Source organism: Gilliamella sp. (assembly GCF_024104075.1).
Taxonomy (GTDB): domain Bacteria; phylum Pseudomonadota; class Gammaproteobacteria; order Enterobacterales; family Orbaceae; genus Gilliamella; species Gilliamella bombi.
Map to the genome: position 1 here is coordinate 1 of NZ_JAGGHR010000019.1, position 45,699 is coordinate 45,699.

Here is a 45,699-nt window from a genome sequence, read left to right on the forward strand (position 1 = left end):
GTTGTTACCTTCTCTTATTTTTAGTTTATCATAACAATGACCTTATAAAACTGGTACTAATTAGTGTAGCCGATCCATCCTAATTCTTTTAAAAAGTTAAATTTTTCCTAAATTACTTGATATTAAAAAGATCTATATTTGTTGATATCTAGGACTTCATCCTGAAATAGCAAAAAAATTATTTGGCACTGGCATTACATTTATGCCAGTAGTTGTCTCAAAATTACTTTCTTAAAAGATCAAAAATAAAAAAAGAATGTTTAATCAATATTCAACATTTATCAGCTTGTCTTGCTCGGTTTAAATCGACTACAAAAACAAGATCTTCAAGCTAGTAGTTTTTAACGACTCGTTGAGATATGAAACGGTATAAACTCCTGAATCTTTTTTACAAGATAATAAGGCATACTAAAGCAATAAATGGGCACATAGTGTAGCCGATCCATGACTATATACTAGGTTCAGAAAATATCTGCCTAAGCCCTATTTTAAAAAAATTAAAGTGAGTATTTCCGTTAAAGGGCTTTTCCATAAATATGGCATGGGTAATTTGACTTTTATAAATGACGATAAAATATAGCGAAAAAATATTTATGCTAAGTTTTTTGTAATGTTTCAATCGTATTCAAGACATTACAATAAATTAACAAAATACTAGCTCTTTAGTGTTTAACCAGCTATAATTTCGACGCATTATTTAGTATAATACAGCTTATTAAATAAGCAAATAATCATAAAAACACAAATAAAACAACAAATTACTTGACAGGTAGAATGTTATGCGCTATCATAATAGGCACCAGGCACCAGGCACCAGCACTGGCAACCCTACGCCTTAAATCTTTTTCAATTTCACAGTGGTCAAAAACAGATTCGATTCTTATTTTTATCACCAAATCTATCGAAATCGATAAAGTTGTTGGCAAGGATATCTTTGATTTCTAGATTGCTATCCAAGTCACCGCTGATTTTTGCTCCATTGCTTTTATTGCCTTATTCGCTGAGCTCGCAGGCGTTATCGGCAAAGACATCACAGGTCATTCACGGCTCTGCACCATATTTAAGTATTGATGGTGTAACTAAAGTTGCTAGTATGGAAGATTTATTGGGTATAAGACTACCAAATATTAGTTATATTCCTCAGGGAGCAAATAGTGCACTTTATCCCAATGCAGTAATAGATCAATCTAACGTAGATGCACCAATTGAAATGCCAAATATAACAGATACATTTGCTGATATACAAGCAATAGTACCATTGGTAAATTACCCAAGAATTCAATTAAGCGAATTAATGGATTCACCTTATAATTATGGTCGAGACGATGATGGCGATGATAATATAAATGCAACAGGAAATTTAACCATAAAATGGCAAGATAAAAATGGTACAGATATTACAGGAGAAGTTAAAGCAAATCCGAATAGACGGCTAAATCTTTGTGATGGGCCTTATAAACTTACCTTAACAGCAACTGCAAGCACCTTATCGACGCAGTATGGTGTTCCCAATAGTAGCAATTTTACTGGTAATGAGCATAGTTACTATATTAATGCCAATATGAATAGGCCAGTTGCTTGCTATGCGCAACCAAATTTAGCTTACGATGACCATGCTTTTGGTACTACCATTTGGGATATGGATGGTCCAAATTGGGTTTCGTTAAAAGGGTTTAAAGTCACAAATAATAGCAATATAGCAGAAAACTTTCCGACGACAGGATCCGATAGGTTATATTTCTATTTATTATTGGGAGGAATCTCTCCTGAACAAGTTATAGCTGCAAATGGTACAACGGTGAGTGCGGTTAGCGGTAGTGGTGTATCATTATCGTTAAGCAAAGAAAATACACAACATTGGGCTATTGACATTGATAGAATATGTAGAACTTGTATTAGAGATGGTAACCTTTATCCTGGTGGCGAACAAGCACTAAAGATTATATTAAAAGGCCCTTCGATAAATTCAAGTAATAAGGCTTTTTCCCCTTCGTTATTTAAGCTTTACTCTGATGTAAATCATACAAAATTACTGTATAGCTTTAAGATAGAACGTTGGTATATCTCTCAACCAGGAATCACAGTAAGATATGGATATGCGGATGCTCAAAACTTTTGTCGTAATTTAGGTAATGGTTATCGAATTCCCGATATAAATGACTATACCAATGGGAATGGAGCTGGTTGGACAGAAGGTTTACCTGGAAGAAGTATTAATAACTGTCAACGAAAAGTCAGTTATAAAGATATTAGCGGTAAATGGGTTGGCGGACTATTTAACGAGTGGGGTTTTACTGCCAATACTATGAATAATTTCTATGAAGGTAGTGATTGGAATCTCAGTATTGGTAACAACTGGGCTAATGATACAGGATATTGGGCTAATTCATATAATGGCAGTCTATATGGTGTTTATTCAGCCGATGGGGGAATTTTTCTGCAGAGTACAGCTAATAGTCACTTTATGGCTTGTGTTACCCCTTAATTCTATATGTGCTTTTCTTGTTAAAGGCGATATTGCCTTACTGCAATGATTAGAACGCACCTATCTGTAGACCTTTAATATGAAGTCTAGATCAAATTTGCGCTTTTGTTTTTAAACAGCAAAAGCGCTTTTTTCTCAAAATTAGTTGAAAAAACATTGTTTTTATTATGCTTTTTAAGAAACCTTTTCTTTCAAAACATCTTACCTTTACAACAACCGCTTAATAATCCTATCCACTTTAATGCGGCTTAGTCGCTTTATCAACTTATGAACTTGACTTGGATAAAATTGACTCGCTTGGATTTGTTGAAAATGTGTGATCAATGTGGTTTTTTGACGAATAGTGTCAAGTTCTTGGTTAAATTTATGGCTTAATTCTTGCTTTGGATCATGTATTAATATGCCATTTTCCAGATCAAGTCGCCAAGCGCGTGGATTTAGGTTGTTGCCTGTTATAAGTACCCAAGTATTGTCCACCCAGATACCTTTAAGATGATAGGTTTGCTCTCCATCCTTCCACAGACGTATGATAAGTTGCTCTTTGTCAATAAAAGATTGTAGGCGCTCAATAAAGCTTCTTAAATTGATTTCGTATAAGTAGGGTAATCCACCCGATATGTTAAAAGGTTGGTCTGGTGGAATATAAAAATCATTTGCTTCTTTATCACCAATAATCAGTTCAACTTGGCGACCTTTACGAAGCAAGCGAATGATATCGCGAACTAGGATGTTAGGCAAATTAAAGTACGGCGTGCAAAATATGATTTTTTGTTCGGTTACGTTGATTAAATGATGGATGATTTTGTTGAGCGAGTTATTGCGACCAAGCCCCATTATTGGTGCAACCGATAAGGTGTTGTTGTCGGTATTGCTGTTATATTGGTAGTTGGTATTCATTAAGTGTTGGCGTAGCTCTTTAATTTCAGACTTAATTTGTTTGCGGGTTTTATGGGTGCCAGTATTAAGTAGTTGCAACGCTTGATATGGTAAAAAGTGGTCGTGAATAAACTGCACCATGCTGTCTGCTAATAGTGGGTTAGTAATAAAGTGATAACGGTCGTAACGGTATTTTTCACGCTTGTGTAGGTATACGTTATTAATGCTAGCTCCACTGTAAATGACAGTATTATCAATAATAAAACCTTTTAAATGCAGTACGCCTAGTACTTCACGACGATTGACAGGTACACCATAAATAGGAATGTCAATATCTGGATATTGCTGTTTTAGTTGGTAATAATAATTTGCGTTGGTATGGGCTTTGTCTTCGCCAATTCTTCCGCGTTGTGCACGGTGCCAGTCAACAAATATTTTGATATCTAAATTAGGGCGTTGCCGTTTGATTTGGTACAGTTCATTAAGAATTTCTTGACCTGCCTCATCTTGCTCTAGATAGAGCGCAACTATATAAATTCGGTGCTGAGCTCTTTTTATACTTTCAATTAAAGCCAGTCGATATGCTTTTGGGGTATAGCAGATATGATATTGCTTGGCGTCTTGCTGAATTTTACCTAATTCGTCAAGATGCTTTTGGTGATTGTATTTTATAAATGGTATTCGCATGATTTTTTGTCATTATAACTGTCAAGTTACTTTAGAAACTTGTTTTCTAATATAAGCTAAGCCAGTAAAAATAACACTCCTTTTAATTTGTATGCATTTTAGCTCAGTTGCTTTAAGTTATGTAGCGTATTTAGCAACTTGTTTATGCGCTTATGCTTCTTACTGGATGATAATAAATTGTTTAAGATTGTTCATCAACCCAAGTTTGAATTATTTTGTAAGTTAAAGCTAGTACGACAGGACCAATAAATAATCCCATTATGCCAAAGCCAAGTAAGCCACCAATCACACCAAATAATATAAGTAAAAACGGTAAATTGGCACCTTTTTTTATTAAGTAAGCTCGCATTACGCTATCTAAGGTGGTTAAGATAATTGCCACAACAATTAATACGATACCAGCTATGGTGTTGCCCGCCCAAAATTGCCAAAAAATGCATCCAAGCATTACAATCACAGGACCAATTTGTGCGACACAACAAATAAATAAAATTAGAGTGAGTATACCTGGTAACGGCATGTCGGTTAATATAAAGCTTAATCCACCAATTAAGGCTAAGGTAATGGCAGTAACCACAACACCAAGAGCTACAGCTCGAATGGATTGTCCTGCTAATGTGACAGTGATTTCGCCATATTGTTTTGATAATCGGTTGGCTAGTAGGTAAACGTATTTGGTGATATTTTCGCCTTTTAAAAATAGTAATAGACTAAAAATAATCATTACACCAGCATGAAAGATAAATAGTCCAATATTGGTGGCTTGCTCAAGTAGCCAACCTATCATGGTGCCAATATAAGGTTGTATGCTTGAAACTAAATCAGAGCCATCAGTTTGTATTAAGTTTAACCATTTTTGGTGTAGTTCAGAGCCGAAGGCAGGTACGCTTTCAAGCCAGTCAAGTGTTGGTAGTTTTTGGTGAGATAGCGTTTTTGCCCATTCAATAAGATGGTGACCGTTTTGTGCTACCGAGCTAATAATTAATATGAAAGGTATAATACAAACAAAGGCTAATATTAGTGCCATTACTAGTAGTGATAGCCAGCGTTTGTTAAATAATTTTCGTTGTATTTTTATCATTAAGGGCCAAGTGGCAATTACGACCATCACCGCCCAGAAGAAACCGAATAAAAAAACTTCAACAACACGATAGGTAATAATGATTAGTAAACCAATTATTAACAGGTTTAAAATCAATTTAAGTAAATCGGTAGTATTTTTTTCTGCTGGCATTTTTACACCAATTTTATTAATCTAGATGGTGTTATTATACGCATTATCACTGAAAATTAATACGATGGTGTTTATGATTAATTAGTTAAAGGAGATAAAAATGAAAAAATTATTGTTATTAACATTATTAGGTGTAGCATTAACAGCATGCGCAAATTCACAAAAAACGCAACCTGTTGCACAAAGTGTCAATGATATAGCGCCATTCCCTGCAGCTCAAGTTGGCTATACTCGTTATGCTATTCATTTACCAACTATTGCTAATGAAAACAATGCGAAAGTTGAGGTGATCATTGGTAAAGAAATGAATGTTGATTGTAATTTGCAAAATTTAGGTGGTGTAGTTAAGCAAGAAGAGCTTAAAGGTTGGGGATACTCTTATTACGTAGTTGAAAAGACTGTTGGTAACATTTCAACATTAATGGCTTGCCCTGAAGGTACTAATAAAAATCAATTTGTGACAATCAACCATAATTTAGGTTTGTTTAGCTATAACAGCCAATTACCGTTAGTCTTTTATGTTCCGAACGATTTGCAAGTTAAATATCGTGTGTGGCAACCAAATGCTAAAATTATGCAAGCAAGTGCTGAATAATTTTGTTATCTAATTGTTAATTGGTTGTTCCTTACTCCTTGGGTGGTTAAAATACAACCACTCAATCCTTAAACTTTCAATATTTGATTTTTTAAGTGGACATCTTTAAAAAAAAAGGTATTTTATCCCTCGTAATGCAAGGTTAGCTCTACTAGTTCATTTATGTTATTAATGACTTGTGATTGCCTGATTACCTCGGTTTCGCTAGATGGTTGTTACTTTGATAATTTTTATTATTGTTAACAATGTCGATAGTAAAATTTGGGGGTCCGTTGTGTCTTTGCAATGGGCTTGTGTCTAACATGTAATATCCCTACAACTAGAGGAGAAGTGGTGAGCATGTTTACTCAACGTAAAACAATTCTTTCAATCGTGGCTGGTGTTTCACTAGCGTTATCTCAATCTGCTATAGCTAAAGATCGTGTCGTACATTTTTACAATTGGGCAGGGCAAATTGGTTCTAATACGATTTCTGATTTTGAAAAATCGACTGGTATTAAGCTGGTTTATGATGTTTATGATTCTAACGAAGCTCTTGAAGGTAAATTAATGGCGGGTCATTCTGGCTTTGATGTGGTTTCGCCTTCAGATAGCTTTTTAGCTAGACAAATTAAATCTGATATCTATCTTCCATTAGATAAGAATAAATTGCCTAATTGGAAAAACTTAGATCCTAATCTAATGAAATTAATGGCAACACATGATCCTGATAATAAATATGCTATCCCTTATGTATGGATGACAACAGGTATCGGTTATAACATTGATAAAGTTAAAGAGCGTCTAGGTGATAATGCACCAGTTGATAGCTGGGATTTAGTGTTTAAACCAGAAAATATGGAAAAACTAAAAGATTGTGGTGTGGCATTTTTGGATGCGCCTACCGAAATTTTTGCTAGTGCTCTTCAATATTTAGGTAAAGATCCAAATAGTACAGATGCCAAGGATTATACTGGTGCTGCCTATGAGCTGTTAGAAAAAGTTCGTCCAAATATTCGTTACTTCCACTCTTCACAATATATTACCGATCTAGCTAATGGCGATATTTGTGTGATTTTGGGTTGGTCTGGCGATATTTTACAATCACGAGATAGAGCTAACGAAGCAAATAACGGTGTGCATGTTGGTTATCAAATACCAAAAGAAGGTGCTTTAGTCTTTTTTGATACCTTTGCTATTCCAAAAGATTCAGCAAACCCAGATGAAGCTCATGAGTTTTTAAATTTTGTTATGAAACCAGAAATTGCAGCGCAAGTTACTAACGATGTTAACTTTGCTAGCGCTAATCAGGTTGCTAATGAAAATTTTGTAAAACCAGAAGTGAAAAATGATCCAGCAGTTTATCCAAAACCAGAAGTGATGGAAAAACTATTCACTTTAAAAGTTAAAGATCCAAAACTTGAGCGTATAATTACCCGCACGTGGACTAAGCTCAAAACTGGTAAATAATCGATATTTTGTATATCGAATCTTAACTAATAATCCAAGACGGAGAGGCTGTGAGTCTTTCCGTCTCGTTTTTTTTGGCTTGTTGTTATGAGGAAAAAAGAGTGAACGATAAAACAACAAATCAGGTACAGCCTAAAAAAAAGATGATAACTCCTTTATTGGAGATCAAAAATTTAACAAAAGTTTTTAATGATGATTATTATGCCGTTGATGATGTAAATTTGACTATATATAAAGGTGAAATTTTTGCATTATTAGGTGCATCTGGAAGCGGTAAATCAACACTATTGCGTATGCTAGCTGGTTTTGAGCAACCGACTTCGGGGCAAATCATTTTAGATGGAAAAGATTTATCACAGGTTCCGCCTTATAATCGTCCTATTAATATGATGTTCCAATCGTATGCTTTATTTCCTCACATGACGGTTGAACAAAATATTGCCTTTGGCTTAAAGCAAGATAAATTAAGCAATAGCGAAATTAAACATCGAGTTGAAGAGATGTTAGCGCTTGTACATATGGAGCAATTTGGCAAACGTAAACCACACCAATTATCAGGTGGTCAGCGCCAACGCGTGGCTTTAGCAAGAAGCTTAGCCAAACGACCAAAATTATTGTTACTTGATGAGCCAATGGGTGCACTTGATAAACAACTTCGTGATCGAATGCAACTTGAAGTGGTGAGCATTTTAGAACAAGTGGGGGCAACTTGCGTTATGGTTACCCATGATCAAGAAGAAGCTATGACTATGGCTGGTCGTATTGCCATTATGAATAAAGGTCAATTTGTGCAAATTGGTGAGCCAGAAGAAATTTATGAACATCCAAATAGCCGTTATAGTGCTGAGTTTATCGGTTCGGTTAATATCTTTGACGGTATCTTGCAAGATACGTTAGAAGATGGTTTGATTTTGAGTTGTCCTACTATTAAACATCCATTTAAAGTAGATTATGATTCTCCAGCTGTGGAAGGTGTGCCGATTAAAGTTGCTTTGCGCCCAGAAAAAATCCAATTATGTGAGCAATTACCTGAAGATGGTTATAACTGCGCTACAGGTGAAGTTGTTGAAATCGCTTATCTTGGGGATTTATCGATTTATCATGTCAAATTGCCAAGTGGGCAAGTTATTATTGCACAATTGCAAAATGAGCATCGTTATCGTAAAGGAATGCCAACTTGGGGTGATATAGTTAACTTAAGTTGGGAAGTTGACAGCTGTGTTGTGCTTACTGAATAAACAAAAGAGGATATCATAATGCGATCCATTGTATTGGGATTGTTGTTAAATGCATTTGTGTTGCTCAATGTTTATTGGCGTTTTGTAACAACAGGTGCATTTGACAATTTATTTTTAGATGCGCTATTTACCGCAATGACATTGAGCTTTTTATTGTCATGCTTTGGTTGTTTTTTAGCGCATTATAGGTCGTCTAAATTTGCTTATCGGCTTATTATTGCTGGCAGTATTTTATTTATTCCAGCAGGGTTAGTTGTAATTTTTTATACATATAAAAAATTGCGTCAACAGCGAGATGATTCGGATTTAATGACTCTTTATGGACGGTTAACCGTAATTGCGATCCCTTATTTATGGATGCTATTACTGTTTTTGCTACCATTTTTAATCGTATTTAGGATCAGTTTTTCTGAAATTGCTTTAGCTGTACCACCTTATACTGATTTGTTAAGTTATGACGATGGTTTGCTTAATATTACGTTAAATTTTGGCAATTATTTAAATCTAATTAGCGATACGATTTATATTGATTCGTATTTGCAATCACTTAAGATTGCTGCGATTTCAACCGTGCTTTGTGTTTTAATTGGTTACCCGTTGGCTTGGGCTATTTCTCAATGCAAACAGTCAACCCGTAATATTTTATTGTTGTTAATCATTTTACCTTCATGGACATCGTTTTTAATTCGTGTTTATGCGTGGATAGGTATTTTGAATCCTAATGGTTTATTAAATCATTTTTTAATGTGGTTAGGGGTTATTGATCAGCCTTTGATTATTATGAAAACCTACTTTGCTGTATATATTGGTATTGTCTATTCTTATTTACCATTTGTGGTATTGCCAATTTATACGTCGTTAAGTAAGGTCGATTCAACGTTAATCGAAGCAGCATTAGACTTAGGTTGTAAACCGATAAAAACATTTTTTAAGATCATTGTACCTTTAACCAAAAATGGGGTGATTGCTGGGGGGATGTTAGTGTTTATTCCTGCTGTAGGTGAGTACGTGATCCCCGAATTATTAGGCCCTTCCGAAGGAATTATGATTGGTACACAGCTTTGGACTGAGTTCTTTAATAATCATGACTGGCCAGCTGCCTCGGCTGTAGCTAGTGTGATGTTGATGATATTGATTGTACCTATTTATTATTTCAATAAATTTCAAAATCGACAAATGGGAGGTAGATAGATGAACGATTTGCCCGTTATTATGCGATCGGCTTTGATTGTTTTTATCTCGTCATTGCTCGGTGCGATTTTATTGAGTGTTTTGATTTCATCATCGGGATTATCGCTTTTGGGTGAATGGAGCTTTTATTATAGCTGTTTTGTTTTTAGTTTCATTATTACCGTTTTAGTTACCATTGCATTGCTATTCCGGTGTTTGAAAGGACTTATCTTTTTGGTGGTATTTTCGTTTTTATATATCCCAATGATTATTTTGATTGTTTATTCGTTTAATAGTTCGCGTTTGGTGACAGTTTGGGCGGATTTTTCGGTCAAATGGTATTTTGAGTTAATTAATAACGAAACATTACTTAAAGCTGTTGGGCTAAGTTTGTCTATTGCTGCAGGTGCTGCAACTTTTGCTGTTGTGCTTGGTACATTAGCGGCTTATGCTATCATTCGTTTTAGAGGATTCCGAGGCTCTAATTTATTTTCGTTTATGACTACAGCACCGCTGGTTATGCCAGATGTTATTACTGGTTTGGCTTTGCTGTTGTTATTTGTGGGAATGGGACAGGTACTTGGTTGGCCAAAAGACCGTGGCGCTATAACTATTTGGATGGCTCATGCTACATTTTGTACAGCTTATGTGACTGTGGTAATTAGTGCTAGGTTGCGTGAATTAGATAAGTCAATTGAAGAAGCTGCATTAGATCTTGGTGCAAATCCTTTAAAGGTATTTTTTATTATTACACTACCAATGATCGCACCAGCGTTAGTGTCAGGTTGGCTTTTAGCATTTACATTGTCACTTGATGATGTGGTTATTGCTAACTTTGTGACTGGACCAGGTGCTATGACGTTACCTAAATTGATATTTTCAAAAGTACGTTTAGGGGTTGATCCTCAGGTTAATGCTTTAGCAACAATTATATTGCTAATTGTTGGTATTATTGGCTTTATTTCGTGGCTATGGATGCGTAAAGCCGAACGGCGTCGCATAAGTGAAACTCGTAGGCATTAATTAAACTCTGCTCTTTCTATTATTGCCGCTGTTTGCGGCAATATTTCATTTTAAAACTCCGTGTCTTTTTTATCATTTTGTATTATAGTGTGATTCGTCAATTTTTTGGCAAAATTCTCAGGGCGGGGTGTAAGTCCCCACCGGTGGTATAGCCCACGAGCGCTTAATTTATTTTGTTAACTGTGGTAGTTGTTTTATTGCTCAGTTAGATTTTGATAGATTAAGGACAAGCAGATTTGGTGAAATTCCAAAGCCGACAGTAAAAGTCTGGATAAAAGAGAGTTGCTTATCTTTCCAATATTTGCTGAAAGGCAAAGTCATGCTGGTCAAGCACTGCCCTGATTCTGGTATTTTATTTATACTTAATTAATTAGATAGCAAATAGCCATTTGATTTTAATTAGATAAATAATGAAATAAATGAGTTAATAAAAATATAGGTATTTACCATGAATCAGTTTAATTTAAATGAATTTGGAACGCCCATTGAACGTGTTAAAAAAGCAATTGCTTCTATTAAAGCTGGTCAAGGTGTACTAGTTTTAGATGATGAAGATCGCGAAAATGAAGGTGATATTATTTGGGCTGCCGAGTCTATTACCAGTGAACAAATGGCTCTAACTATTCGTTACGGCAGTGGTATTGTTTGTTTATGTTTGCCTAAAAAACGCTGTGATGAGTTAAATTTGCCTATGATGGTAGAAAATAATACTAGTAAAAATAATACAGCATTTACCATCTCAATTGAAGCGGCTAATGGAGTTACAACAGGTGTATCAGCCGCTGATCGCGTTACGACTATTAAGGCTGCTGTGAATGATAACGCCAAACCAAGTGATCTTAATCATCCAGGGCATGTGTTTCCTTTAGTTGCTAAAGAAGGTGGCGTATTAATTCGCCGAGGTCATACTGAAGCATCTATTGATTTAGTGACATTAGCGGGTTTAAAGCCTGCCGCAGTATTGTGTGAGTTAACCAACGACGATGGGACTATGGCAAGAGCGCCAGAGGTTGTTAAATTTGCTAATGAGTATCATATGCCAGTTGTGACGATCGAAGATATTGTTGAATATCGTAACTATTTGGCATTGAAGTGAAAATCCTAACTTAAAAATGTTAAGTGCTTATCAACAGTATTATACAAGTTAGGGAAAGATCTTTTGTTTGTGATTTAAATCATCTTCCGCCGAAGTAAGGTATCGGCGGAATAGGGTGGAAATTAGCCAAGTACTTTTAATGCACAAGCTTTGGTTATTTTGACTCCATTTTCTAATGCTAAAGTGTCAAACTTCATTTCAGGATGATGTAATCCTGGTGTTAGATCAGCTCCTAATCCCCAAAAACCAGCTTTGACATTACGTTCACAAGGATAATTGAAAAAGTCTTCTCCACCTGGGGTGAAAATAGGTTCTTTTAACCCCTCTTTGCCAAGTACATCGACAATGGCTTCGGCAATAATTTTTGTGACATCATTATCAATTTCCGCGGCTGGAATTTCTTTAGTGACATTGATATCCACTTTCGCACCGATAGATTCAACACTGAGTTTTATCGCATTTAACGTTTTGGCTTTTAGTTCATCCATGGCTGGGTTAGTTGGCGCTCTTAGATCCCAGCATACATATGCTTCGGATGGAATAGCATTGGTGACTCCAGCATCGCAAATGCAACGTGTGGCTTTAACACTATAGTTTAAGTTAGGTGCAAGGTGAATGGTGTTAACTGCTTGAATGGCCAGTGTTGCTGCATCAAGGGCATTAACGCCTAAATGAGGTCGAGCACCATGTGCTGGGATACCATGAATATTTACTTCAACTGTGGTGGATGCTGAATAGTACATTGCCGTTGCAGCAAAGCCTTTTGGACATTCATCTTTTGGACGTAAATGTAAACCGATAATCATATCAACATCATCAATAGCTCCTCCTTCAATCATAGCTAAAGCACCTGTTCCAAGTTCTTCGGCAGGTTGGAAGATGAGTTTCAATCGACCTTTTTTGATGTTACCTTCTTTTATTAACTCTTGTGCCGAGCTTAATAATATTGATGAATGGCCATCATGACCGCAGGTATGTCTTGCGCAAGGTTCGCCGTTAATAATATGTCCTAGAGCATCCATATCTGCCCGTAAAGCGAGTACAGGGCCAGTTTTGCCGCTATCGTATTGCGCAACAATTCCTGTTGTGTTATTGATGTTGCGAGTTACTTTATAGCCTGCTTGTTCAAGTTGCTGTGCGATATATGCCGATGTTTTGTGTTCTTCAAATCCCAACTCTGGAATTTGGTGTAAATACTGATAATGTTCTAAAACATTAGACATGTTTATCTCCTTTATTAAACAAAAAATCGCATAATAATCATTGAAACTAATGCATTAAAAATACTGGTTAACATGAGTAATGGCCAGTATTTTTTTGGTACATCGGCAACGCCTAATAATCGTCCCATATACTGTAATTGTGAGCCCATTAAGAAAATAGCTGGGGCTAATATGGTTATTGCTGTTGGATTGATTGTTCCTGCGGTAAATAAGTTAACTGCAACGCCTGTACCTGCTGATGCTGATAACCATGCAGTTAGTAATACGGTAATTGCTTCGCCAGGTAGGCCAAAAATCTCCATTACTGGAGCACAATAAGTTCCTATTAATTGCATTATACCTAAACGTTTTAGTATTTCGGTGATTACAAATGCCATTAAAATATTGGGCATTAAATTATTAATAGCAATGTTGAATCCTTTGCGAGCACCGATTACAAAAATATCTAAAGGGTTATTAGTTTGTTTTTGTGAATTACTCATTGATAAAATCCTTTTTATAAATTGTATTTAATATTAAGCGAACCATTACTGAGCCTACAAATTTAAGCACTAACATGATGACAAGAGGAATAAAAATAGCTACAGTCATTGAGGCAAATAATGCCGAACCAATCGAGAAGTAGTTATTAATTAAACCCGCACCAGAATATTGCCAAGCACTAATAATGATTAGGTCTTTTTTAGTAATTTGCTTTTCGTCATATAACTCTTTAGTTAATACTGCACCAGCATCAGTGCTTTGTAGGTCGGTAATTAATGCAAGTCCAGTTTTACCTGGTACACCTAAAATTGGTTTTAATAATGGTGTTAATAATTTATGTGCAGCACGAATGGTGCCGTAATGGGTAAATATTTCTAACACGCCTAGCGCTAACATAACCGTAGGTATAAGTGATAAGGCAAAAATAAAACCAGCTCTTGCACTATTACCTCCTTCACCCACAAAAGTATTTTTTTCAGGATGTAGCATAGTGCCAAATTTGCCGCTTAAGCTGGTAAAATCAAACGCTCCTAGCCATTCTTTACCTTCTACATTAAAAAATAAGCCTGAAAAAAATAAAATGGCTACTATTAGTGATATATAGGCTTTTATACCAACTTTAAATTCATTATCTGTCTTTTTTGACATGCTGCCTTCCTTTTTCCGAATGTTTAAAAAATATTAAGTATTATTACAATTAACAATATTTAATAAGTATAAAATGTTTATTATACAATTTAGTTAAAAAATGCATCAAAAGTGGTTTTTAGCATTCTATAACGATTTTAGGTTAAATTGAAAAAGATATAACATTTTTTATTTTTTTCTAATAAATTACAAATCTTTATTATATCTTGCATAATTAAGTATTATATAGAGGTGAATTGGTTAGCTTGTATAAGCTTTCTAACATTGAATTGTGTAATTTTGTCCTTGCCATTTATATATCTTCATTATAGAATTACTTACTTATTTGAAAAATAATAATAAAAATTGTGATGATGTTTCGTGAACGTTAGGCGTTTTGGTTTAATGGATAGGACCATATAACAATTGATATCTTTTGGCGGCAAATTCTATTTGCGAACCATCTTTTGTCTTGTCGTTGCTTTTAGGCAATAAGGCATAATCAAGCATTATACTTAAACACATTGCAGCAGAAAATTGATTACGACATAAAATAAAGTAGCATAAACGAGGTAGCTATATGTTTAGCATGAATAAAGAGTGGGCATTTGTGGTGCTAACCTGCTTTTTTGAAATATGTTGGATTTTAGGATTTAGCATCGCAACCGAGCTTTGGCAATGGGTTATTATTGTATCGCTCATTATTATTGATTTTACTTTTTTAACCAATGCTTGCAAGACAATACCTACAGGTACGGTTTATGCCATATTTTCAGGTGTTGGTGCTGTCGGTGCAACGCTAATTGATATCTTACTTTTTAATAAAGAGATTAAGCTAATTCAACTTTTTTTTGTGGCGATAATTATTATTGGTGTTGTACAACTAAAACGTGCCGACAGTTAATATTTTAATAAGGATAATTTAATCATGGGATGGCTGTTAATATTAATTGCATCAGTTTTTGAAGTAATTGGTGCTATAGGCCTTAAATTATATGCTGAGCAAAAAGGTCTATTTAGATTGGTTTTATATTGGGGAGGTTTTTTTGTCTCTTTTGTGCTTTTCTATTTTTCGCTCCATTATCTTGAATTGAGTGTTGTGTATCCTGTTTGGGTTGGTCTTGGGACTTCGGGTGCGGTGTTAGCCAATATGCTGTTATTTAATGAGCCTAAGAATTTTCCTCGTATATTTGGTCTCACCATTATTATCGTTGGTGTTGTAGGATTACATGCCACTCTATAATTAATTGCGTTTATATATATAAAAAAACCGGAGATTAACTCCGGTAACGCAAAGCGTAAAATAAGATATGGATGAATAAAAAATTGTACTGAATTAAATTTCGTCAGCATGCTGTTTTAAGAAACTTGCAACGCCATTTGGATTTGCTTGCATGCCTTTTTTACCTTTTGTCCACTGAGCAGGGCAAACTTCGCCATGTTCTTCATGGAATTGGAAAGCATCAACAATACGAATCATTTCGTCAATGTTACGTCCAATCGGTAAATCGTTAATTGTTTCATGGCGTACAATTCCTGATTTGTCAATAAAGAACGAAGCTCGCAGTGCAACTCCAGCTTCAGGATGTTCAATACCATAAGATTGCATAATTGAGTGTTTGATATCTGCAACAATTGGGAATTTAACTTCACCAATACCACCTTTATCTTGTGGAGTATTGCGCCATGCATTATGTACATATTCAGAGTCCATTGAAACACCAATTACTTCAACACCACGTTTTTTGAATTCTTCTAGACGGTGATCAAATGCAATGATTTCAGATGGGCAAACAAATGTGAAGTCCATTGGCCAAAAGAACACAACGGCATATTTACCTTTGATATGTTGTAATAAATTGAAATTATTAACAATTTCACCAGTACCTAAAACTGCTGCTGATGTAAAATCTGGTGCTTTGCGAGTGACTAGTGTCATAGTATTTCTCCTTTATAATTAACTGCAACTCATGTAGCGTAGCATTATAGCAATTAAAATCTATTGTCAAAGTTGTTATAAACGATTGGTATCATAAGTTTAAACTATTAAGTTGTGATTATTATTCGGTATTAGTTATTGATTTTCGGTTTGCCTTTATTTTTTGTGTCTCGATAGCGTTGTTTTATCTTTTTCTTTTTTACTTGTTCTTGCTTTTTGTTCGCACTTTTTTGTTTTGCTATTTGTGAATGTTTTTTCTTAGTTACTGGTTTTGGTGCTTTAGTTTTAGGGCGTAATCCATCAATCGTTCTTAATTTGATTGGTTCCTTAATATAGCGCTCAATTTTTTGCAGTAGTTCGTTATCATGCGCTTCGACTAGCATAATAGCTGTGCCTTTTTTCCCTGCTCGAGCGGTGCGTCCAATTCTGTGTAAATATACATCGGCAGTTTTGGGTGCATCAAAATTAATAACATGAGTAATATTGTCAATATCAATACCTCGTGCAGCAACATCGGTTGCTACAAGTACATTGACAGTATTATTGCTGATCCTTTTTATTGCTTCATTGCGTTTTGCTTGTACCATTTCACCTTCTAAATAGCAGCTATGGATACCAGCTTGGTGTAGTAAGCTAACTAATTCATGCACACGTTCGCGTTTACGAACAAATACAATCGTTTTTTTTAATTGTTCTTGTTTTAATAAGTGAATAAGAAGTGCCACTTTATGAGTTAAATCATCGGCACGATAATAAAATTGCAGGATTTTTTTACGTTCTTTGCGTGAAGGCTCGGCATTGATTTCGATTGGATCAGTCAAAATGCGGCTAGCAAAGTTATGCAGTCCTTCACCTTCCAGTGTGGCAGAAAATAATAAAGTTTGTTTACGCCAACGGGTTTCGGAAGATATCATTTCGACATCTTGTGAAAAACCCATATCTAACATCCGATCAGCTTCGTCTAAAACAAGCATTTCAACTGCTCGGCAGTCGAAGTTTTCTTCTTTTATATACTGTAATAATCGGCCTGTTGTAGCAATAACAATATCTTGGTTTTTACTAAACACTTCAGCGTGATTCATATAAGCAACACCGCCAGTAATAGTTGCAATGCTTAAATTTGTTGATTCGGTTAATAATCTGGCTTGTTCAGCAATTTGCATGGCTAGTTCACGCGTTGGCGTTAAAATCAAAATTCGTGGTGGACCTGGTTTACGGCGTGGAAAATCGAGTAGATGTTGTACGGCCGGAATTAAAAAAGCTAGCGTTTTACCTGTGCCTGTTGGTGCAGAACCTAAAATATCTTTGCCATCTAAAGCAACAGGGATTGTTTGTGTTTGGATTACGGTTGGAGTATTTATATTTTGTGTTTGGAGATTGTGAATTAAAATATCATCTAATTCTAAACCAGAAAAAGTGTGTGTAGTCATAGTGTTCTTTTCATCTAAAATTATAAGGCACATTATAACGTTAATCGTTGTAACTACAATCAATAAAAATGTGATGGAATATTATTTTATTTTTATGGAGCGATTAATTGTAAGGTAGTTATTGCAGTGTAAAATATAGTTTTATGTCTAAAATTAGATGTTTTATTTAAGCAAAACTTATCATTGTTAGCTGTTTGTGATAAGATACGCATCCGTTTGCGATAACATGCATAATGATTATTTATGCTACCGAGGCTAAATTGGTTTAAATAATTAATGTTTAATTATTTTGTGGCTTAACACGGATTGGCTCAAATTTCCATATTAAATAATACTTCTTTAATAACTATCAGATAATGAATATGACTGAATGTTTCTCGAATGATAATTATAATCAACAGTTGAAAAAAAAAGTAGATAATTTAAAAGCATTATTATCAGATTTTTCACTGCCCGAATTATCGGTATATTGTTCACCTATTAGTCATTATCGTATGCGTGCTGAGTTTAGGATCTGGCATGATGGTGAAGATCTTTATCATATTATGTATGATAAAAAAACAAAAAAACGAATACGGGTTGATGAATTTCCTATTGCAACAAAACTAATTAATCAAGCAATGCAAACCATTTTACCTTTGTTACAACATAATTTGTTACTTCGCCATATGCTGTTTCAAATTGATTATTTTTCGACTTTAAGTGGTCAGCTATTAATTACGCTTTTATATCATAAAAAGTTAAGTGATGGATGGATTATAGAAGCAAAAAAATTAAAAACTCAATTAGCTGAACATGGAGTAGTTGCTAATATTGTAGGGCGAGCAAGTAATCAAAAAATAGCCATTGATGTGGATTATGTTGATGAAGTGTTGCCAGTAATGGATAAAACGTTTATTTATCGACAAATTGAAAATAGTTTTACTCAACCAAATGCAGCGGTAAATATTAAAATGCTACAGTGGGCCATATCGGTTACCAAAAATTCAACTGGTGATTTACTCGAATTTTATTGTGGTAATGGTAACTTTTCAATTGCTCTAGCACAAAACTTTCGCAAAGTATTGGCTACTGAAATAGCTAAAGCGTCTGTTTATTCAGCTCAGCATAATATTTTAGTTAATCAAATTGATAATCTTGATATTGTACGGTTGTCAGCCGAAGAATTTACTAGTGCAATTAAAAAAGAACGAGAGTTTAATCGTTTAAAAGGAATCAATTTGGATGAATATCAATGTGATACGGTACTTGTTGATCCACCACGTGGGGGAGTGGATTTAAATACCATTAATATATTAAAAACCTATAAAAAAATTATTTATATTTCGTGTAATCCTAATACATTGCGTGACAATTTACAGTTATTGACTAAAACACATTCAATTCAACATTTTGCTATGTTTGATCAATTTCCTTATACAGATCATGTCGAGACGGGTATTGTGTTGTATAAAAAGTAAAAGGAAGTAATATTCAATGTAGAGTATTTTTGTTAAAATATACTCAATTCATACCTAACTAATTGTTGTTTCGGGTGTATGTAAACTTGCATCGATCTATAACAAAAAAAAACCCTAGATAAACTAGGGCTGCATTAAATTGCAAGGAATGGATGAAAGGAAATAAAACAATGAAACAATAATGTCTAGCCTCATGAATCATTGTGTAGCTACTATAACAAAGATAAACCAACTAATTAATGACATTATGATTACAAAATAGTCATTAAACCATCATGATTGGTTTGGTGTTTATCATTTATTCTATAGCTGTGTTATGCAATTACGACAACCAGACAAATAACAAAGGAAATATTCAAGTATGAAATTGTTAGTAGTTGAAGATGAGCAAAAAACAGGTGAGTATCTTCGTCAAGGTTTAGTTGAATCTGGGTTTGTTGTTGATTTAACAAATAATGGTCTTGATGGTTATCATAGAGCCATGACAGAAGATTATGATCTAATTATTTTAGATGTGATGTTGCCCGATATAGTTGGTTGGAAAATTGTTCAGTCACTGCGTGAAGCAGGCAAAGAGACACCTATCATGTTACTTACCGCTATGGGAAGTGTGGATGATAAAGTTAAAGGCCTAAACTTAGGTGCTGATGATTATCTAGTAAAACCTTTTTCGTTTGCTGAGTTATTAGCTCGTGTGAAATCTATGCTCCGACGTAATGTCCCTCAAGTCAATAATTCCCAATTGAGTATTGCAGATCTGGTCATGGATCTTCCTAAACGTATGGTAACACGTGGAGATAAACGCATTGATTTAACCAATAAAGAATTTTTGTTATTAGAATATTTTTTACGTTATCCGGGGGAAGTATTACCACGATCATTAATTGCATCTCAAGTTTGGGATATGAATTTTGATAGTGATACTAATGTGATTGATGTTGCAATTCGGAGATTGCGAAATAAAATTGATGCTGATTTCGAGCCAAAATTGATTCATACAGTCCGTGGAATGGGGTATAAGTTAGATGTCTTGGATGAAACAGAATAAGTTAATATCATTTCGCTTGCCTCTTATTGTTTGTTTATTAACCTGCGGTTTACTTTATTGTTTTAGTTTTTTTATTGAACGTTCTTTTGAAAAAATTTCAATCCAACAAAATGTGTCCGAACTTAATTCGGTTATTGATTCTATAGAACGTGAATTAGTTTACTATTCCCCAGATGAAAATCGTGACGAATTTATTCAAAATTTATTATTAATTTTGACAGGACATCATCGCCTATTTGTTTATGTTATTGATGAGAAAGGTAAAATTGTTTATCGAACACGTGGTCCTAATCTAACCGTTGCTAAAAATCATATTGATTTTGATACCATTATTGCAAATCACAGTACCGCTATTTGGAATCAAGATAAAGCCTCATATCGAATTGCCGCTTCACGAGTTTCGATTGAAAATGGTAGACAATATACCACTATAGTTGCTGTTGGTCGTGATTTACATCTCGAATTCATTCGGCGATTACACGATGGTTTAGGCTTGCTTATTGCTATTGCTTGTATTTTGGCCTTAATTGGTTCTTTTGTCAGTGTCTATTTTACCCAAAAACCAATTAATCGGTTGATTAAAAAGATCGAAAAAGTTAATTTTAAAAGTCTAAATTACCGTATTCCTGCTTCTTTAGTACCAATTAAATATGTTAGTTTAGTGAAAGCATTCAATGAGATGCTTAATCGGATAGAGGATGTGTTTCAGCGGCAACGTAATTTTACAGCAGATATCGCTCATGAGATGCGAACGCCTATTACCAATTTAACAACTCAAACGCAAATAGTACTGAGTAATGCCAGAACAACTAATGAATATCGCGAGATATTATATTCAAATTTAGAAGAATACGAAAAAATGTCACAGATGATTTCTGATATGTTATTTTTAGCACAAGCAGATAATCGTCAATTGGTGCCTAATTTAATCGATATTGATTTACATAGCTTGATCACAATGATGTGTGAATATTTTGAACCACTTACCGACGAGAAGAATATTGCCTTTAATCTTGAAGGAAATTGTTCCCATATTCAAGGTGATAAGATGATGTTAAGAAGGGCAATCAGTAATATTTTATCCAATGCAATTCGTTATACACCTGAAAATCAGACTATCACTATAATTTTAAGTCAAGTAAGTGAAAAGCGAGTTCGAATCATCATTTCGAATCCAGGCAAGAAAGTTGATAGTAAACATTTGCCACACCTTTTTGATCGGTTTTATAGAGTTGACGAATCACGTCATCGTAATGATAATTCAGGTACAGGAATAGGGCTTGCTATCGTCAAATCCATTATTGAAACACATAAAGGTTCAATTTACGCTGAGTCTGATGAGCAATCAACCCGTTTTATTATTAATTTACCAACCACTATTTAACATCAAAGTCGCTGATCAGTAAATTAGCCGCTGCATAAGCGGCTTTATCTTTTAGTTCTTGTGGGACATTTTCGTTACGAACAACTTCGTCTAACACTTGCATAACAGCGCCTAAGGCATCATCAATATAACCGAGATCATTACTGCCAATTTGTGCGTATTTTTCATAAATAAGATCGCTATATTTATTCATTAAATTCATTTCTTTTTATTCCACTTATAAAAAGCTAACTAATTGTTTATAAACTTGTTCAGCTTGAATGGTTTGCATGCATTTTTCATCTGAGATAATACTAAATTGATTTTTTCCATAGCCACCAATCAATTTTGGATCGGTTTTGCCAAATAAAGTAATATTTGGACGATCCAATGCAGCAGTTAGATGACTTAAACCTGTATCTACCGAAACAACGGCTTTTGCTCCCGCAATAACGGTTGCTATATCGGAAAGTGAAAGCTTGGGAAGTACCTCTACGTGTTGGAATCCTTGTGCTAGACGAATTGCTCGTGCTTGCTCATGTGGTGCTCCCCAAGGTAATTTTATTTTTAACCCAGTAGGCTCAACTAATTTAATTAATTTCCGCCAGGCATCTTCGCTCCAGTGCTTTTCATCTCGTGTTGTTGCGTGTAAAAAAATTAGATATTGCTGATTATCGTTAGGTAATGAAGATAAAAAGTGACGCGCAATAGCATAATCACCCATTGAATCAGGTAATGTATATTGTAGGCTTTTTGCAAACAGCAATCTAATGCGCTCAATAGCATGCATTTGTTTAGGTACATTGTGTTTTACATCATAAAACCAACTAGCAATTGGTTCTTTGATACTTTTGCGATCCAAACCGTGTTTAATGCCCCGTGCTTTACGAGTAATAATAAACGCACTTTTAATGAGTCCTTGTGCATCAATAATCACATCATAACGTTGTCGTCTTAAGGTATTAATAAAATCATGGCGCTCTTGACGAATTGTTTTAGTGAACCAATTTTTTCGCCAGCGTCTTATTGCAACCGGTATCACTTGGTTTACAGCAAAGTGCCAACTAGGTATTTGGGCAAAATTTTCTTCTACTACCCAATCAAAGGATATATTTGGTAAATTGTTAGCCGCATCAGTTAATGCCGGTAAAGAATGAAGTACATCCCCCATGGATGATGTTTTAACCACTAATACTCTCATTATTCTTTACTCTTTTTACAGCGCATGATGAGTTTCATCAAAGTTTCGAAAACAATATCGGGTTTAATATCGATCAGACTTTGATGGTAACCTTGTTCTGCATCGCCTTTACGGACGCGGTGATAACCGGTAATTAAACGGATAACTTCGGCTTTATCTGATAGTGGAGGGGTAAAATCTGGACTACTTGGCCCATAAAGAGCAACCAGTGGTCTGTCTAAAGCTGCTGCAATATGCATTAGTCCAGAGTCATTAGTTACAATGGCTTTACAAGCAGCAATTAGGCTAACAGCTTGTTCTAATTGTGTTTGACCTGTTAGATTGATACATTTATCGCGATGTATCATTTTAGCAATAATTTGTTCTCCTACTTTGCGATCATTTTTGGACCCAAAAATAATAACTTTAGCGTGCTGTTTAACTAGCATATCAGCAAGTGCCGCGTAATGATAATCGGGCCAACGTTTTGCAGGACCAAATTCAGCACCAGGACAAAAGCCAATTAATGGTTCATCTTGTGTTATAGTAAAAGTTGAAAGAGCTTGGGTTATTTCATTTTGTTCGACATTGAGTTTTGGCCATAGTAGTGGTTGTGGTAAATCGGAAGCCGAATGAATCTGTCTATTAGGATAAGCAAGAGCAATATAGCGTTCAATCATCAACGGAAATGCTTGCTTATCAAGTTTACGAAGATCGTTTAATAAACCATAACGCATCTCGCCTTTCCAACCTGTACGTTTAGGAATTTTGGCAAAAAATGGAATCAGTGCTGATTTGAATGAATTAGGTAATACAATAGCATGATCATAATGGTTATCACGCAGTGATTTACCTATTTTATGACGTTTTTTTAACGCAAACTCACCATGGCCTAATGGCATTGCAATTGCTTGATTCACTTCTGGCATTTTATTTAATAACGCTCGACACCAAGCCGGTGCTAAAACATCAATTTCGTTATTAGAATCAAGTTGTTTTAATGTACGATACAGGCTTTGCGACATCATCATATCGCCAACCCATGAAGGACCAATAATGAGTGTTTTCATTTAATCAATTCCATCTTATTGTTCATTGAGCCATTTCATATATTCAGCAGTTCCTTCTGCAACATTCTTAAATTCAATTGGGCATTTAGTTTTTCTAAATTTAGTCAGATCTGCTTGGGTATAGCTTTGATACCGTCCTTTTAGATGTTCAGGAAAGGGGATATAATCAATTTCATCTTTTTTATGGTAAGTAAGAACCGCATCAGCGACAGCTTGGAACGACTCTGCTCGACCTGTTCCACAGTTATAAATTCCTGATATTTTATTTTTCCAGAACCATAAATTGACCGCAACGACATCACCAACATAAATAAAGTCACGTTTAAAGTTTTCACTACCTGCAAAGAGTTTTGGTTTTTCACCTTTATTAATTTGTTCATTTAAGTGAAATGCGACACTTGCCATGCTACCTTTATGTGATTCACGTGGTCCATATACATTAAAATAACGGAATCCACAAATTGGCGAATTAGCTTGGGGTAGTAATTGTCTCACATATTGGTCAAATAAGAATTTAGAATATCCATATACGTTTAATGGCTTTTCGTAAGTGCGATCTTCAATAAAGTTATCACTGCGCCCACCATAAGTAGCGGCTGATGAAGCATATAAAAATGGAATATTGAAATCGAGACAGTAATGCAACAAGTCTTTAGAATAGTCATAGTTATTTTCCATCATAAACTTGCCATCCCATTCTGTGGTTGACGAACAGGCACCTTGATGAAAAACAACATCAATATTAAGATCGTCATGACTAATAATAGCTGCGATAAACTCATCTTTGTCCATATAATCGGCAATATCTAGATCAGCTAGATTAGAAAACTTGGTGCCGTCAGTTAGATCATCAACCACCAAAATATCTTTGTGCCCCAGGTCATTCAAACCTTTAACAATATTACTACCAATAAACCCTGCGCCGCCTGTTACAACAATCATGATCATTTTCCTTAATCAATAAAACTAATCTGCTTATAATAGCGATTTATGATAAATTTTTCGAGTGCTCATTTAAAAAAGCATGGGCAAGACGAGTTTTTTATGAATTCACTTTATTTTTTGCAGTAACTAAAATATATCTTGCTAAATTAAGATAAGGTTCAGTTTGGCAGTATTTTTGTTCCAGTTCTAATAGTTGTACAAAATGAGTTTCTGCTTTGGATTTATTGATTAGATAGTCATGAAAAATACGAATCCCTGTTTTTTGCAAAATATCAAAATCAAGTTGTGTAAGCCAGTGATATACGTCTGTTGGAACTCTTGGATAATCGGGAGAAAGTGTCTTTTTCTTACGCTTAGCTAACCCTGATTTTGTGTAACCAAAATTGCCTAATGTGACCGTTTTAAACAAAAGCGCATGATAGTTATAAAACATTAACGATAAAAAACCATCAAATTTAAGGTGTTGTTTTAATGATTTTATTAATTCAATTGGTTCAGCAACCCACTCTAATACAGCATGACAAATGACTAAATCAAACTGTTTGTTTATTAAGTTATCAAGCTGCTGAATAGAGCAACAAAGACAATCTATATTTATCTTTTCGGATTGAGCTTTTTGTTTTGCCAGTTCTAGCATTTGTTCAGAGATATCGCAAAGCGTTACTTGATGCCCAAGTTTGGCTAGCCGACAGGCGATCTGACCTTGTCCTCCACCAGCATCTAGAATATTTAATGATTTATTGTGCGGATAGGTAGCTAAAACTTTTTCTAGTTCTTGCCATACTACTGCTTCGCGAATTTGACCTTTGGTTGTGCCATAAATATTTTGTGCAAATTTATTGCTGATATCATCAAAATTACGATCTTGTTTATTCATGACTTATTTTTGATTGTTTAGTTGTTCTGCTTCAGCATTTATTTGCTCTATTTTAGTTGTCATTTGGCTATAGCACTGTTTCATTAAGGCTCTAGCATCCTCTTTGCCTAGATTTTTGGTTTCGATAGGTTCTAACATTTCAACAATGATATGTCCATTATTTAGGCGGTTTAATTTAATATTATTGGTTTGCGATACACAGATTGGCACAATTGGTACTCCAGCAGCAATGGCAGCTTTAAATGCACCTGTTTTAAACGGTAATAATCCCCGTCCACGGCTACGAGTACCTTCAGGAAACATCCAAATAGATATGCCACGCTTTTTAATTTCATTAACAACTTGTCCGATTGTGTCGTGAGCTTTTGATTTATTATTACGGTCAATAAGAATGTTACCTGTAAGATAATAAAGTTGCCCAAAAAAAGGAATCCAAGCCAGACTTTTTTTACCTACTGTTACCGTTTTAGGTTGCACAACATCACCAGCTACAACTATATCATAGTTATCTTGATGATTCGCAATATAGATACAGCTACCTATTATATTGATATTAGGAGGCGTACGAGTATCAACTTTTACTCCCAATATAGGTTTGAATAGAAAGCTAAATAAATGAGCAAATCTTGCTACATTTTTGGGATTTCTTGGGTTAAATAGGCAAAAAATGACGCCTAAAACACAAACGATAATACCAATTATAACACCACTAATTAAGCGAAAAAGAAATAGCATAATTTACCTCATAAGTTAATTTACGTATTATATACTTAATCTAAGCTAATATACAGTTCGTTAACGGCTTCTTCTAAAGGGTGATTATGTATAAACCAACTATAACTTGGGACGAAAATCAAACTCCTGTCTCTACCTATTTCGATGATGTTTATTTTAATACTGAAGGCGCAATTGAGGAAACCAGATATGTATTTGTTGAAGGTAATGATTTACGTCAGCGTTTTTTGAATCACAAGCAAGATACATTTATAGTTGGCGAAACAGGCTTTGGTTCAGGGCTAAATTTTTTGATTTTATGGGAAACATTTTTACATTTTAGAAGTCAATACCCGAATCATATACTTAAACATCTTGCATTTTTTAGTGTTGAAAAGTACCCGTTATCGTTAAATGAATTAATAAAGATTCATAATAGTGTGCTTTTTAAAAATAAAACATTACTTTCATTATCAAAACGACTTCAGGCTTTTTTAATTGATTCTACTTTCCAGTTTGACGATGTTAGTTTAAAGATATGTAATGATGATATTAGCAATTTTTCAGATTTTTTAATAAAGCAAAATGTTTTGATTGATGCTTGGTTTTTTGATGGATTTTCACCAGCTAAGAATCCAGATATGTGGTCAGAACGTTTATTTAAAAATTGTTTTAGCCTGACAGCATCTGGTGGTAGTTTTGCTACTTTTACTGCAGCAGGATTTGTTCGTCGTCGTTTAATTAATGCAGGATTTATCGTTCAAAAACGAAAAGGCTTTGGTTCAAAACGTGAAATGTTAGTTGGCTATAAGTGAGTATGTATATTTGTTACAGTCTTTTTGCAAATTAGATAAACAACATGAGTAATTTCCACTATTAAGTAATTTTCTAGAAATGATAAGGTAATTCATATAAAATATTAAACAATAATAATTTATTATTTATACTATATTTATGAAAATAAAAGTAAGTTAAATAGGAGAATAGATGAAAGCCTTAAAAAACGTTTTACTTATATTAACCACCGCTATGGTTTTAACTGGTTGTGAAGAAAAAAACGAAGAATATTATTTAAACAATATAGACTCAGCAAATAAAAAAGTAGAGCAATGTAATCAGGATCTAAAAAAGGCATTTATGGCAAGTGATAAAGGCGGTATCGAAAAGGTAGAAAAAGATCCTGAATGTCGTGCTGCAATGTCTGCAATTAAAAAAGACAAAAAGATAAAATATGAATTAGAAAACAAACGGAAAGAAGACGAAAGAAAACAAGCAGTAGATTCTGAAATGAGTGCTATTAAAAAACAAATTTCTGGTATGTCGTGGGGCGAATCAGTTAATGAATATTTAAAGGTAGATGAATGTAAAAGTAGTTTTTCATTTAATAAAAGCCCGAAATGTGAAGCTTGGGAAACGATTTATAAAGAAAAAGTAGATGAAGGTAAAAAAGAGTTAAAACAACTATCTTTTAATGAAATTAAAGCAAAAATGCAGTCTTTATGTAAATTAGACAAAAGAACTGGTTCTAATTGTAGTGTTGCCGAAAAAGCGTTAGAGGAAAAGGCGACTGATGAATTAGCTAATGCTGATATTCAAACCATTGAATCAAAAAAATCACTATACTGTGCAGATGATCTAGTTTTTTTACCAGTTTGTAGTATTAGTTGGGAAAAAGCATGGAAAAGAGAAAATGATAAGTACATTAAATTCTATACAGAAAATAATGCGGAATTTATTACTACATATAACTCATGCATAGATAAATTAGAAGCAGTTAAATCTCAAAAATTAGACTGGAACAAAGAAAGTAAATTACAAAAAGCAATAAAAGAAGGATACCCTTGTAGTCAGGTAAAGGATGCTTACACGAAAAGGGGAATGGGATATTCTTGGTTTGATAAAAAAATTGAAGAATAACCTAATAGTAGCTCCATGTCAGACAGGAACAAATTATGTAATATCAAACAAAAACGAATGTTGATAGCACTTTTTTACCGTTGAAATGGCTAACCTTATATGCAGCTTAGTTAAAGCGTCAGTTAGCACGTTTTAGGCTAGGATGGTGTTAGCCTTTTACCCTATTGAGATTCTGCATAAGATAATGGGCATAGAGTCCTTTGGGGTAATGTTAAAAATCGAATTGATAAATCAGATCCAATGTTTGAGCTAAACTTGATGTTGCATCTAAATAGAGACTAGGCATTAGGCGATAACGTAAAGTAAAAGTGGCCAATGAATCAAATATACCTACACCATATTTAAGTTGTAAATTAGGTAATATGTAGCCACTAACCACAACTTTAGAGTTATTACCGGCACCTTGCGTATCAAGTGTTAGATTTTTAATACCAAATACATTACCAATATCGCCAATATATTTACCTGTTTTCGCTGTGCCAATACCAACCAGCAAAGCTGTCATCATATCGCTATCGCTTTGTTCTGTACTATCGAGTCCTTGTCCTCGGATTAAGTAGGAGAGTGCTTCTTGCTGTGACATGGCGGGATCTGAAAATACTTCAATTTTTGGCGATTCAGAAGATCCTGTAACACGGATTCCAGCCATAATATTACTATTTTCCATTGCTTCTGGATTACGAATTGCTTCTATATCGAGTGTAGCTTGATCAGCCGATCCTGAAAAAGTAATGATGCCTTTATGAATAATTAAATCTTGCCCATAAGCATGGAATCGACCTGTTGGAATCAAAACTTCACCATGCAAATCAAGTCCTTTATTGGTTTGTGCCGCAATTAAACTACCTTTAAGCGAAGCCTTTAGTCCAAAAGCATCGACAATAACGTTATCACCAATATCAATTTCAAGATGACTATTGATCTTAATGCCAAATTCCTGAGGCCTAATAGGTTTCCGATTTATATCGAGCATTACTTCATCTGGTGAGACATCAACACTTGATGCTGGTAGTGATTCAACTGTTATTTTTCCTTTTGGAATGCTAACTTTACCTAATAACGTTAATTCATCTTGTGTTACATTGATTTTAATATCTGGAACAATTGACATAACAATCATTGGTGGCACAGTAACTTCCATGGCAGCGCCATTAACAGCTAACGAGGCTTGCCATTTATCTATAGTATTCCAGCTGGCATTACCATTAATATTAACATTGCCAGCTTGAGTTGTTAAAACACCTTTTAATGTGGATGATTTACCATTGAAATTGAGGTCAAATTTAGCTGATTTAATATCAATTGGTAATTGGCTAGATTTGATTTCGCTATTTTGTAAGTTAATATTTCCTGTTAGCAATGGCTCATTTAATGAGCCAGAAAATTTAACGTTACCATTAATAGCCCCTTTAGCATAGTCTTTGCTATCTAATAATGGGTTAATAATTGCTAAAGCTAAGTGATCGATACTTAATTGACCACTTAATTTTTTTTGTTCAATTGGATCAGTAATAACAAGATTACCGTTTATTTTTCCTAATTTATTCAGACCAAATTTCCAATCCAATTTAGCCTGTTGTTCATTAAATTCAGCATCTATTTTGAAAACATCAAAAGGCAATAGTAACGATTGGGAGGTAACCATTTGTTGAATATAAACATCATAACTTGTTAAATTTGCTTTTATTAATGGTATTGTATTGTCATTATTAAATTGAATAGTTATTTTTCCATTTACATTACCAGTAAGTTTGGTTTCACCGTCATTTGGTATTGGTAGCCTAGATAGATTAATGTTTTTTAAGGTGATACTTGTATCGGTATTTTTAGCTAACAAAAATTGCTTATCAAGGCAAATGCTTGACTTTCCATTAATCCAGCAATGAGCATTAATTGCTGGGATTTGATTATTAACATCATAAGATAAGTCAACAGATTTAGCTAATTGCCAACTGTTATTTTTGTTTAAATTGAGTAGCGCACCTGAAATGGTTCCGTTCCACTTTGTGCGTTCTTTATCAAGTTTTCCTGTTAACGATGTTTTTAGTGATGCAGGTTCACCATCAATATTAACGGTTAATATATGTTGGCTTTCACTTCCAGTTAAATCTACATTTAATTTTTTTATAGTTTGGCTTGAAAGTTCTATTGATTGCCCAGTGAGTTTAATGTTGCCACTGGCCTGTTCTTTATACTCAACTTTACCGGTAAGATTAGCTTTAGCTACTTTGATAGTATTAAAAGACAGTGAATTAATGGCTAAATTAGTATCTATAATTGCATTATCATGTGTGCGATTAAGTTTTATATTACCCACAATTGAACCTTGCATATCATCAACTATTAACGATAATGATTCGAGATTTAGCTTAGCCAGTAAGTTGCCTTTTTCAGCTGAACCATTTAAATCGATCTGATTTTTACCCCAATTAATTACAAAATTATTTGCAGTGGCTAAGTTTTCAGAATCAACATATACGTTACCAGATGCTAAAAAATTAGCATGGTTAATATTACCTTTTAGTTGTAGATTGGAAAAATCAAACGCCCATTTATCTTTGTCTAGTACGCCTGTAGTTTTAAATTGACCATTTAATCGAATCGGATAGTTAGGTAGTTCTTTGTACATATCAACATTATTTAGTTTTATGTTGATATCCCATTGTAATGCTTGTGGCCAACTTATATTTCCATCTATATTAATTTCACCTTGAGGTAATTTAATGATTCCATGATCAATGCTTGCCTCTTGATTAGTTCCTTTGCCAGCAATATCAAACGAAGTATTAATTAATTCTTTCCCTTGAATAATACCTTTGGCCGACATTTGAAACTGCTGTACATTACCATTTATTGATGTGGAAAAATCATTTAATTGATATTGTGCTTGTCCTTCAATTGGCCATTGAATATGCTTACCTTCAATTTGAGTGATTATAGGTAAGTATTTTTCAATAAAATTGATGTGTCCACTCATCACCATTTGATTCGAACCATCAAGGTTTATATTGGTTAATAACTCACCAAGCAATTTACCAGAAAACTGTGCTTCCAATCGGTTTTGTTCAGTATCTGCTTTTATTAAAGCTAATATAGGCCAGTTATCGTGTAATGTGATTTCGCCTGAAAGTGAAACATGTCCGCTAGCATAGGGAGTTATAGCATCTGTATCTAATTGTTTTATAATAATACGGCTATTAACAATATTGGTTTGAATTGTAACGTTATCAAAAAGGTAATCATGCTCCCCCATATGTAATAGCCAGTTTGTCCCTCTTAAACTAGTTACATTAATATCTAATGGAATATTAACTTGAGGCAATGATTCAATCAGTGGTTGATTAAAAAGTTGGGCGATTTTTTCATTAAGTGCGATATCTGTATCGGACGTTTTTACTGGTACATTTGCTGCTTTATTATCTGTAAAAATAGCATTCAACCCTGTAGCAACAGCAGGATAAACATGAATCTGATTATTAACCCATGTGGCTTTACCCGTGAAGTCAGACATTCCAAATTGCATATCATCAACAGTGACTTTTACATTAGTAAGGTGTGTGCTGTTAAGCTCTATAGGTAATGGAGTTTTGAGAACAAAATGTTGCTCTGCGGTGGTAGTATCAATAGTAGTTTCACTTGGTGAACTTTCGATTTCTTTAGTGTTAATTGAAACATTTACACCATTGGCATTGAATTGATTGATGCAGACTTCAGTCTTTAATAAACAAAGTCCTGTGAGTGAAAATGAAGCATCATTAACTTGAACATTAATACCCGGTAATTCAAGCGAAAGTCCTTGTATATGCAAATCATGAAAGGTGCCTTCAACTTGAGTTATTTTTAACTCAGGTAGAAATTTATTTAAAACATAGGTGGTTAGTTTTACACCAAGACTGGTGTATATAAACAAAATAACAAAAACAATTAGAAAGGCGATAACAGATAAAATAGCGATGCTTCGCTTTTTCCATTTACGTATCCGCTTTAATTTTTTTACTTTTTTAATTCTAGCTGAATATTTAGTCATATTATAATTCGCTTCCTAGGCCAATGTATAGGTGAATTGAACCTGTATCTTTGTTAAGTGGTGTTGCTAAATCGACCTTTATTGGCCCAACCGGAGAAGCCCAACGAATGCCAAAACCAGTTCCTGTATAAAATTTAGTTTTATCAACTTTATCTATAGCTTCACCTGTATCTACAAATGCAGCTCCCCACCATGATCCAGATAAATTATATTGATATTCAAGTGAACCAGTGATGAGTTTAGAAGCTCCTTTTAATTTACCTTTTTTATCCTTAGGCGAAATAGACTGATAACTGTAACCTCGAATACTGCGTTCACCACCAGCAAAAAATCTAAATGATGGTGGAACACGGTCAAAATTGCTCGCTTGTATAATGCCAAAATTGCCACGAGCTATAAATCGATGCGATTTTTTTAAGGAGCGAATCCAAGTTTGTTGTGCTTGAAATCGCACTAGATTAATATCTGAACCTAATACTTCTCCAGCTGATTCAACAGAATAACGTTGTGAATCGCCCCACATTGCTAATAAATTACCATCAGAACGGATTCTTGATATGCTAAGCGATGGGTAATACAAGAATGTTTTAAAACTTGAATCACCTTGGGTAAAGTCATCATTTAACACATTTAACCCTAATGCAGTTTGCCATCCATAAAAATTATCCCAATTACGTAAAGCCCCGAACGTATAAGAACGTGAGTAGGTATCATTATTATCTATCTTTTTATAACCACCTTGGATAGTGTAATATTGCTCTAAAGGTGATTTTTTTAAAGGGATTTTGTAACTCATGGTCACCAATTGTTCTGGCGAAGATAGTGATAAGTTACTTTGAAAACTTTGCCCTCGACTATTGATCCAAGGTTTATTCCAACCAATCTTACCATGCACGCCGTTATCTGTTGAAAAGCCCAACCCTAAGTCCATATTATTTTTTTTTCGGGGTGAGGTTTCTACATCAATGGGAAGAACTCTATCTTCGGTTAGATGAGGAAAATCTGGGACAACAACCACTGAATTAAACCAGTTTGTAGAAGTAAGGCGTCTATTTAATAATGATAATTGTTCAGCTGTATATTCCTCACCGTCTTTAAATGGCACAATATTAGCTAAATAGTCATCACGAATTTTGGCATTATGAAAAGTAACTTTACCAAATCGATATCGCCTACCTGTTGTATAATCAATATTCCAAAAGGCTTGATGATCAGACATAGATACAGCTAATTGATGTTTAGGCATATTGGCATCAAAGTAACCTTTTTTTAGTGATAAATTTTGCAGGCTTTTCTTAAATGATTCATAAATACCATGATTTAACACATCGCCAATTTTTGGTAAGTTGTTTTTAAGTAAATATTGAAAATCAGGATCTTGTTTCCCCTCACCAGTAATATTAATATTAAGCTGCTCAACTAATACGGGGTCGCCAGGTGAAACGTTAACAACAAGAACTTTTGGGTTTTGTGCGTTATATTCAAAGCTAGGAGAGTAGTAACCCAATGCACGTAATGCTTTTTTTGTTTCGCTTTCAAAATAACGCTTAAAATTTGGAGTATCACTAACTTTGTCAGGTGTAATTAATGAAGTTCGTGCCTCAACATTATCTGCAAGATCGCCTTTTAATCCCTTAATGGATAACTTCATGTCAGCATAACTTGTCGTAGCTGTCATAACTAAAAGTAAACCTAATGAACAGGAGAATCGAGACACATATACCTCGTATAATATTAAGATTCAAGTAAAGTTACATGACCGATAAAAGGTAAGTGACGATAGTGCTGAGCATAGTCAATACCATAACCCACAACAAATTCATCAGGAATTGAAAATCCGATATATTTAACTGGAACGTTTACTTCACGGCGAGAGGGTTTGTCTAATAGCGTACAAATTTCAATACTGCGTGGATGGCGCAATTCTAAAATAGCCATGACTTTGCTAAGAGTATTACCTGTATCTATAATATCTTCGATAATTAATACATCTTTATCACGGATATCCTCATCTAAGTCCTTTAAGATTTTAACGTCACGGTTACTAATAACAGCATTACCATAGCTTGATGCTGTCATAAAATCAACCTCGTGCCCGACAGTAATTGCTCGACTCAAATCGGCCATAAAAATAAAAGAGCCACGTAAAAGTCCAACTAAAATAAGTTCATTTTGGCTATGTTGATAATCTTGACTTATTTGTTGGCCTAGCTCAATTACACGTTTTTGGATATCATCAGTAGATATCATCATTTCTAATGTGTGTTTTTTCATTAATAATGCTCAAATTAAATTTTTAAAAAATTAAATGAGATTCTAGCAATTTTCCTTGGTAAAAAGAATAAGCGCCCCCATTTTTTATTAAACTAACATAGGAACAGATTGTTGTATTTTATACTTAAACGCCTAGTTACCTGAAACTTTTTGACAGCCATTCTTGACCAATTTTTTTTGTAAGCGACGTTTTTTAAAAAAGTTGCTCAAAACAGTACTACACTCGTTAGTTAATACTCCGCTAGTCACTTCTGCAAAATGGTTAATACCTTGGTAAGCAAGAACATCAATAAAAGAACCTGCTGCGCCAGTTTTATAATCTTTAGCACCATATACTACACGTTTAATACGACTGTGTATAATGGCTCCAGCACACATAATGCAAGGCTCAAGTGTGGTATACAGGGTCGTATTAATCAAACGATAGTTATTCAAATATTTACCTGCTTGTTCAATAGCCATCATTTCAGCGTGCGCAGTGGGATTATGCGTGCTGATGGGTTGATTAAAACCTTCGCCAATAATTTGATTATTTTCATCAACAATTACAGCACCGACAGGGATTTCTCCAAGCAACTCGGCGCGTTTAGCAAGCACTAGTGCATGTTGCATCCAAATTTCATCTGACATTTTCAAATTACAAATTATTTAGATTTAAAACATCGCGCATGTCGTATAAACCAACGGGTTGTTTGGCAAGCCAGAGCGAGGCTCGAACAGCGCCATTAGCGAATGTCATGCGGCTAGATGCTTTATGACTAATTTCAACGCGCTCACCAATATCAGCAAAGATAGCAGTATGTTCTCCTACTATGTCTCCAGCTCGGATAGTGGCAAAGCCGATAGCGCCTTGTGGTCTTTCCCCTGTATGACCTTCACGGCAGTAAACTGCACGATCTTTTAAGTTGCAATCAAGTGCATCTGCAATGGCTTCACCCATAGCTAATGCTGTACCAGACGGCGCATCAACCTTGTGACGGTGATGAGCTTCAATAATTTCGATATCGGTATAATTGCCCATAATTTTAGTGGCTTTTTCTAATAATTTTAGCACTAAGTTAACGCCGACACTAAAGTTTGCGGCAAAAACAATGGCAATATTTTTAGCTGCATCAGCAATAGCTTGTTTACCTGCATCATCAAAACCAGTTGTGCCAATGATTATCATTTTTTTATTTTCAACACAAAAAGTTAAGTGGGCGAGTGTACCTTCAGGTCGCGTAAAATCGATCAATACGTCAAATTGATCTTTAGCTTGTTCTAGATTATCGGTGACTTTAATGCCACAAATACCGATCCCTGCAAGCTCACCTGCATCACTACCAATTAGTGAGGAACCTGCTCGTTCAAATGCTGCTCCTAAGGTAACCCCTTTGATTTGCGAAACAGCTTGGATAAGTTGCCGTCCCATTTTGCCACCAGCGCCTGCGATCGCGATACGAACCATATTTGTTGACATATAACTTTCCTTAACTTTTTGTGAATATAGATAAATAAATATTATAGCGGAAAATAAATAACTTATACACATCGACTAAACTTAAATGCTAGAATTTTTGAACCGTTTTCTATAAAAAATAATCAGGAGTTTATTATGCGATCTCCGTGGTATTTTGGTTGGAATATTGTTATTGCGGCCTCCTTTCTAACTTTACTTTCTAGTGGATTAAGAATGAGTATGGGAGTTTTTTTTCTTCCCATTGCAAATGATCTTAATTTTAGTCGTAGCATTCTTTCTGGAATTATTGCTATAGGTATGCTTTTCTCTGGAATTGCTATGCCAATAGCGGGATATTTAGTCGGTAAATATGGTACTCGTTTTGTCCTAATATTAGGTTCCATCATTATTATTATTTCTACTGTTTGGTCAGCTAACTCAGCTGATTATTGGAACTTTTTTCTATCTTTTGGTGTTGCGTTATCTTTTGGTACTTCCTTTGTTGGTTCTGTCAGTTTTACGCCCATTGTGGCACGTTGGTTTATCAAGCGTAGAGGGTTGGCTTTATTTATTTTATCAACAGGAAGTATGGCAGGTATTGCTGTAATGTTACCTGTTTTTGCTTTCTTTATTCCTATTTATGGATGGCAAACAACGCTAATTTCGTTTGCTGTGATTTTTATGATTATCGCTTTGCCTATTGCTTTGTTTATTATGAAAGATAATCAATCGGAGATCGAAGTCTCTGGTATAGAGCCTGTTATCAATCAAAAAATAGAGCCTAGTATCAAACTTATAGATGTGTTAAAAACACGTCCATTTTGGCAACTGAGTTTTGGGCTTTTTACCTGTGGCTTCAGTATGAATTTATTAGGAACACATGGAGTCCCAATGCTTACCGATCATGGATTTGACCCTATCATTAGTTCTAATGGTATTGGTTTGATTGGTTTAGTCGCTATTTTTAGTACCTTAGTTTTGGGTTATTTATCTGATATAGTGCAACGAAAAAACATTTTAATGATGGTCTATTTAATACGAGGTTTAGGTTTTATTGCTCTTGTTTTAGCATCAACTAAATGGCAGCTTTTTACTATTGCAGCAGTGGGTGGTTTGGTTTGGGCTGGTGCTTTGTCGATGTCTGGAGCCATTACCGCTGATATTTATGGTGTAAAAATTGTGGGACTACTTTCAGGATTAACCTATTTGGGACATCAAATTGGTGCGATGATTGGTTCATGGTTAGGTGGATGGGCTTATGATCATTTACACACTCATTTAGTTGCGTTTGGTACGGCGAGTATTTTATTGTTACTGGCGGCATTTAGTGCTTATCATCTTCCTAAACGATAATCGTTCAAAACAAATGGACGCCAAGTAGCGTCCACTCTTGCTTATAAAACTTTTAGTAATTCAACATCAAAAATTAATGCACTGTATGGTGGAATTGATGCGCCAGCACCTTGAGCACCATAAGCTAATTCTTGAGGAATATATAAACGCCATTTTGAACCTTCAGGCATAAGTTGTAGCGCTTCAACCCAGCCTTTAATCACACCATTGACTGGAAACTCAGCAGGTTGTCCACGTTCAACAGAACTATCAAATACTGTGCCATCAATTAGTTGCCCTGTATAATGAACTTGCACGCGATCGGTTGCTTTCGGTAAATCGCCATCGCCTTGTTTGATGATTTCGTATTGTAAACCTGATTCAGTCGATTTAATGCCATCTTTTGTAATGTTTTCTGCTAGAAAATCTTTACCTGCTTGAGCAATTTTTTCTGCTTGTTTGGCCTTCTCTTTGGTTGCTTGTTCATGCACATGGCGTAATGCTTCATGTAATTCTTGTAAAGGTAGAGCAGGTTGATTACCCGATAATACATCTTCCATTGCTAGTTTTAATGCGTTGAGTTCTAAATTATTTAAGCCAGATTCTTTTAGTTGTTGTCCTATTTGCAAACCGATAGCATAACTTGCTTTTTGATCTATAGTTTCTAGTTTCATTTTGTACCTTTGATGTTTAAAAATAGTGTCTATTATGACAGTATTAAGTTGGTTGATACAAGAATAAAAGTCAAGTGATAATTTATGTTAGGACCTACTGATATCAGAATCATTATCTAACTGTAGAAGAATTTATTAATTTGGCTAGCACTTATGAAAAATATCAGCGATAATATATATCATTATTTTTTTATGGATAAAGTTAGATGCTGTTTCGTAAGTTTACCTCTTTTACAATTGTAGCGAGTGTTTTATTAACTGGTTGTTCGGTTGTTGATCGTTGGGTATATCGACCTGATATTAACCAAGGTAATTATGTAACACCAGATGCTATAGACCTATTACAAGTTGGTCAAAATAAAGAACAGGTTGTATTTATTATGGGGTCACCAATGTTAACTTCTGTCTTTGGTGATCGTGTTTGGTATTATGTTTTCCGTCAACAACCGCAGCATGGCGCTGTTAGTCAAAGAACCTATGTTGTCTATTTTGATGAAATGGGTATTGTAAAGGATATCAAAACTTCAGAGCTAGCAGGTTCTAAATCATTAGAAGAAATGAATAAACAAGGTATATCAGATCCAATTGATACAAAATCTGATGATGATACTCCTGAATCTTAATTAAAATATAAAATAAAAGCCTCATTTAAAAAATGAGGTTTTTATTTTGGTTTAGCTACGGCTATTGATCTTTTGTATTAATTATAAGCTTATTTATACATTTTTAGCTACATCATACAACTGCCAATGTGACCATACTAATATAAATTCTCGACAACTTATTGTTACGATTGCTATACCTAAATAATGTTTTATCTTATTTGTTGACGAGGATCATTATACTCATCTTAAATATTTAGAATTTGCTACTGTAGATTTACAATCAGGTTATTTTAATCATGAGTTGTAAACAACTCGGTATTTTCCTGCAACTTATCAGTTAAAATTAATTATTCAATTGTGGGACAAGGCAGATTCTGTTATACTGCATTCCCGTCTGATTCTTATTTGTTATATTGGTTTTTATGCTTTAAAAATCGATACAACATTGTTCTTATAAATTAATAATGGTCTGGTATTAATGGTCACGAATTATATTTTTGTTACAGGCGGTGTCGTTTCTTCCCTTGGTAAAGGCATTGCCGCAGCATCACTTGCTGCAATCTTAGAAGCCCGCAATTTAAATGTCACCATGCTCAAACTTGATCCCTATATTAATGTCGATCCGGGCACAATGAGTCCTATTCAACATGGTGAAGTGTTTGTGACTGAAGATGGTGCAGAAACCGATCTTGATTTAGGTCATTATGAACGTTTTATTCGCACTAAAATGACGCGAAAAAATAACTTCACTACAGGGCGCATTTATTCTGATGTGTTACGAAAAGAACGACGTGGTGATTATTTAGGGGCTACAGTTCAAGTTATTCCTCATATCACTAATGCAATTAAATCACGTGTAATTGATGGAGCAAAGGGGTTTGATGTCGCAATTGTTGAAATTGGTGGTACTGTTGGTGATATTGAATCACTTCCGTTTTTAGAAGCGATTCGTCAATTAGCGGTTGATGTTGGTCGTGAACACACATTATTTATGCACTTAACCTTAGTACCTTATTTGGCCTCTGCAGGTGAAGTCAAAACCAAACCTACGCAACATTCAGTAAAAGAGTTGCTATCAATTGGTATTCAACCCGATGTGTTAATTTGCCGTTCCGATCGCATTATTCCTGCTCATGAACGAGCTAAAATTGCACTATTTTGTAACGTGCCTGAACGTGCAGTGATTTCACTTAAAGATGTCGATTCTATTTATAAAATTCCGGCATTATTAAAATCACAAAACTTAGATACTTTTGTTTGTAAACGTTTCAATCTTGATTGTAAAGAGGCCGATCTTTCTCAATGGGAACAAGTCATTTATGAAGAAGCGAACCCAGTTGGTGAAGTGACTATTGGTATGGTGGGTAAATATATTGCTTTACCCGATGCCTATAAATCAGTGAATGAAGCATTAAAACACGGTGGATTAAAAAATCGTTTAACGGTGAATATCCGTTATATTGATTCAGAAGATCTTGAGTCACGTGGTACTGATTTACTAGAAGGTTTAGATGCTATCTTAATTCCTGGTGGATTTGGTTATCGTGGTGTTGAAGGCAAAATTATGGCCGCTCGCTATGCACGTGAAAACAAGATCCCGTACTTAGGTATTTGCCTTGGTTTACAAGTGGCTATGATCGAATATGCGCGTAATGTTGCGGGTATTAAAGATGCTAACTCAACCGAATTTGTTAAAGATTGTGCAAACCCAATCATTGCTTTAATCACAGAATGGAGCGATGAATCGGGCAATGTAGTACAGCGTAACGAAAACAGTGATTTAGGCGGCACAATGCGTTTAGGTTCACAAATTTGCCATTTAGAGCCAAATTCATTAGTATACGATATGTATAAAAACGAATCTATTACCGAGCGTCATCGACATCGTTATGAAGTAAATAATAATTTATTACCTGAAGTGGTTAAAGCTGGGTTAAAGGTCACCGGTCTTTCAACGGATAGAAAGTTGGTTGAGATTATCGAAATCCCAGATCATCCATGGTTTGTTGCGTGTCAGTTCCATCCAGAATTCACATCAACACCACGAGATGGACATCCACTATTTAGTAGTTTTATAAAAGCTGCCAAAGCTTATCAAGAGCAGCAATAAAAATAGTTTTAAATTAACATTTGTAATATATCTGTCATATAGAGGAAAATAACATGGCAAAAATCGTTAAAGTACATGGTCGTGAAGTGATCGACTCTCGTGGTAATCCAACAGTTGAAGCCGAAGTTCATTTAGAAGGTGGTTTTGTTGGTCTTGCAATCGTGCCATCTGGTGCGTCAACTGGCTCACGTGAAGCGTTAGAACTTCGTGATGGTGACAAATCTCGCTTTTTAGGTAAAGGCGTATTAAAAGCGGTTGAAAACGTTAACGGCCCAATTGCTAAAGCTGTAGTGGGTAAAGATGCGTTAGATCAAGCCGCTGTCGACCAAGCTATGCTTGACTTAGATGGAACTGATTTTAAATCTAATTTAGGTGCTAACTCAATTCTTGCTGTATCTTTAGCAACGGCTAAAGCAGCTGCAGCAGCTAAAGGTGTTCCTCTTTATCAGCACATAGCTGATCTTAACGGCACTCCAGGTCAATATTCAATGCCATTACCAATGATGAACATCATCAACGGTGGTGAGCACGCTGATAACAACATTGATTTACAAGAATTCATGATCCAACCAGTTGGTGCTAAAACAGTTCGGGAAGCAATCCGCATGGGTTCTGAAGTATTCCACAACTTAGCAAAAGTATTACACGCTAAAGGTATGAATACTGCAGTTGGTGATGAAGGTGGTTTTGCTCCTAATTTAGGTTCAAATGCTGAAGCATTAGCATGTATTAAAGAAGCGGTAGAAAAAGCAGGTTATGTTTTAGGTAAAGACATCACGTTAGCGATGGACTGTGCGGCTTCTGAATTCTATAACAAAGAAACTGGTAAGTATGTATTGAAAGGTGAAGGTAACAAAGAATTCACTGCTCAAGAATTTACTCATTACTTAGAAGGTTTAACTAATGAATATCCAATCGTATCAATCGAAGACGGTTTAGATGAAAGCGATTGGGAAGGTTGGGCTTACCAAACTAAAGCATTAGGTCACAAAATTCAATTGGTGGGTGATGATCTATTTGTAACTAATACTAAAATCTTTAAACAAGGTATTGAAAAAGGTATCGCTAACTCTATCTTAGTTAAAGTAAACCAAATCGGTACATTAACTGAGTCTATCGCTGCGGTTAAAATGGCGAAAGATGCGGGTTATACTGCAGTTATTTCTCACCGTAGTGGTGAAACTGAAGATTCAACAATTGCTGATTTAGCAGTAGGTTTAGCGGCTGGTCAAATTAAAACTGGTTCAATGAGCCGTTCGGACCGTGTTGCTAAATACAACCAATTAATCCGTATTGAAGAAGCTTTAGGTTCAAAAGCACCATTCAACGGTTTAAAAGAAGTTAAAGGCCAATAATTCTTTTTGATAAAAGACGTTATTGCTTAAAAAACGGTGACTAGTTCACCGTTTTTTATTTTCAAATAATTTAAACCTACTTAATGTAGGAATAGTTGCACCGATTAAGGTTGTGTTGTACTCTTAACATTTGATTTTTTTAAGGCTTATTAATAATCAAATATGTATTGATTAATTTAGTGTTCTTATAATAGATAAAATAACTAACTAACTCAATTTAAAGTTCTACTTATGAATAATATTACGAATATGTCTCAGCCAAAAAGTAAATGGCAACTTTTTAACTGGCTTTATACTGGTAAATTACCATTAAACGAATTATGGCTTAATCCGACTTATCGTTATAAGTTTTTTTTTAGAACCTTGTTTTTAAGTCCAATCACCTTAAAATGGCTTGATAAACTAAGGCAGTACCCATTACTCGGCGATTATTTTTCGTGCCAAACAAATTTGCCATGCAAATTACAGCGTCCTTATTTAGCTTCTTGCTTGAGTCAAAAAGCCCGTTATGACGCTTTGGCGTATCACTATGATTTTTTAGCTAAACAACCTGAAAGCGTAAGCAAGGCCTTTTATAATCCGCAATTGCCTTTTGTATTGGCGGATGTAACAGTTAAAAATGAACAAAACATTCAAATAGCAGTGCAAGCCCGTAATAAATTTGCAAGAGAAGGCGAAATCAGCCTTTATTTTTATGATAGTGATGGCATCGACTTAGCCACTTTAACATTTTCAATCGTAGAATATCAAGGTAAGCCAACGCTATTTATTGCAGGATTACAAGGCACAGGACATAATGATGCGCGTACTCGTGTACAAAAAGCGACTAAAGCCTGCTATGGGTTATTCCCTAAACGTGTTGTAGTTGAAGCTGTATTAACTGTTGCTCGTTATTATCAGTTAACTCAAATTGTTGCTGTGGGCAATAAAACACATATATATAACAATTGGCGCTATAATAGCCGCCAAGAGCGCATTTTATCTGATTATGACGATTTTTGGTTAACTCTTGATAGCAAACAAGATGCCAATGGTTTATTTATATTACCAAACCAAATTAATCGAAAATCCATTGAAGAAATCGCCAGTAAAAAACGTTCAGAATATCGAAATCGTTATGCTTTATTGGATCAGCTTCAACTTAATATTGAGCAAAAATTAGCATCATTGACTTAATGATTAGCAGTAACATGTTTAAAACATAGGTTTGATCCAATTATTTAAAAATAAAAATCAGGAATAGTTAAGGAATAAAATATGTATTTTGGTATTCTTATTGCGTTAGTGCCATTGTTTATTGGTTATTTAATTAAGATTAAAAATGATAATTTGATGACCAAGATTAACCAAACATTGAGTTGGATGGTTTACCTTATTTTATTCATTATGGGATCTGAACTTGCACATTTAGATAACTTAACTACAAATTTACAAATGATTTTATGTTATACCGGTGTTCTTTTTATTTGTACATTTGGGGGTAATTTTGTTGTTTTAATTATTTTTGATTATTTTCTTTCTACCAAGGCATATAAAACAGATCAAACTTACGAATCACGTTTTAAAATGATTTTTGAGTCATTGCGTGTTTGTATTGCATTAATTGTTGGGTTTATTTGCGGATTATTTCCATTATTTATTTGGCAATATTCAGAAAGTACCACGCAAGTTGTATTGGTTTTTTTATTGTTTTTAGTCGGTATTCAATTGCGCAGTAATAATATTTCAATTAAGCACATTCTGCTCAATAAAATAGGCATAATTACAACGCTAGTAGTTACGATAAGTGCATTTTTGGGGGGCATTGTTGCGTCATTTGTTTTAGATTTGCCCGCACGAGTTGGTCTTGCTATGTCATCGGGTTTTGGTTGGTATTCGTTATCGGGTATTTTAATGACAGAAGCCCATGGTCCAGTTATTGGTAGTGCTACGTTTTTAAATGATATTCTGCGTGAATTATGCGCAATTATCTTAATCCCAACACTAATTAAACGCTACCAATTAACCACATTAGGTCTGTGTGGTGCAACATCAATGGATTTTACACTCCCCATGCTGCAAAAAGGTGGTGGGATAGCCATAGTGCCTGCGGCTATTGCGCAAGGTTTTTTATTGACACTTATAATGCCGATATTTATTACGTTATTTAACTATGGAGGGTTTGGGTTTTAGCTTAAAAAAACAAAGCCTACTTAAACGGAGTAAAAAGGTAATGGGAAAGTATAGTTTATTAAAAGGTAAAGTAAGACGTTTAAAAATATTGAAAGTAGATCAAGAAAAGGATCACAATAAAAAAACAGAAGACTGTGGTTTTATTGAGTCAATTTTGGGGCTATTTATTATCGAGATGATCGGTGGATTTATTCTAATAACTGCAGCTATATGTAAGTTTGTTTATGAATTCATGCTTAGTTTATTTACTTTTGGGTTACTACAAACCAAGCTATTGAAAGGCACACCATTTGTTTGTTATATCGGTAATGTCAAAGTCAAAGGTAAGTTAGAAAATGTCGCTTTTAAAAATGGTGATTACGTCGAAATGGTTGTCAAACAAATTGATAAGAACAAATATCAAGCTTATGCCGTCCGCTTTCCTAAATACCATGCTTTATTTTTCCCTAAAGGAGTTGGTCTTTCGACGTTGCAATTGCTGAAGTATTGTATGATTGGTGTTGGATCGATAATATTATGTACCGATGGTTTTATTTTCATTAGCGTATTATTCAATCATGAGTGGGATTCTTTAGAAGTGATAGAAATTACCAAAACAAACTGTATTGGCTTTGTTGCTTTTGTGTTCTTTTTTTTCTTCGTTTTTGGTGGGAGGTTAACTTTTATTTGTAACCGCATTTATGCCACTTTAGGTTATCCAAAACCATGGTTACACAACAGTTGGTATGAAGAATTCTTGTTTTTCAAAATGAATCGTCGTCGGGATCCTGAGCTATTTAATGATCCTCAAACGTCAGAATTTCAAAAAATTAGAAATAAAGATATACAGCCTTCAGCTAATTATTACTGTCGAACACCTATTATACCAAGTTGGGTAAATATTATGGATGAATGATAATTTATAAATTTGATGAACTAAATCTGACTGCAGGTTTAGTGAAATTTTAATTCATATAATGGTGTGCGCACATGTTTGAAGAAGTCTTAATTACCAAACGGTATAGAATCCTGAATATTTTTTACAAAAATATAATCTAAATTAGGTAAATGCTCATATTGAGTACTCAATTCACAAAAAATTATGCTGTTTGTTTCATGTTTTATATACAATGGTAGTCATGCTATTTAGACTCAAGAGATCGAGATCATTTAGTATTATATATGGTTTGATGGCTAACTATAAAATATCTAGTCAAATCAGTGATGGTTATTTTCTATGATATATGCGCAATATTGCTTGTTGTTGATAAGGTGTTAATTTTGTTTTTATGTCTATTGATTACAGTATTTTCTCAAATTACTATAAACAACGTGAGTAATTCCTACAGTTATGAGTTTTTATACGCTTAACAAAACTTTACAAAAAAGTAGATGAAAAATAAAGTTTTTATTCTAAAATAGAGTAGCATAGTTATATACTATTTTATGTTAAAATTACTAAAAACAACATTAACTGTTTATTTTATAACAATAAATTTAAGAAAATAAGTATGAGGAATAATAAAATTATGATAAAATATGGACTTAATCGGGCATCGGGCATCGGGCATCGGGCATCGGGCATCGGGCATCGGGCATCGGGC

General features: G+C 34.6%; 39 protein-coding genes, 1 pseudogene and 1 riboswitch. Of the genes and pseudogenes, 21 read left to right on the plus strand and 19 right to left on the minus strand.

Annotated features, from left to right (window positions below; all coding sequences use genetic code 11):
- The first annotated feature begins 934 nt into the window (after positions 1–934).
- Entirely contained in the window at positions 935–2,485 is a 1,551-nt protein-coding gene (locus J6569_RS07210) for a hypothetical protein (protein ID WP_085164156.1), read from the plus strand.
- Between the two features lie 207 nt (positions 2,486–2,692).
- Here the strand turns inward: J6569_RS07210 and pssA are convergent, their stop codons facing one another.
- Complete coding sequence (gene pssA / locus J6569_RS07215; protein ID WP_174798029.1) at positions 2,693–4,048, minus strand: CDP-diacylglycerol--serine O-phosphatidyltransferase; 1,356 nt, start codon at positions 4,046–4,048, stop codon at positions 2,693–2,695.
- A 181-nt stretch (positions 4,049–4,229) separates the two neighbouring features.
- The gene (ydiK, locus tag J6569_RS07220; RefSeq protein WP_174798030.1) at positions 4,230–5,282 is read right to left on the minus strand and encodes an AI-2E family transporter YdiK; all 1,053 of its coding nucleotides are present in this window, start codon (positions 5,280–5,282) and stop codon (positions 4,230–4,232) included.
- Positions 5,283–5,382: 100 nt separating this feature from the next.
- Between ydiK and eco the strand changes: the two genes are divergently transcribed.
- The 6 genes and pseudogenes from eco to ribB all read left to right on the plus strand — a co-directional run bounded on the left by eco (position 5,383) and on the right by ribB (position 11,853).
- Positions 5,383–5,877 (plus strand): serine protease inhibitor ecotin, encoded by a 495-nt coding sequence (gene eco, locus J6569_RS07225; RefSeq protein WP_085164162.1) that lies wholly within the window; start codon positions 5,383–5,385, stop codon positions 5,875–5,877.
- 339 nt (positions 5,878–6,216) lie between these two features.
- On the plus strand, positions 6,217–7,326 hold the full coding sequence (locus tag J6569_RS07230; RefSeq protein WP_065589183.1) for an extracellular solute-binding protein: 1,110 nt from the start codon (positions 6,217–6,219) through the stop codon (positions 7,324–7,326).
- A 101-nt stretch (positions 7,327–7,427) separates the two neighbouring features.
- On the plus strand, positions 7,428–8,564 hold the full coding sequence (gene potG / locus J6569_RS07235) for a putrescine ABC transporter ATP-binding subunit PotG (RefSeq protein ID WP_081296719.1): 1,137 nt from the start codon (positions 7,428–7,430) through the stop codon (positions 8,562–8,564).
- A 318-nt stretch (positions 8,565–8,882) separates the two neighbouring features.
- A pseudogene (locus tag J6569_RS07240) lies at positions 8,883–9,755 on the plus strand (ABC transporter permease subunit); the annotation flags it as partial.
- Between the two features lie 243 nt (positions 9,756–9,998).
- Entirely contained in the window at positions 9,999–10,757 is a 759-nt protein-coding gene (locus J6569_RS07245) for an ABC transporter permease subunit (protein WP_141671346.1), read from the plus strand.
- Positions 10,758–10,866: 109 nt separating this feature from the next.
- A riboswitch (FMN riboswitch) is annotated at positions 10,867–11,044 on the plus strand.
- Between the two features lie 161 nt (positions 11,045–11,205).
- Positions 11,206–11,853 carry a 3,4-dihydroxy-2-butanone-4-phosphate synthase gene (gene ribB / locus J6569_RS07250; RefSeq protein ID WP_174798031.1) on the plus strand — a complete coding sequence of 216 codons (648 nt, stop codon included), beginning with the start codon at positions 11,206–11,208 and terminating at the stop codon, positions 11,851–11,853.
- Positions 11,854–11,975: 122 nt separating this feature from the next.
- Here ribB and J6569_RS07255 read toward each other — a convergent pair whose 3' ends face one another.
- The 3 genes from J6569_RS07255 to J6569_RS07265 are packed head-to-tail and all read right to left on the minus strand — an operon-like array spanning position 11,976 to position 14,207.
- Positions 11,976–13,076: a M20 peptidase aminoacylase family protein gene (locus J6569_RS07255; protein ID WP_174798032.1), complete on the minus strand. Its 1,101-nt coding sequence runs from the start codon at positions 13,074–13,076 to the stop codon at positions 11,976–11,978.
- Positions 13,077–13,090: 14 nt separating this feature from the next.
- A complete protein-coding gene (locus tag J6569_RS07260; protein WP_065589180.1) occupies positions 13,091–13,558 on the minus strand; it encodes a YjiG family protein in 468 nt (155 codons plus the stop codon).
- Entirely contained in the window at positions 13,551–14,207 is a 657-nt protein-coding gene (locus tag J6569_RS07265; RefSeq protein WP_296318145.1) for a nucleoside recognition domain-containing protein, read from the minus strand. The genes J6569_RS07260 and J6569_RS07265 overlap by 8 nt, the downstream gene beginning before the upstream one ends.
- 559 nt (positions 14,208–14,766) lie before the next feature.
- Here J6569_RS07265 and J6569_RS07270 point away from each other — a divergent pair.
- Together J6569_RS07270 and J6569_RS07275 are read left to right on the plus strand one after the other, a co-directional pair.
- Positions 14,767–15,090 (plus strand): SMR family transporter, encoded by a 324-nt coding sequence (locus J6569_RS07270; protein ID WP_202983885.1) that lies wholly within the window; start codon positions 14,767–14,769, stop codon positions 15,088–15,090.
- A 24-nt stretch (positions 15,091–15,114) separates the two neighbouring features.
- Entirely contained in the window at positions 15,115–15,429 is a 315-nt protein-coding gene (locus tag J6569_RS07275; protein WP_085164172.1) for a multidrug efflux SMR transporter, read from the plus strand.
- A gap of 93 nt (positions 15,430–15,522) precedes the next feature.
- Here J6569_RS07275 and J6569_RS07280 read toward each other — a convergent pair whose 3' ends face one another.
- Positions 15,523–16,125: a peroxiredoxin C gene (locus tag J6569_RS07280; protein WP_065589177.1), complete on the minus strand. Its 603-nt coding sequence runs from the start codon at positions 16,123–16,125 to the stop codon at positions 15,523–15,525.
- 131 nt (positions 16,126–16,256) lie between these two features.
- The gene (gene srmB / locus J6569_RS07285) at positions 16,257–17,555 is read right to left on the minus strand and encodes an ATP-dependent RNA helicase SrmB (RefSeq protein WP_296318146.1); all 1,299 of its coding nucleotides are present in this window, start codon (positions 17,553–17,555) and stop codon (positions 16,257–16,259) included.
- 362 nt (positions 17,556–17,917) lie between these two features.
- On the opposite strand from srmB, the gene trmA reads away from it, so the two are divergent.
- From trmA to J6569_RS07300, 3 genes are all read left to right on the plus strand, one after another.
- Entirely contained in the window at positions 17,918–19,015 is a 1,098-nt protein-coding gene (gene trmA, locus J6569_RS07290) for a tRNA (uridine(54)-C5)-methyltransferase TrmA (protein WP_065589175.1), read from the plus strand.
- A 361-nt stretch (positions 19,016–19,376) separates the two neighbouring features.
- Complete coding sequence (locus J6569_RS07295; RefSeq protein ID WP_034914857.1) at positions 19,377–20,063, plus strand: heavy metal response regulator transcription factor; 687 nt, start codon at positions 19,377–19,379, stop codon at positions 20,061–20,063.
- Positions 20,041–21,447, plus strand: a complete 1,407-nt coding sequence (locus J6569_RS07300) for a heavy metal sensor histidine kinase (protein ID WP_065589174.1) — start codon at positions 20,041–20,043, stop codon at positions 21,445–21,447. Before J6569_RS07295 ends, J6569_RS07300 begins: the two co-directional genes overlap by 23 nt.
- Here J6569_RS07300 and J6569_RS07305 read toward each other — a convergent pair.
- From J6569_RS07305 to J6569_RS07330, 6 genes are all read right to left on the minus strand, one after another.
- Positions 21,440–21,640 (minus strand): YaeP family protein, encoded by a 201-nt coding sequence (locus J6569_RS07305; protein ID WP_065560145.1) that lies wholly within the window; start codon positions 21,638–21,640, stop codon positions 21,440–21,442. The two genes, J6569_RS07300 and J6569_RS07305, sit on opposite strands and share 8 nt — an antisense overlap.
- Positions 21,641–21,664: 24 nt before the next feature.
- On the minus strand, positions 21,665–22,627 hold the full coding sequence (gene rfaC / locus J6569_RS07310; RefSeq protein WP_296318147.1) for a lipopolysaccharide heptosyltransferase RfaC: 963 nt from the start codon (positions 22,625–22,627) through the stop codon (positions 21,665–21,667).
- Complete coding sequence (gene rfaF, locus J6569_RS07315) at positions 22,627–23,676, minus strand: ADP-heptose--LPS heptosyltransferase RfaF (protein WP_174798038.1); 1,050 nt, start codon at positions 23,674–23,676, stop codon at positions 22,627–22,629. Before rfaF ends, rfaC begins: the two co-directional genes overlap by 1 nt.
- Positions 23,677–23,691: 15 nt before the next feature.
- A complete protein-coding gene (rfaD, locus tag J6569_RS07320; protein WP_085164186.1) occupies positions 23,692–24,618 on the minus strand; it encodes an ADP-glyceromanno-heptose 6-epimerase in 927 nt (308 codons plus the stop codon).
- Between the two features lie 100 nt (positions 24,619–24,718).
- Positions 24,719–25,498, minus strand: a complete 780-nt coding sequence (locus J6569_RS07325; RefSeq protein WP_174798039.1) for a methyltransferase domain-containing protein — start codon at positions 25,496–25,498, stop codon at positions 24,719–24,721.
- Positions 25,499–25,501: 3 nt separating this feature from the next.
- Positions 25,502–26,233 carry a 1-acylglycerol-3-phosphate O-acyltransferase gene (locus tag J6569_RS07330; protein ID WP_296318148.1) on the minus strand — a complete coding sequence of 244 codons (732 nt, stop codon included), beginning with the start codon at positions 26,231–26,233 and terminating at the stop codon, positions 25,502–25,504.
- An 86-nt stretch (positions 26,234–26,319) separates the two neighbouring features.
- On the opposite strand from J6569_RS07330, the gene mnmD reads away from it, so the two are divergent.
- Complete coding sequence (gene mnmD / locus J6569_RS07335) at positions 26,320–27,027, plus strand: tRNA (5-methylaminomethyl-2-thiouridine)(34)-methyltransferase MnmD (RefSeq protein WP_174798041.1); 708 nt, start codon at positions 26,320–26,322, stop codon at positions 27,025–27,027.
- Positions 27,028–27,199: 172 nt separating this feature from the next.
- Positions 27,200–28,129 carry a hypothetical protein gene (locus tag J6569_RS07340; protein ID WP_174798042.1) on the plus strand — a complete coding sequence of 310 codons (930 nt, stop codon included), beginning with the start codon at positions 27,200–27,202 and terminating at the stop codon, positions 28,127–28,129.
- 211 nt (positions 28,130–28,340) lie between these two features.
- Here J6569_RS07340 and J6569_RS07345 read toward each other — a convergent pair whose 3' ends face one another.
- From J6569_RS07345 to dapB, 5 genes are all read right to left on the minus strand, one after another.
- Positions 28,341–32,156: a translocation/assembly module TamB domain-containing protein gene (locus J6569_RS07345; protein WP_296300701.1), complete on the minus strand. Its 3,816-nt coding sequence runs from the start codon at positions 32,154–32,156 to the stop codon at positions 28,341–28,343.
- A gap of 1 nt (position 32,157) precedes the next feature.
- Positions 32,158–33,834: an autotransporter assembly complex family protein gene (locus J6569_RS07350; RefSeq protein ID WP_065611030.1), complete on the minus strand. Its 1,677-nt coding sequence runs from the start codon at positions 33,832–33,834 to the stop codon at positions 32,158–32,160.
- Between the two features lie 56 nt (positions 33,835–33,890).
- Positions 33,891–34,430, minus strand: coding sequence for a hypoxanthine phosphoribosyltransferase (gene hpt / locus J6569_RS07355; RefSeq protein ID WP_085164198.1), 540 nt, complete (start codon positions 34,428–34,430; stop codon positions 33,891–33,893).
- Positions 34,431–34,562: 132 nt separating this feature from the next.
- Complete coding sequence (gene tadA, locus J6569_RS07360; RefSeq protein ID WP_366941249.1) at positions 34,563–35,075, minus strand: tRNA adenosine(34) deaminase TadA; 513 nt, start codon at positions 35,073–35,075, stop codon at positions 34,563–34,565.
- Entirely contained in the window at positions 35,068–35,889 is an 822-nt protein-coding gene (dapB, locus tag J6569_RS07365; protein WP_296318151.1) for a 4-hydroxy-tetrahydrodipicolinate reductase, read from the minus strand. The genes tadA and dapB overlap by 8 nt, the downstream gene beginning before the upstream one ends.
- Before the next feature lie 135 nt (positions 35,890–36,024).
- Between dapB and J6569_RS07370 the strand changes: the two genes are divergently transcribed.
- Complete coding sequence (locus J6569_RS07370) at positions 36,025–37,221, plus strand: MFS transporter (RefSeq protein WP_296318152.1); 1,197 nt, start codon at positions 36,025–36,027, stop codon at positions 37,219–37,221.
- Between the two features lie 41 nt (positions 37,222–37,262).
- Here the strand turns inward: J6569_RS07370 and J6569_RS07375 are convergent, their stop codons facing one another.
- Complete coding sequence (locus J6569_RS07375) at positions 37,263–37,874, minus strand: FKBP-type peptidyl-prolyl cis-trans isomerase (protein WP_174798047.1); 612 nt, start codon at positions 37,872–37,874, stop codon at positions 37,263–37,265.
- 206 nt (positions 37,875–38,080) lie between these two features.
- Here J6569_RS07375 and bamE point away from each other — a divergent pair, with 206 nt between their 5' ends.
- From bamE to J6569_RS07405, 6 genes are all read left to right on the plus strand, one after another.
- Positions 38,081–38,497 (plus strand): outer membrane protein assembly factor BamE, encoded by a 417-nt coding sequence (gene bamE / locus J6569_RS07380; RefSeq protein WP_065574933.1) that lies wholly within the window; start codon positions 38,081–38,083, stop codon positions 38,495–38,497.
- Between the two features lie 460 nt (positions 38,498–38,957).
- On the plus strand, positions 38,958–40,589 hold the full coding sequence (gene pyrG / locus J6569_RS07385; protein ID WP_065589161.1) for a glutamine hydrolyzing CTP synthase: 1,632 nt from the start codon (positions 38,958–38,960) through the stop codon (positions 40,587–40,589).
- Positions 40,590–40,642: 53 nt separating this feature from the next.
- Entirely contained in the window at positions 40,643–41,944 is a 1,302-nt protein-coding gene (eno, locus tag J6569_RS07390; RefSeq protein WP_065589160.1) for a phosphopyruvate hydratase, read from the plus strand.
- Between the two features lie 231 nt (positions 41,945–42,175).
- Positions 42,176–43,120, plus strand: coding sequence for a VirK/YbjX family protein (locus J6569_RS07395; protein WP_174798048.1), 945 nt, complete (start codon positions 42,176–42,178; stop codon positions 43,118–43,120).
- An 81-nt stretch (positions 43,121–43,201) separates the two neighbouring features.
- Positions 43,202–44,116, plus strand: a complete 915-nt coding sequence (locus J6569_RS07400; RefSeq protein WP_065589158.1) for a lysine exporter LysO family protein — start codon at positions 43,202–43,204, stop codon at positions 44,114–44,116.
- A gap of 40 nt (positions 44,117–44,156) precedes the next feature.
- On the plus strand, positions 44,157–45,011 hold the full coding sequence (locus J6569_RS07405) for a hypothetical protein (protein WP_296300694.1): 855 nt from the start codon (positions 44,157–44,159) through the stop codon (positions 45,009–45,011).
- Positions 45,012–45,699: the final 688 nt, after the last annotated feature.

Bases quoted from the DNA above. Each gene is read 5' to 3' on its own strand.
- rfaD (WP_085164186.1), bottom strand. From the start codon at position 24,618: ATGATTGTTGTAACAGGCGGCGCAGGGTTTATTGGTAGTAATATTGTT.
- J6569_RS07400 (WP_065589158.1), top strand. From the start codon at position 43,202: ATGTATTTTGGTATTCTTATTGCGTTAGTGCCATTGTTTATTGGTTAT.
- rfaF (WP_174798038.1), bottom strand. From the start codon at position 23,676: ATGAAAACACTCATTATTGGTCCTTCATGGGTTGGCGATATGATGATG.
- J6569_RS07260 (WP_065589180.1), bottom strand. From the start codon at position 13,558: ATGAGTAATTCACAAAAACAAACTAATAACCCTTTAGATATTTTTGTA.
- J6569_RS07350 (WP_065611030.1), bottom strand. From the start codon at position 33,834: ATGACAGCTACGACAAGTTATGCTGACATGAAGTTATCCATTAAGGGA.
- J6569_RS07405 (WP_296300694.1), top strand. From the start codon at position 44,157: ATGGGAAAGTATAGTTTATTAAAAGGTAAAGTAAGACGTTTAAAAATA.
- J6569_RS07295 (WP_034914857.1), top strand. From the start codon at position 19,377: ATGAAATTGTTAGTAGTTGAAGATGAGCAAAAAACAGGTGAGTATCTT.
- eco (WP_085164162.1), top strand. From the start codon at position 5,383: ATGAAAAAATTATTGTTATTAACATTATTAGGTGTAGCATTAACAGCA.
- ribB (WP_174798031.1), top strand. From the start codon at position 11,206: ATGAATCAGTTTAATTTAAATGAATTTGGAACGCCCATTGAACGTGTT.
- J6569_RS07375 (WP_174798047.1), bottom strand. From the start codon at position 37,874: ATGAAACTAGAAACTATAGATCAAAAAGCAAGTTATGCTATCGGTTTG.
- J6569_RS07325 (WP_174798039.1), bottom strand. From the start codon at position 25,498: ATGAATAAACAAGATCGTAATTTTGATGATATCAGCAATAAATTTGCA.
- bamE (WP_065574933.1), top strand. From the start codon at position 38,081: ATGCTGTTTCGTAAGTTTACCTCTTTTACAATTGTAGCGAGTGTTTTA.
- J6569_RS07270 (WP_202983885.1), top strand. From the start codon at position 14,767: ATGTTTAGCATGAATAAAGAGTGGGCATTTGTGGTGCTAACCTGCTTT.
- J6569_RS07330 (WP_296318148.1), bottom strand. From the start codon at position 26,233: ATGCTATTTCTTTTTCGCTTAATTAGTGGTGTTATAATTGGTATTATC.
- J6569_RS07345 (WP_296300701.1), bottom strand. From the start codon at position 32,156: ATGACTAAATATTCAGCTAGAATTAAAAAAGTAAAAAAATTAAAGCGG.
- J6569_RS07265 (WP_296318145.1), bottom strand. From the start codon at position 14,207: ATGTCAAAAAAGACAGATAATGAATTTAAAGTTGGTATAAAAGCCTAT.
- J6569_RS07370 (WP_296318152.1), top strand. From the start codon at position 36,025: ATGCGATCTCCGTGGTATTTTGGTTGGAATATTGTTATTGCGGCCTCC.
- J6569_RS07280 (WP_065589177.1), bottom strand. From the start codon at position 16,125: ATGACACTAGTCACTCGCAAAGCACCAGATTTTACATCAGCAGCAGTT.
- J6569_RS07245 (WP_141671346.1), top strand. From the start codon at position 9,999: ATGATTATTTTGATTGTTTATTCGTTTAATAGTTCGCGTTTGGTGACA.
- J6569_RS07395 (WP_174798048.1), top strand. From the start codon at position 42,176: ATGAATAATATTACGAATATGTCTCAGCCAAAAAGTAAATGGCAACTT.
- J6569_RS07340 (WP_174798042.1), top strand. From the start codon at position 27,200: ATGAAAGCCTTAAAAAACGTTTTACTTATATTAACCACCGCTATGGTT.
- J6569_RS07255 (WP_174798032.1), bottom strand. From the start codon at position 13,076: ATGTCTAATGTTTTAGAACATTATCAGTATTTACACCAAATTCCAGAG.
- dapB (WP_296318151.1), bottom strand. From the start codon at position 35,889: ATGTCAACAAATATGGTTCGTATCGCGATCGCAGGCGCTGGTGGCAAA.
- eno (WP_065589160.1), top strand. From the start codon at position 40,643: ATGGCAAAAATCGTTAAAGTACATGGTCGTGAAGTGATCGACTCTCGT.
- ydiK (WP_174798030.1), bottom strand. From the start codon at position 5,282: ATGCCAGCAGAAAAAAATACTACCGATTTACTTAAATTGATTTTAAAC.
- rfaC (WP_296318147.1), bottom strand. From the start codon at position 22,627: ATGAGAGTATTAGTGGTTAAAACATCATCCATGGGGGATGTACTTCAT.
- J6569_RS07275 (WP_085164172.1), top strand. From the start codon at position 15,115: ATGGGATGGCTGTTAATATTAATTGCATCAGTTTTTGAAGTAATTGGT.
- pyrG (WP_065589161.1), top strand. From the start codon at position 38,958: ATGGTCACGAATTATATTTTTGTTACAGGCGGTGTCGTTTCTTCCCTT.
- J6569_RS07305 (WP_065560145.1), bottom strand. From the start codon at position 21,640: ATGAATAAATATAGCGATCTTATTTATGAAAAATACGCACAAATTGGC.
- mnmD (WP_174798041.1), top strand. From the start codon at position 26,320: ATGTATAAACCAACTATAACTTGGGACGAAAATCAAACTCCTGTCTCT.
- J6569_RS07230 (WP_065589183.1), top strand. From the start codon at position 6,217: ATGTTTACTCAACGTAAAACAATTCTTTCAATCGTGGCTGGTGTTTCA.
- srmB (WP_296318146.1), bottom strand. From the start codon at position 17,555: ATGACTACACACACTTTTTCTGGTTTAGAATTAGATGATATTTTAATT.
- hpt (WP_085164198.1), bottom strand. From the start codon at position 34,430: ATGAAAAAACACACATTAGAAATGATGATATCTACTGATGATATCCAA.
- pssA (WP_174798029.1), bottom strand. From the start codon at position 4,048: ATGCGAATACCATTTATAAAATACAATCACCAAAAGCATCTTGACGAA.
- trmA (WP_065589175.1), top strand. From the start codon at position 17,918: ATGACTGAATGTTTCTCGAATGATAATTATAATCAACAGTTGAAAAAA.
- J6569_RS07300 (WP_065589174.1), top strand. From the start codon at position 20,041: ATGTCTTGGATGAAACAGAATAAGTTAATATCATTTCGCTTGCCTCTT.